Annotated in this window: 54 protein-coding genes (2 of these 54 cut by a window edge); 23 read left to right on the forward strand and 31 right to left on the reverse strand. The window is 47.3% G+C overall.

Translation table 11 applies throughout. The features are described from left to right. Window positions 1-53: the 3' end of a hypothetical protein gene (locus ACYVGO_RS31385; protein ID WP_460972697.1), read on the forward strand. Its footprint begins 589 nt before the window's first position; the window shows 53 of its 642 coding nt (coding positions 590-642); its start codon lies off the left edge, out of view; its stop codon occupies window positions 51-53. A gap of 85 nt (window positions 54-138) precedes the next feature. Here the strand turns inward: ACYVGO_RS31385 and ACYVGO_RS31390 are convergent, their stop codons facing one another. After that, on the reverse strand, window positions 139-621 hold the full coding sequence (locus ACYVGO_RS31390) for a hypothetical protein (RefSeq protein ID WP_460972698.1): 483 nt from the start codon (window positions 619-621) through the stop codon (window positions 139-141). Between the two features lie 168 nt (window positions 622-789). Here ACYVGO_RS31390 and ACYVGO_RS31395 point away from each other — a divergent pair, with 168 nt between their 5' ends. Beyond that, window positions 790-1362, forward strand: coding sequence for a hypothetical protein (locus tag ACYVGO_RS31395; protein ID WP_460972699.1), 573 nt, complete (start codon window positions 790-792; stop codon window positions 1360-1362). A 183-nt stretch (window positions 1363-1545) separates the two neighbouring features. Here the strand turns inward: ACYVGO_RS31395 and ACYVGO_RS31400 are convergent, their stop codons facing one another. The 3 genes from ACYVGO_RS31400 to ACYVGO_RS31410 all read right to left on the reverse strand — a co-directional run bounded on the left by ACYVGO_RS31400 (window position 1546) and on the right by ACYVGO_RS31410 (window position 4398). Continuing rightward, the gene (locus tag ACYVGO_RS31400) at window positions 1546-2049 is read right to left on the reverse strand and encodes a hypothetical protein (protein ID WP_460972700.1); all 504 of its coding nucleotides are present in this window, start codon (window positions 2047-2049) and stop codon (window positions 1546-1548) included. 482 nt (window positions 2050-2531) lie between these two features. Beyond that, window positions 2532-3089, reverse strand: a complete 558-nt coding sequence (locus ACYVGO_RS31405) for a hypothetical protein (RefSeq protein ID WP_460972701.1) — start codon at window positions 3087-3089, stop codon at window positions 2532-2534. Window positions 3090-3441: 352 nt separating this feature from the next. Then, entirely contained in the window at window positions 3442-4398 is a 957-nt protein-coding gene (locus tag ACYVGO_RS31410; RefSeq protein WP_460972702.1) for a hypothetical protein, read from the reverse strand. 69 nt (window positions 4399-4467) lie between these two features. Between ACYVGO_RS31410 and ACYVGO_RS31415 the strand changes: the two genes are divergently transcribed. Continuing rightward, window positions 4468-4944, forward strand: coding sequence for a nuclear transport factor 2 family protein (locus ACYVGO_RS31415; RefSeq protein ID WP_460972703.1), 477 nt, complete (start codon window positions 4468-4470; stop codon window positions 4942-4944). Window positions 4945-5037: 93 nt separating this feature from the next. Here ACYVGO_RS31415 and ACYVGO_RS31420 read toward each other — a convergent pair whose 3' ends face one another. After that, window positions 5038-5961: a TolB family protein gene (locus ACYVGO_RS31420; protein WP_460972704.1), complete on the reverse strand. Its 924-nt coding sequence runs from the start codon at window positions 5959-5961 to the stop codon at window positions 5038-5040. Window positions 5962-6142: 181 nt separating this feature from the next. Here ACYVGO_RS31420 and ACYVGO_RS31425 point away from each other — a divergent pair, with 181 nt between their 5' ends. The 5 genes from ACYVGO_RS31425 (at window position 6143) to ACYVGO_RS31445 (ending at window position 11551) form a co-directional block, all read left to right on the forward strand. Beyond that, window positions 6143-7147, forward strand: coding sequence for an NAD(P)/FAD-dependent oxidoreductase (locus ACYVGO_RS31425; protein ID WP_460972705.1), 1005 nt, complete (start codon window positions 6143-6145; stop codon window positions 7145-7147). Between the two features lie 104 nt (window positions 7148-7251). Next, window positions 7252-7575 (forward strand): 2Fe-2S iron-sulfur cluster-binding protein, encoded by a 324-nt coding sequence (locus ACYVGO_RS31430; RefSeq protein ID WP_460972706.1) that lies wholly within the window; start codon window positions 7252-7254, stop codon window positions 7573-7575. Between the two features lie 237 nt (window positions 7576-7812). After that, window positions 7813-9942, forward strand: coding sequence for a S9 family peptidase (locus ACYVGO_RS31435; protein ID WP_460972707.1), 2130 nt, complete (start codon window positions 7813-7815; stop codon window positions 9940-9942). A gap of 202 nt (window positions 9943-10144) precedes the next feature. After that, entirely contained in the window at window positions 10145-10390 is a 246-nt protein-coding gene (locus tag ACYVGO_RS31440; protein ID WP_460972708.1) for a hypothetical protein, read from the forward strand. Between the two features lie 81 nt (window positions 10391-10471). Next, on the forward strand, window positions 10472-11551 hold the full coding sequence (locus tag ACYVGO_RS31445; RefSeq protein ID WP_460972710.1) for a hypothetical protein: 1080 nt from the start codon (window positions 10472-10474) through the stop codon (window positions 11549-11551). A gap of 71 nt (window positions 11552-11622) precedes the next feature. On the opposite strand, the gene ACYVGO_RS31450 is transcribed toward ACYVGO_RS31445, so the two are convergent. The 4 genes from ACYVGO_RS31450 to ACYVGO_RS31465 form a co-directional block, all read right to left on the reverse strand. Beyond that, window positions 11623-12021: an OsmC family protein gene (locus tag ACYVGO_RS31450; protein ID WP_142774532.1), complete on the reverse strand. Its 399-nt coding sequence runs from the start codon at window positions 12019-12021 to the stop codon at window positions 11623-11625. A 6-nt stretch (window positions 12022-12027) separates the two neighbouring features. Further along, window positions 12028-12603: a dihydrofolate reductase family protein gene (locus tag ACYVGO_RS31455; protein ID WP_460972711.1), complete on the reverse strand. Its 576-nt coding sequence runs from the start codon at window positions 12601-12603 to the stop codon at window positions 12028-12030. A gap of 34 nt (window positions 12604-12637) precedes the next feature. Next, on the reverse strand, window positions 12638-12775 hold the full coding sequence (locus ACYVGO_RS31460) for a hypothetical protein (RefSeq protein WP_168207860.1): 138 nt from the start codon (window positions 12773-12775) through the stop codon (window positions 12638-12640). A gap of 62 nt (window positions 12776-12837) precedes the next feature. Beyond that, a complete protein-coding gene (locus ACYVGO_RS31465; RefSeq protein ID WP_460972712.1) occupies window positions 12838-13416 on the reverse strand; it encodes a dihydrofolate reductase family protein in 579 nt (192 codons plus the stop codon). 128 nt (window positions 13417-13544) lie between these two features. Between ACYVGO_RS31465 and ACYVGO_RS31470 the strand changes: the two genes are divergently transcribed. Continuing rightward, a complete protein-coding gene (locus tag ACYVGO_RS31470) occupies window positions 13545-14522 on the forward strand; it encodes a GlxA family transcriptional regulator (protein ID WP_142774529.1) in 978 nt (325 codons plus the stop codon). Window positions 14523-14644: 122 nt separating this feature from the next. Here ACYVGO_RS31470 and ACYVGO_RS31475 read toward each other — a convergent pair whose 3' ends face one another. The 5 genes from ACYVGO_RS31475 to ACYVGO_RS31495 all read right to left on the reverse strand — a co-directional run bounded on the left by ACYVGO_RS31475 (window position 14645) and on the right by ACYVGO_RS31495 (window position 20059). After that, on the reverse strand, window positions 14645-15424 hold the full coding sequence (locus ACYVGO_RS31475) for a response regulator (protein WP_142774528.1): 780 nt from the start codon (window positions 15422-15424) through the stop codon (window positions 14645-14647). 62 nt (window positions 15425-15486) lie between these two features. Beyond that, a complete protein-coding gene (locus ACYVGO_RS31480; protein WP_460972713.1) occupies window positions 15487-17292 on the reverse strand; it encodes a histidine kinase dimerization/phosphoacceptor domain -containing protein in 1806 nt (601 codons plus the stop codon). A gap of 551 nt (window positions 17293-17843) precedes the next feature. Next, window positions 17844-18377 (reverse strand): RNA 2'-phosphotransferase, encoded by a 534-nt coding sequence (locus tag ACYVGO_RS31485; RefSeq protein WP_460972714.1) that lies wholly within the window; start codon window positions 18375-18377, stop codon window positions 17844-17846. A 27-nt stretch (window positions 18378-18404) separates the two neighbouring features. Further along, window positions 18405-19334, reverse strand: a complete 930-nt coding sequence (locus tag ACYVGO_RS31490) for a nucleoside hydrolase (RefSeq protein WP_142774524.1) — start codon at window positions 19332-19334, stop codon at window positions 18405-18407. Between the two features lie 146 nt (window positions 19335-19480). Beyond that, complete coding sequence (locus tag ACYVGO_RS31495; RefSeq protein ID WP_460972716.1) at window positions 19481-20059, reverse strand: O-methyltransferase; 579 nt, start codon at window positions 20057-20059, stop codon at window positions 19481-19483. Between the two features lie 68 nt (window positions 20060-20127). On the opposite strand from ACYVGO_RS31495, the gene ACYVGO_RS31500 reads away from it, so the two are divergent. After that, entirely contained in the window at window positions 20128-20955 is an 828-nt protein-coding gene (locus ACYVGO_RS31500; RefSeq protein ID WP_460972717.1) for a helix-turn-helix domain-containing protein, read from the forward strand. Window positions 20956-21062: 107 nt separating this feature from the next. Here ACYVGO_RS31500 and bla (ACYVGO_RS31505) read toward each other — a convergent pair whose 3' ends face one another. From bla (ACYVGO_RS31505) to ACYVGO_RS31515, 3 genes are all read right to left on the reverse strand, one after another. Beyond that, window positions 21063-21812, reverse strand: coding sequence for a subclass B1 metallo-beta-lactamase (gene bla / locus ACYVGO_RS31505; RefSeq protein ID WP_460972718.1), 750 nt, complete (start codon window positions 21810-21812; stop codon window positions 21063-21065). Between the two features lie 51 nt (window positions 21813-21863). Continuing rightward, window positions 21864-22916, reverse strand: coding sequence for a purine nucleoside permease (locus ACYVGO_RS31510; protein ID WP_142774520.1), 1053 nt, complete (start codon window positions 22914-22916; stop codon window positions 21864-21866). Window positions 22917-23010: 94 nt separating this feature from the next. Continuing rightward, window positions 23011-24900 carry a CocE/NonD family hydrolase gene (locus ACYVGO_RS31515; RefSeq protein ID WP_246859223.1) on the reverse strand — a complete coding sequence of 630 codons (1890 nt, stop codon included), beginning with the start codon at window positions 24898-24900 and terminating at the stop codon, window positions 23011-23013. Window positions 24901-25183: 283 nt separating this feature from the next. On the opposite strand from ACYVGO_RS31515, the gene ACYVGO_RS31520 reads away from it, so the two are divergent. Continuing rightward, window positions 25184-28300, forward strand: a complete 3117-nt coding sequence (locus tag ACYVGO_RS31520) for an AsmA family protein (RefSeq protein WP_460972720.1) — start codon at window positions 25184-25186, stop codon at window positions 28298-28300. 51 nt (window positions 28301-28351) lie between these two features. Here the strand turns inward: ACYVGO_RS31520 and ACYVGO_RS31525 are convergent, their stop codons facing one another. Next, the gene (locus tag ACYVGO_RS31525; protein ID WP_460972721.1) at window positions 28352-30946 is read right to left on the reverse strand and encodes a carbohydrate-binding domain-containing protein; all 2595 of its coding nucleotides are present in this window, start codon (window positions 30944-30946) and stop codon (window positions 28352-28354) included. A gap of 390 nt (window positions 30947-31336) precedes the next feature. Between ACYVGO_RS31525 and ACYVGO_RS31530 the strand changes: the two genes are divergently transcribed. Next, a complete protein-coding gene (locus ACYVGO_RS31530) occupies window positions 31337-34342 on the forward strand; it encodes a DPP IV N-terminal domain-containing protein (protein ID WP_460972722.1) in 3006 nt (1001 codons plus the stop codon). A gap of 208 nt (window positions 34343-34550) precedes the next feature. Here ACYVGO_RS31530 and ACYVGO_RS31535 read toward each other — a convergent pair whose 3' ends face one another. The 7 genes from ACYVGO_RS31535 to ACYVGO_RS31565 all read right to left on the reverse strand — a co-directional run bounded on the left by ACYVGO_RS31535 (window position 34551) and on the right by ACYVGO_RS31565 (window position 40701). Further along, on the reverse strand, window positions 34551-35660 hold the full coding sequence (locus tag ACYVGO_RS31535) for a serine hydrolase domain-containing protein (protein ID WP_460972723.1): 1110 nt from the start codon (window positions 35658-35660) through the stop codon (window positions 34551-34553). A gap of 139 nt (window positions 35661-35799) precedes the next feature. Next, window positions 35800-36600: an SDR family oxidoreductase gene (locus tag ACYVGO_RS31540; protein ID WP_460972724.1), complete on the reverse strand. Its 801-nt coding sequence runs from the start codon at window positions 36598-36600 to the stop codon at window positions 35800-35802. Then, complete coding sequence (locus ACYVGO_RS31545; RefSeq protein ID WP_460972725.1) at window positions 36593-37039, reverse strand: hypothetical protein; 447 nt, start codon at window positions 37037-37039, stop codon at window positions 36593-36595. Before ACYVGO_RS31545 ends, ACYVGO_RS31540 begins: the two co-directional genes overlap by 8 nt. A gap of 72 nt (window positions 37040-37111) precedes the next feature. After that, on the reverse strand, window positions 37112-37963 hold the full coding sequence (locus ACYVGO_RS31550; protein WP_460972726.1) for a sigma factor: 852 nt from the start codon (window positions 37961-37963) through the stop codon (window positions 37112-37114). A 31-nt stretch (window positions 37964-37994) separates the two neighbouring features. Then, on the reverse strand, window positions 37995-38579 hold the full coding sequence (locus ACYVGO_RS31555) for a LutC/YkgG family protein (RefSeq protein ID WP_460972727.1): 585 nt from the start codon (window positions 38577-38579) through the stop codon (window positions 37995-37997). Beyond that, on the reverse strand, window positions 38576-39952 hold the full coding sequence (locus ACYVGO_RS31560) for a lactate utilization protein B (RefSeq protein WP_142774511.1): 1377 nt from the start codon (window positions 39950-39952) through the stop codon (window positions 38576-38578). The genes ACYVGO_RS31555 and ACYVGO_RS31560 overlap by 4 nt, the downstream gene beginning before the upstream one ends. A gap of 14 nt (window positions 39953-39966) precedes the next feature. Then, window positions 39967-40701, reverse strand: a complete 735-nt coding sequence (locus ACYVGO_RS31565; protein WP_460972728.1) for a (Fe-S)-binding protein — start codon at window positions 40699-40701, stop codon at window positions 39967-39969. A gap of 610 nt (window positions 40702-41311) precedes the next feature. On the opposite strand from ACYVGO_RS31565, the gene ACYVGO_RS31570 reads away from it, so the two are divergent. The 3 genes from ACYVGO_RS31570 (at window position 41312) to ACYVGO_RS31580 (ending at window position 43426) form a co-directional block, all read left to right on the forward strand. Further along, complete coding sequence (locus ACYVGO_RS31570; protein ID WP_142774509.1) at window positions 41312-42406, forward strand: GntR family transcriptional regulator; 1095 nt, start codon at window positions 41312-41314, stop codon at window positions 42404-42406. A gap of 373 nt (window positions 42407-42779) precedes the next feature. Next, window positions 42780-43019, forward strand: a complete 240-nt coding sequence (locus ACYVGO_RS31575) for a hypothetical protein (RefSeq protein WP_460972729.1) — start codon at window positions 42780-42782, stop codon at window positions 43017-43019. Between the two features lie 134 nt (window positions 43020-43153). Next, window positions 43154-43426 (forward strand): PIN domain-containing protein, encoded by a 273-nt coding sequence (locus ACYVGO_RS31580; protein WP_460972817.1) that lies wholly within the window; start codon window positions 43154-43156, stop codon window positions 43424-43426. 44 nt (window positions 43427-43470) lie between these two features. Here the strand turns inward: ACYVGO_RS31580 and bla (ACYVGO_RS31585) are convergent, their stop codons facing one another. The 5 genes from bla (ACYVGO_RS31585) to ACYVGO_RS31605 all read right to left on the reverse strand — a co-directional run bounded on the left by bla (ACYVGO_RS31585) (window position 43471) and on the right by ACYVGO_RS31605 (window position 47015). Then, entirely contained in the window at window positions 43471-44517 is a 1047-nt protein-coding gene (gene bla, locus ACYVGO_RS31585; RefSeq protein ID WP_460972730.1) for a class A beta-lactamase, read from the reverse strand. Window positions 44518-44663: 146 nt separating this feature from the next. Continuing rightward, window positions 44664-45119: a RidA family protein gene (locus tag ACYVGO_RS31590; RefSeq protein WP_460972731.1), complete on the reverse strand. Its 456-nt coding sequence runs from the start codon at window positions 45117-45119 to the stop codon at window positions 44664-44666. A gap of 70 nt (window positions 45120-45189) precedes the next feature. Beyond that, window positions 45190-45447, reverse strand: coding sequence for an alpha/beta fold hydrolase (locus ACYVGO_RS31595; protein WP_460972732.1), 258 nt, complete (start codon window positions 45445-45447; stop codon window positions 45190-45192). 35 nt (window positions 45448-45482) lie between these two features. Then, on the reverse strand, window positions 45483-45674 hold the full coding sequence (locus tag ACYVGO_RS31600; RefSeq protein WP_460972733.1) for a hypothetical protein: 192 nt from the start codon (window positions 45672-45674) through the stop codon (window positions 45483-45485). Between the two features lie 66 nt (window positions 45675-45740). Next, window positions 45741-47015: a M20/M25/M40 family metallo-hydrolase gene (locus ACYVGO_RS31605; RefSeq protein WP_460972734.1), complete on the reverse strand. Its 1275-nt coding sequence runs from the start codon at window positions 47013-47015 to the stop codon at window positions 45741-45743. Between the two features lie 199 nt (window positions 47016-47214). Between ACYVGO_RS31605 and ACYVGO_RS31610 the strand changes: the two genes are divergently transcribed. The 5 genes from ACYVGO_RS31610 (at window position 47215) to ACYVGO_RS31630 (ending at window position 53498) form a co-directional block, all read left to right on the forward strand. Continuing rightward, on the forward strand, window positions 47215-48762 hold the full coding sequence (locus tag ACYVGO_RS31610; RefSeq protein ID WP_460972735.1) for a S10 family peptidase: 1548 nt from the start codon (window positions 47215-47217) through the stop codon (window positions 48760-48762). Continuing rightward, the gene (locus ACYVGO_RS31615; protein ID WP_460972736.1) at window positions 48762-49013 is read left to right on the forward strand and encodes a hypothetical protein; all 252 of its coding nucleotides are present in this window, start codon (window positions 48762-48764) and stop codon (window positions 49011-49013) included. The genes ACYVGO_RS31610 and ACYVGO_RS31615 overlap by 1 nt, the downstream gene beginning before the upstream one ends. A 184-nt stretch (window positions 49014-49197) precedes the next feature. Beyond that, window positions 49198-50337: an amidohydrolase gene (locus ACYVGO_RS31620; protein WP_460972737.1), complete on the forward strand. Its 1140-nt coding sequence runs from the start codon at window positions 49198-49200 to the stop codon at window positions 50335-50337. 143 nt (window positions 50338-50480) lie between these two features. After that, window positions 50481-52904: a TonB-dependent receptor gene (locus ACYVGO_RS31625; RefSeq protein ID WP_460972738.1), complete on the forward strand. Its 2424-nt coding sequence runs from the start codon at window positions 50481-50483 to the stop codon at window positions 52902-52904. A gap of 156 nt (window positions 52905-53060) precedes the next feature. Then, window positions 53061-53498 carry a nuclear transport factor 2 family protein gene (locus ACYVGO_RS31630; RefSeq protein ID WP_460972739.1) on the forward strand — a complete coding sequence of 146 codons (438 nt, stop codon included), beginning with the start codon at window positions 53061-53063 and terminating at the stop codon, window positions 53496-53498. A 235-nt stretch (window positions 53499-53733) separates the two neighbouring features. Here ACYVGO_RS31630 and ACYVGO_RS31635 read toward each other — a convergent pair whose 3' ends face one another. Beyond that, window positions 53734-55101 (reverse strand): glycoside hydrolase family 88/105 protein, encoded by a 1368-nt coding sequence (locus ACYVGO_RS31635; protein WP_460972740.1) that lies wholly within the window; start codon window positions 55099-55101, stop codon window positions 53734-53736. 995 nt (window positions 55102-56096) lie between these two features. Between ACYVGO_RS31635 and dtd the strand changes: the two genes are divergently transcribed. The 3 genes from dtd to ACYVGO_RS31650 all read left to right on the forward strand — a co-directional run. Then, the gene (gene dtd, locus ACYVGO_RS31640; protein WP_460972741.1) at window positions 56097-56549 is read left to right on the forward strand and encodes a D-aminoacyl-tRNA deacylase; all 453 of its coding nucleotides are present in this window, start codon (window positions 56097-56099) and stop codon (window positions 56547-56549) included. 95 nt (window positions 56550-56644) lie between these two features. Then, complete coding sequence (locus ACYVGO_RS31645; RefSeq protein WP_460972818.1) at window positions 56645-57286, forward strand: O-methyltransferase; 642 nt, start codon at window positions 56645-56647, stop codon at window positions 57284-57286. 39 nt (window positions 57287-57325) lie between these two features. After that, a protein-coding gene (locus ACYVGO_RS31650; RefSeq protein WP_460972742.1) for a lytic transglycosylase domain-containing protein crosses the window boundary here: on the forward strand, window positions 57326-57671 show its start. Its footprint extends 2024 nt past the window's final position; only the first 346 of its 2370 coding nucleotides appear in the window; the start codon lies at window positions 57326-57328; its stop codon lies beyond the right edge, outside the window.

Genomic DNA, 57671 nt, shown 5'->3' on the forward strand with positions numbered 1-57671 from the left:
TTACAAACCAAAACTGGCAGGTAGGACTAACTTATCAGTTAAGTCCACGCTAAGTTTAACTAACTTAAATACAGTGGTTGCGGGAAAAGTAGCTTGCTGACTTTTGCCAAAACCACTGCATTTAACGTATAGAACAAGTTACTTTGTCAGCACAAATCCTATCTCATTATTGGTATGCAACGAGCTGATATGAATGCGATCACATCCATTGCTGACCACATAAAAATACTCGGCACTAGAACTGGTATTCGTAACATCCTTAAATGTTCGGTACACCACGAATAACTGTTGGGGGTAGTCCGAAAAGGGGCTATTTACAGCTGGATTGTACGTTTTGGTTCGAATTTGACCACTCCCCAAATCATTGGAAAATAGAGTATCAGGGTCAATTATATTGCCTTTTTGGTCGAAGGTCACCGTACCTTTTGTGCTAACTCTACCGGCCCCATTGTTGGCAAGATTAGATTCAAAATGCCATGTACCAACGATATTTTGATCTATAGCGGGTGGATGACAGCCAGGGATTGATATAGAATAATCCGGTGGCGTTAAGGGAAAGAGTTCTTCCTTGCAGCCAGTCAGACCCATAAAAAGTAGCCAGCGAAGTAGCGTCGTTTTCACTTACAAGTGGTTTATTCCCATAACGTCTGAATCATTTTTGTTGTATAATCTCTATAAGTTTTGCAAAAGACGAGGTCAAAAAGTGTTCACCAAATAGAATCAAAAACTTATGATCTACTTTTGCAACAGCCACTGCACCTATACAGCAGCTTTTTAGAAGTACCCTACATGAAATTTATTATTGCTCCAATATGTATGGCTGGGTTGGTCCATTACTTTGCTTTCAGACCAAACCCGGTGGTTTATCAATCCCAGATCGTGCTGAAAGATCCGGTCCAATCCGTTCAGGACTCAATGCGCGTACTACGTCACTTGTGTGAAGCGATCAATCCAACTATATTTCTAAGCTGCTATGTCCGCCAGGATAGCGTTTTTCATTTTAAGGTTGATAAAGCTACTATGCTTGGCTCTCACTACAATATAGGCAGAATCGACACGGTATCCCTACGCAATCCGGGATTTGTTAGTCTGCCGAAAGCCAGGGTTGCTCGGTTGCTAGGAGTGATAAAATTTTTGAATCGCAATCGGATTGGGGGGATTGTTCATGATACATCGACAGAGTCTTGGTGGTATCCTTACCAATTAGATAACCATAACGATATTCAGGGAACACGGTATTTGTTTCTTGTGGAATCGGTGGAAGACACCTTAAAACCTGCTTTTACTTATTACTACAAAATAGTTGATCGTAGAAGTCAACTCATTTTGACAAGATATAATGATGTCCGCCCTCGGAAATAGAGGTAGCCTATTTCATGCTGTAGTGAGCTGTTTATAAAAATAGTCTACTACAAGATAAGATTTCCGATGAACAAGTTATTGCACTATTCTTAAGGCAGGTTTATAGCTAGGAATATGTAAAGAGAATTTTCCTGAAAACTAATTTCTATAACAGGCGGTAGGGGCTAGATAAAATACAATTTACTAGGCCTTTTCTTTTTTTGCTGTTTGACCTATTTGTATTTCCAATTTAGAAATTATTTCATTATAAAAACGACTGTTAATCCTTTTTTCTTCTGCCTTATTTTTCTCAAATTCTTCAGCCGTATCCCAACTACTATTGCCATTATTCACTGCTCGAACGGCTATAGTTGTTATAGTGGAATCACTATCATTACCAGGTGAATTAGCCTCTATTTCAAAATAAGAAATATAATACATCTCCTCTGGTCTATTTGAAAAGTAAATAATTTTACCGTTCAAAGAGCCATATCCACTTTCTTGCCAGCTATCTAAGTATTTCCATTTTTCAGGAATCACATACTCAGGATTATTCTTGTAAAGAACTGCCATTTCTTTGTCAAGACGTTTTTCAGTAGCAGAAAAATTCCATTGCTGAAAGGCTCCTAATGTACCCGCACTAAGTATATCACATCCGGTTAGAGACACGATTAAAACTAACCATTTTGCATATCTCATCTGTTGCATAAGTGGCACTATGTTAACCTAAGAGCATTAAATTTGTAATTACTCACTTTACTTGTAGTTGACCCGTTTGCTCTAAACTCACTGCATTTAGGTAAGGAATAGAGTTCAAGTCAAGCATTCTGATAGTTTTATTTTTTATCTTCCACTCATAATCACTTTTAAAGATTCCAATCTTAACTTTCTTTCCTATTAAATCGGCTTTATTAGCTAAACTATACTTTCTTCCATCTTCTCCATTAAACTTGAAAGTGAACTTATTATACTCTTCTAGAGCAACTCTGACAGTATTGCTTTTTTGGAAAGACTCTATCGTCTGGATATGCCCTTGAAAATATTGTATTTCTGTTGAAGCACTCTTCGAATGAGTAATGATCCAGAATAGGAAATTTAATATAAAATCAATAGATAAAGATAAATAAATAAACTCGTATGTGTAAACATCTTGTATTACTTCATTTTTAACTCCAGAACTTTTTAAATTGTTATCTTTTACTAAACCAGCATTTGTAAAAAAAAGTTAATATTTCTTCAAAATTATCATAACTATCTTTTTCAATTATGATACTATCATATCGACCTGAAACAACTAAACAATCTTCTTTTTTGTCGGAATAATAGTTCCATTTTTCTATTTCATTAATTGGTAACTCAGTGATGTATTCATTTTTTTGGTCGGCAACAATTATTTTATCAGAGCTTAAGTAGTATATTTTTTTTAAAAACATAGAAATTAGCATTCTAATCAAAATAATCATATAGACTACGATGGTTATAGCAAATGAAGCCCAACTTGCATCTGCAATCGACAGTCCTAAAAAACTTAAAAAGAAAAGCGTAAAAACTATTAACCCGATCCACTGAAGAATATGTGGTTTCTGAGATTGGGAAATGATAGGGTAAATATTGGCTTCTTCCACGTTTTCTAAAGGAGATCGGTCAAAAAATAGTTGTAAGATACCAACTAAGAGAAGAAAAAATAGACCAGCGGTGCAAATGGCATATAACTGTACCAATCTGAACTTAAGCTGATCTTGGGGCATGTTGAAAATAATTCTAAAGTCTTAGTGAAGCCTCTTTTTAAGAATCGACACGCTCGATCTACAGATACTCCCTTAACATAATAGAGACTTTCTTTCTACCCTTTCCAACGTGCAATCGGGGTTGTTTTTAGAGCTTGTACGGGTTGGTTGATCTTAGAATAGTTCATTAATATAAGAGCTCTTACAAGACTTCTATGAGAATAATATAAATATTGGCCAAATAAATGGATCAATTTAGTAGAGTTCAATACCTATAGAAATCAGTAGCTTTTTTGCTGCTCAGGAAAGGCTACTAATTCCCCATTCCATTAAGTAACGAATTTTAGATTTACCCCCTGTTGATTAATAAACCTTAACGCGCCAGCGCCAGTGCTAAACTGTGTAACTCCTGGTTGATGGAGCGTACCGATGACTGAAGTTGATTGAGCATGTTGGCCCGCGCATGGAAATCATCCGCTTTGTAATCGCCACCCTTGCCAAAATAAAGTGCCTGTTCGTCTGGAGAACTGTCGTTGAGAACATAATTCTGCCACCGTTGGCGAATGTTGTGGCTCACCGAATATTGGTTGCTATTGCTGAACACCTTCTCATTCAGTACATACCACACAAAAGGTGGATAAATGGACGACTGCTGATTTTGTTGCCAGACGTCAGTCAATAAGTTGCGTTCATGACTCAGGTGAATCGTCCGATTCGACGAGAAAGCGGCCAACCCACCAAAACCTGCGCCAATAATTCCCCCGCCTATGCCGACTACTTTGCTGGCATTGTCGGATTGAATGAGTGTTGTGGCAACCGTTGTAGCGGCCCCCACAATAATTGATAGGAGTGTTAGCCGTCGGATGCGCTGGCTATCGTACTGATCTAAGTAGGTGCCTAATCGGTTGGCCCGTTCGCCTTCGCAGTCGAGTTCGGCGGCTACGCTGGAAATTTGCGTGGAAGCCACTAAAAGTCGGTTGAGAATTTGTTGATGTTTAACTACCTGTTCCAGGCGGGCATCGGCTTTGGGACTTGTTTCTAACGAGCTAAGTTCTCGTAGCAATGGGATAACACCAATGGCGTTGGCCATAACCAAATCATGGTGAGAATACCGTCTGGTGAGCGCCGTATCGGCTTTCAAAATGGCGTCAATATTGGCCTCTGGTAAATAGGTAGAATCGTATTTGTAGTCGACTGTTGGGTGGCAATAGGTATTCTGGGCGGTCACTTCTTTCTGATTTTGTTTCAGAGAAGTACAGGACGTAAAGCACGCAAGAACGCCAATAAACCCGGCAAACCGGGTAAGCCATACACTTAGTTTTGAACCCATAGTCGCCATACTATTTCCATTCATCATCTAGCACAAATATGCCATCTGGCAGGCTCATTGCCAACATATATGGAGCTATCAGTAGAAAACCTTTGGGTCTGGGGCGAGGTTTATTACCTGTTTTATAGGGAGACCAGAGCAATAACAACCAAGCGCTCTACCAGTAATCGACAACAAATCAGGCAGGAAATGGCACAAGACAATCAAACGGGATCGGTAGCAACCGATAGCAAGGAAATCGTGCTGGCCTTCGTACAAGCGATCAATGACGAAGATTTTAAGGCCGCCAGACGTTTGGCGAGCGATGCGATGACGTTTAAAGGTGTCCTTGGGTCGCGGGAGGGCGGTGACGCTTATATCCAGGACATGGAAAAGATGAAGTTAACGTATGCCATCCAGAAGGCATTTGCCGATGGCGATGATGTCTGTCTGCTCTATGATCTCACCATGTCGGGTAAAACGATATTCGGTTGTGGTTGGTACCATGTTTCGGACGGAAAAATAGACTCCCTCAAAGTCCTGTTCGATCCCCGGCCTTTTCTTTAGATAGATTTTTTAACCACAGAGGCACGGAGAACACAGAGAAAAATTTATCTTCTCTGTGTTCTCCGTGCCTCTGTGGTTAAAAACCTATTTGAATCACTGCCCAACCAGCGCTAGTTTTTTACCGTCAGCATCAATGGCCAGCCGGGTCAGTTGCTTAACACCTACCGAACTGAAATCGGCTAGTTGTGTCCAGCTCTGACCACTTTTCGGATTGAGTTGATACAGGATTGCCCCCTGACCCATCAGTATTGTACCATCCGGCGTCCAGACGAAATCTTCACTGCCAGTTAGGGTTGGGGCAATGGTTGTGATCTGGTTCGTTTTTAGATCGAGTTGCTTGATTTCCCACTCGGTGGAGGTCCGTTTATGAACAAAACTCAACGCGTTTTTGCCCGGAATTTTATGGAGCGATCGTCCAATATTACCTTCAATTCGGGTGGTATCGCCGGTACTGACGTGGGCCAGTTGGAGTGAATTCGGTTTACCCAGAATGAACAGAGCCAGCCAGTCGGGCGTGAGCCAGCAATGATAGCCTACGGGTTTCACGTTTGTGAGAATCAGCGTTGGTTCGCCGGTGCCTGAGATCGGGAATTTCCACAAGCGCTGCGTTTTGTCCATCTCCATCCGAATGACGGAGAAGTAAGCCTTATCGGGCATGACCGTGGGTGAATATTCGCCTTCGGGTGTTTTAGTGAGTTGCGTAGTTGCCTTTGATTGAAGATCATAGCGGTAGATATCGGTTTGCCCATCGTCGTGCATGGAGGTAAACAGCACACTCTTCCCATCGGGCGTAAACGAAGGCTGATTGTCGTAGCCCTTACGCTGGGTCATGTTTACCGCTTTGCTTACCAGCGTAGGCCGGTTTTTAGGTGTCAGATCAACCAGAAAAATATCGGCATCGGGAGGGCCCTGGCCAAACGTGGCGATGGCGCTAAGTAGTGAAATTGGCAGGCTAATGCATTGGAAAACAGATGACAGACCGAGCGTCTTGTCAATGAAGTTTTTGAGGAGTAGCATAGTTTGTTTATTTCAGGTTGTTTGTCAGGTAAGCTCGTCATTTTTTTTGTGTATTCCATTTGCTTATCCTTCATTCCGATTTATGATAGCCGTTGAGGGGGGGATGCCCCTACCTTTACGGCGTACTTTGATGAGCCAGCCATGCCGGTATCTGCCGTGTAATGGGCTGGCTCCCAATGAAATGATAACGACAGATATTTGCATAATAGGCGCGGGTCCGGTGGGCCTGTTCGCCGTTTTTGAAGCCGGTTTATTGAAAATGCGCTGCCACCTGATTGACGCCTTACCCCAGGTCGGTGGGCAGCTTTCAGAGATTTATCCGCAGAAGCCAATCTATGATATTCCCGGTTATCCGGCCATTAACGCCCAGGTGCTGGTCGATAATCTGATGGAGCAAATTGCCGCGTTCAACCCCGGCTTCACACTGGGCGAACGCGTTGAAGGACTTGATTGGCAAAGTGACGGTTCGTACATCGTAACAACCAATGAAGGAACCGCTGTCCATTGTCAGGTGGTCGTTATTGCGGGGGGACTGGGTTGTTTTGAACCGCGTAAACCTGAAATTACTAATCTGGAGCGGTTTGAAGGTAAGGGTGTTGCCTATATGGTAAAGAATCCGGAACAGTTACGGGATCGTCGGGTGGTGTTGGCCGGTGGGGGCGACTCGGCTCTCGACTGGGCAGTTTTTCTGGCCGATGTTGCCAGCGAAGTCACGCTGGTGCATCGGAGCGATACGTTCCGGGGCGCTCCTGACTCGGCCGAAAAAGTGTTTAATCTGGCCAGTCAGGGACGAATCAATCTAGTGCTGCAATCGACTATCACGAGCATCAATGGCAATGGGCATTTGCAGGAGGTGAGCATTACGGCCAAAGACAAAACCGTAACCACGCTGCCTGCCGATCACCTGATTCCGCTCTTCGGCCTGACGCCCAAACTCGGCCCCATCGCCGATTGGGGCCTTACGATTGATAAATCGGCTATTCATGTCGATACGACGGATTACTCCACGAATGTTGAACGCATTTACGCCATCGGCGATATAAACACCTACCCAGGTAAGTTAAAGCTGATTCTGTGCGGTTTCCACGAAGCTGCACTCATGTGCCAAAGCGCCTTCCGATACGTTCACCCCGACCAAAAACTGAGTTTCAAATACACAACCGTTAACGGTGTTCCTACGTTTTGAAAGGTCACTTAGTAGTCATTCATCGTCATTCATGGTGTCAATCAGAAAGGCCATCAATTACAACTAAATGACGATCAATGACCACTTGATGACAAGTAAATACCATGATCCAATTCACCATAGAAGACCGTACCGGCGACCGACAGCCGATCGAAATTCCTGAGGGCATTAACCTGAGCTTGATGGAAGTTCTGAAAGCGTCGGACTATACTATTCTGGCCACCTGTGGGGGTATGGCGCTCTGTGCCACCTGCCACGTCCAGGTGTTGAATGGGCTGGATGCATTGCCCGCTCCGCAGGATGCCGAGTTAGATATGCTCGACACCTTACCCGACGCCGACGCCGATAGCCGGTTGGCTTGCCAGATTCGGATTGATGAATCAGTGGAGGGCGCAATTTTTAGAATCAAGAGCGACGAACCCGTGTAGGTGGATCAGTTTTTAGTTTGTAGTTTGAGGTTTGAGGTTGGCTGACGCGAGAATAGTGTGCGTCAGCCAACCTCAAACCTCAAACTACAAACTAAAAACCAGTTCGACTTATAGCACAATAGGGCTGATTTGTAGAATTTTATTTCTCCGATCGAGCAGAATAGGAAATAATATGCTTAGTTTGAGTCGTTCAGTTAATTGGCTCATTCAAGCATAGTCTTCTTCATTCAGCAGCCCATGAAAACGCTTACCTTCTTCTGCCTAACGCTAGGCTTTTTTCTTACTCAAACTACTCGTTTACAAGCCCAATCCTTCTCCCTGGAAGCCGTAAAAAGCTACCCGTTTCCAACTGAATTGACGAGTTCGGCAACGGGGTCGCGCATTGCGTGGGCGTTCGCGGAACAGGGCAAACGCAATGTGTATGTGGCCGAAGGGCCAGACTTTACGCCCCGAAAACTCACCAATTATACGGACGATGATGGACAGGAAATCACTAGTCTGTCCATCTCCAGCGATGGGAAATGGGTCGTTTATGTCCGCGGGGGCGATCATGGTTCCAACTGGGACGATGAACTGCCGGTAAATACCACGTCCTCGCCCGTTTCGCCCAAAGTGCAGATCTGGAGTGTGCCCTTTGCGGGTGGCGAACCGAAAGCCATTGCCGAGGGTGATGCGCCCGTTATCTCGCCGAAAAGTGATCGGATTGCATTTATAAAAGGTGGTCAGATTTGGGTTTCGCCGATGGATGCTTCGTCGGCAGCAAAAGCACTCTTCAACGCACGCGGTACAAATAGCTCCATCGAATGGTCGCCCGACGGGGCGAAACTGGCCTTTGTCTGTGATCGAAAAGATCACGCGTTTGTAGGTGTGTTTACCGATGAAAAAACACCGATCAGCTGGATTGCACCGTCGTTCTCAAAAGATGATTCGCCCCGTTGGTCGCCAGATGGAAAACGGCTTGTATTTGTTCGTACACCCGGCACGGGTGGTGCCCCCGATTCTATTCTTGTTCGTAGACATCGCCCCTGGTCTATCTGGACCGCCGACGTAGCCTCAGGAATCGCGTCACCACTCTGGCAGGCCCCTAAAACGCTGGCCGGTTCGGTACCCAGTACGCATGGGGGCTTTAATCTCCACTGGGCGGCTGGTGATCGAATCGTCTATTTGTCTTATGAAGACGGCTGGCCGCATCTGTATTCGATTGCATCGACCGGTGGCGCACCCTTGTTACTAACACCGGCTCCGTTTATGGCCGAGCATATTACCTTGAGTCATGATGGGAAATGGCTGGTATTCAGTGGTAATACGGGCCCGGATAAATTAGACATCGACCGGCGGCACGTTGTACGCGTTCCCGTCGATAAAGCCGCGATGGAAGTTGTTACGCCTGGCGCTGGGCTGGAATGGATGCCGGTTGTGACGGGCGATGGTGCCACCATTGCCATGATTAGCGCTACCGCGCAACGCCCTCCCTTGCCAACGGTCATGGCGTTTACGAAAGGTACGCCCAAAATTCTTGCTCAGAATCTGGTGCCTGCCAGTTTTCCGCAAAACCAGTTAGTAACCCCGAAGCAAGTTGTTTTTAAAGCACCAGATGGGATGACGGTACATGGCCAGCTCTTTGAACCCGTTGGTGGAGCTGGTAAGAAACCCACGCTCATTTATGTGCATGGTGGCCCACCACGCCAGATGCTGCTGGGCTGGAATTATTCGGATTATTATGCCAACTCATACGCGCTCAATCAATACCTGGCCAGTCAAGGCTTCGTGGTCTTATCGGTTAATTATCGGCTGGGCATTGGGTATGGCTACGGCTTTCATCAGCCTGCCGACGGTGGGGCATTGGGGGCGTCAGAATACCAGGACGTTCGGGCGGCTGCTGTCTGGCTCTCGGAACAACCGCAGGTCGATCCCGCTAAAATTGGTATTTACGGTGGATCGTACGGCGGTTACCTAACGGCCCTGGCGCTCGCCCGCGATTCTAAACTCTTTGCCGCGGGCGTCGATATCCACGGTGTGCACGACTGGAGCCAGCAACGGGGAGCCGGCGGAGAAGCCTCAACCGGCCGGTTTGAAAAAATCCCTGATCTGGAGATCGCCAATAAAATTGTGTACCAATCCTCGCCCATTTCGTCGATTAGTAACTGGACATCGCCCGTGCTGATCATTCATGGTGACGACGACCGAAACGTACGTTTCAACCAGAGTACCGACCTCTTTCGGCGGCTCGACAAGCAGGGTGTACCCATGGAAACCCTCGTCATTGTCGATGATACCCACCACTGGATGAAGCACACCAACGCGCTGAAAATGGGGAACGCCACCGCCGAGTATTTTAAGCGGAAGCTGATGAAGCTGAAGCAGTAACTAATTAAGTTTGAGGTTTAGCGTGGTGTCAGTTTCTTAAAACTGATACAGCAAGGTTTCTCAAAACCTTCTGAGATCTACACGCGGTTTTAAGAAACCTCGCTGTGTCGGGTTTAAGAACCCGACATCACGGAGAGATTGAAACTTTGAACCTGAAACTTGAAACACCCCTCCCTTCTTAACTATTCAATCAACTAACTTCATGCAACTCTTTACGAACAAACGACTTGGTCGAATAGGCTCATTGGCGATAGCCGGGCTTATGCTCGGTAGCTCATCGCTTCGGGCACAACAGCCCGGAACGCCGGACCGTGACGACACCTACAATCAGAAAATCAAGGAATACACGGCGGATAAGCGGTTTCTTCCAGCGTCTGTACTGAATCTTCCTGATGATCCGAAAGTGCCGTCTCCGCTCAAGCATTTTGGCCAGATTATCATACAATAGAATGCTGATAGTTATGGTTTTTCTGATCAGTTATGGTCTTGTATGATCTTGATAATCAGCGTTCTATTAACCCTCCTCTCTATGCTAACAACTCGTAGTTTCTGGCTTAAATTTTTCGAAGTACTGTGCCTGATCGTTGTGCTGATCGGGTTGATGCAAACCGTTGAATCGCTGTCGCGCTGGCAATTTGAGACCGTGAACGACTGGGCGAAATCATTGCCAATGCTGGCCAGTATGCTGGTGGTTAGCTTCGGGATAGCCTACGGCTGGGAGCGTAGCGGGAAAGGCGAACAGCTTCATGTTCTGTTTCAAACCATCATAGCGTTTTACGTTGCCTATTCGGTTACAGGCTATGGAGCAGCCAAAATTCTGAAAACGCAGTTTCAGCCGCCCAATTATGTCCTCGAAACGCCTATCAAAGAGCTGAGCGGGTTTTGGTTAACCTGGACCTATTACGGCTATTCGCAGACAATGGCCTATATTCTGGGCTGGACCCAAATTATAGGGTGTATTCTGCTCCTGTTTCGACGTACCCGGCTGATTGGTGTTTTTGTTCTGCTGCCCGTTATGGTCAACATCGATCTGATCGATCACTTCTACGAAATCTCTCCGCTGGCCTACTATAACGCGCTGCATTACACGTTCCTGCTGTTTTTCCTGCTGGCCTTGGATTATTATAAATTGAAGGCTGCGTTTCTGTCGTATCATGAAAACGTTAGCCTGAATGGGAGGACAATCCTCCTTAATGTCGTTCGGGTGTTGGTAATTGGATTATCGTTCTGGCGGATCGCTAGTCTGCGGGATTCCTTTGAACCGAAGACGAAACTCAACGGCGTCTGGCAAGTGGAAACCATGGCTCGAAACCACAAGGTTGTGTCAGCCGCAACACCTCAGGATTCGGCCTGGTCGAAGATTTACTTTGAGTGGCGTTATGGTTGTTTATTCAAATACAATCCAGATCGGTTTCAGAAGCAGGATTTGCACGGCATGTATAAACTGGATGAGAAACTGAAAACGCTCAGCGTCGATTTTCCAAAAACAAACGGTGAGCCGGGCGATTCACTTCGGGTGAACTATACCTTATTGAACGACAGCACGCTAACGATGCAGGGACGTTATAAGCAGGATTCACTAACGCTGAAGCTGAGGAAACTAATTTGACGTTATTTTTGAGAAAGTCTGAAGTTCGGCGGAGTCTCCAGACTCCGCCGAACTTAACTGACAGCCAGACATCAATCACTCAACGTAATGTTCAATCCCTTCCGAAGCGTATTCTGAATCTCCGCGACTTTGTCAGTGTGTCTGATTAATGCATCGATCTCTTCAGCAGGTGCGTTGGCAACCACATTGGCTTTGTAATGGAAGTTTGTTCCGGGTTCACCTTCTGCGCCAAACTCGCCTGTACACACAACTTCCACTTCCGATACGCTTATCTCTCGTTTAGCCGCTTCCCGGTAGATGTCGTTACAAAAGCAGGTGGCAAGAGCGAGCAGGAGAAGTTCTCCGCCATTCACAGAAGACCCATAGCCTGAGGATTTCGCTGGGATTTCAACGACTTTGGAATCATCGTTTGTTTGCACTACTGCTTCATGATGGTGAAACGTGTTTTTGACTGTGGCAGCTAGTTTCATACTCGTTCAGGATTCTCTTAACTGTTCATAATGAAGGGCCAGAACACCACAATCAAACGGTTTGGTTTCAACAAGTTTTAGCCTGGCCCTGCCCGTTATGTTTTTAAATAGAGGCATACCTTGCCCTAGAATAACTGGATTGACAAATAACCAGAACTCGTCAATTAGCCCCTGATTTAATAATGATTGAGAAGCCCCCGGACTTCCGAAAATTAAAATGTTTCGTCCTTCCTGCTGCTTTAATTTGTGTATATGGTCAGAAAGGTGATCGCTAATCACGGTGGTGTTGGTTAAACCCGTTTCGCTCATTGTTTTCGACAGCACAACCTTGGGTACTTTGTTGTACCAACTGCTGTGTTCAATGTCGTGCCTGCTCGCATTGGGTTGATCGGCGGCTGTGGGCCAGTATGCCTGCATCATCTCATAGGTTACCCGACCATAGAGCGCTGTATCTGCCTGCTCAGTCATGGTGCCTACAAAGTCAAACAGCACATCGTCCAGATTTATCCAATCCATTTCTCCGTTTGGGCCTGCCACAAAACCGTCGAGGGAGGTGTGCATAAAAAAAAGTAACTTTCTCATGGGGTATAGGGCTGATGGTAATTACAATTAGATTTTACACCAGACTTCCTTTGGTTAAGGTGGCGTGTAAACTGTTCTGCTGAGCTTCGGCAGGCATCTGACTGGCAAATGGCGCATCGGCAATCGTTTGGACACTTAATTCACCACCTAGACACGTCTGGTAAAAGGTCATAACCTCACGGCAGCTGCCGTTGACATTCAGATACGCATTAAGTTGTGTCGTGATTGGGTTGGTTAGTTTCTGTTGACCTGGTAGTAGAGCCCTACAACCCCGGAGTTAAACGCTTTGGACTTGATGAGTGTCAGCTTTATTGGATCAATGCCGTTTTTAAACAAGGGTTTCCCAGTACCTAAAACAATGGGTTCCAGTTTAATGCGGTATTCGTCAACCAGATTCAACTCTGTTAAAGCAGCAGCAAAGGCTGCCCCACCAAAGGTGATCATATCCCCACCGGGCTGTTCTTTTAAGTACGCAATCTCATCGGTAAGCTCCCGTTCTGCCAACCGACAATTCGTCCAGCCAACCGTTTTTAGTGATTTCGAAAAGACTACTTTGGGCGTATTGTTCATCCAGTTGCCAAAGTCAACCAGCTCGTCCGGGAGGTCTGGATTCTCGGGAACAGACGGCCAGAAGCCCGCAAACCCCTCGTACAGTATCCTGCCAACCAACATGGTATCTACCGTACTCAGAAAGTCGGATGCCAGGTATTTGCCCATGTCATCATCGTTTCGGGTCATCCAATCCTGCTCACCATTGGGGCCACATACGAAGCCATCGAGCGATACGTGCATGAATAAAATCACTTTTCTCATAATACTTTTAGTTGACTTGATTTCTGGTTTGATATAGGCAAATGTACTGGTATTTGTCGATGAAGAGAGGGGGTAAATACGTCAATTTAAGGGTTGATTCCGACACCATTTTTCGCTATTTTTGGTCTATGAAACAGATATCGATCCTAATCCCAAAAGGTGCTATTTTAGGTAGTCTAGAAGGCACTCGCCAATTGTTTTCGGAAGTAAATAATTTTTTTAGAATGAGGGGTGAAAATCCCTTATTCAATGTGCAATTAGTAGGCCTTTCTAAAGAAACTCCTATAAGCGGAGGCTTATTTACTGTCCATGCAGATTTACTATTAAATGAAGTAGAAAAAGCAGATTTAATTGTTATCCCGGCGCTCGATGGTGATCTGAAAATTGCAATAGAAAACAACCGGGAGTTTATTCCCTGGATTGTCAACCAATATGAAAATGGCGCAGAGATAGCCAGCCTTTGTGTAGGCGCTTTTTTACTGGCTTCAACAGGCTTACTTAAAGGTCGAAAATGCGCGACACACTGGCTGGCGGAAAATCAGTTCAGGCAATTTTTCCCGGATGTAGATTTAGTGACGGAGAAAATTATTACCGATGAATATGGCATTTATTCGAGTGGAGGAGCTTTTTCCTACCTGAACCTTATTTTATACTTAATTGAGAAATATGCCGGACGGGATATCGCTATTCTGGCTGCCAAGGTATTTGCTATAGAAATAGAACGGGATAATCAATCGTCCTTTACCATTTTTCAGGGCCAGAAAGAGCATGAAGATGAGCCGATAAAAAAAGCGCAGGAATTTATTGAGCAGAATTTCCAGGATAAAATATCGGTAGAGGATTTGGCATCTAAATTTGCTTTGGGAAGACGAAATCTGGAACGAAGATTTAAAAAAGCGACTTCCAATACGGTTGCTGAATATATGCAACGGGTTAAGATGGAAGCTGCTAAAAAAAGTCTGGAAACGGGAAGGAAAACAGTCAATGAAATTATGTATGATGTTGGCTATTCTGACACTAAAGCATTCAGAACCATATTTAAAAAAATAACAGGTCTAGCCCCCATTGATTATCGTAATAAATACAATAGAGAAATGATAGCGTAGTAGTCAGATAACCGCGTTAATTTATTAAACACAGAGTCACAGAAATCACAGAGAAAACTAGTTCTCATGAATGACATCTCTGTGCTCTTTGTGGCTCTGTGTTTAATAAATAAAATGGGTTCTTACCGATGCAGGAAGTGTCGCAAAAAGTCATCCTTATAACTTCGGCTTAGGGGAATTAACTGTGGGCCAATGCTTACCTCCGCTTCATTAAACGAATCTACTTTGTGGATATTGACAGCATAGGAACGATGAATACGAACCAGCTCGGGCTGATTGATCCGTTCCAGAATACCACTCAAGGTAAGTCGAAGTACGTACTTACGGCCCGTGGTGTATAGGGTCGTATAGATATTATCAGCCTCTAAATACAGTAGGTCGCTGAGGTTGACTTTAACGAACTGATAGTTCTGCTTGATAAACAGATAGTCATTGATTTGCAGAATGGCTTCCCGTCCCAGTACATCACGTTCTGATGGCGTGATTACGGGTTGGTTGGCTGGAGTGGGCGTAGCACGGGCTGTAAAGTTGTGGATAGCCAGTTCAATGGCGGTTCGAAGACTATGCAATTGATACGGTTTATTGACATAAGCCGCCGGGTAGGTTTGCTTGGCCCGATCCAGGGTTTCCCGATCAGTCAGGGCGGTTAGGTAAATGACAGGTACAGGTCGCTCGGCCACCAGGTGTTGAACCGTTTGAATGCCATCCCAATCGCCCTTGATCGTGATATCGCACAGCAGTAGATCAACGGGTTGCCGTTTGAATAGATCCAGAGCTTTACGGCCATTATTAGCAGTGCCAACTACGTCGTATCCTTCATCCTCCAGGCTATCACTCAATTCCATCGCGAGGATGGGTTCATCTTCAACAATCAGGATTTTTACGCGTTCATCCGGGTTCATAACGAGCTAATTAACAGGATTCATACCTGCCATTCTGTAAAATAAAGGTTACTGAAGTACGCTTATACTTGTGGGCGAATGGTAGGCATGTGTAACCGGAACAAGGTTCCATTCTGTTTGAGTAACTCAAAATGCCCTTCGAGTTGTTCACTAAGTGAGGCAATCAGGCGTTTGCCAAAGGAAGACCGATTGCCTTGTTGCTGCCAGTCGGCCACCTCAATACCCGGTCCGTTATCCTGCACTTCTAATGTAATACCCGGATGCGCCGAATCCGATTGTCGTCGTAAGTCGATGCGTAGTAGTGGGCGTTTCCCATTGGTCTTGCTGTAGGCATATTTAAATGCGTTGGTAACCAGTTCATTAACGATCAGCCCTAATGGCATGGCCATATCCACATCCAGTTCCTGTAGCTCAATATTGAGTTGCAGATCGAACTCGTCGGCAGAGTAATCGTAGGCCCGCATCAGGCTTTCCGACAAATCAGTCAGGTAATCGCGCATGTTCACCGTTGTTACTTCGTCAGTCTGATAAAGCCGCTGATGGATAAGCGACATGGCTTCTACCCGCTGCTGGCCTACCCGCACGGCCTGAATGGCCTTTTCGTCGTCCATCCGGTTCGATTGCAGCTTCAGCAGGCTGGACACAATGGCCAGGTTATTTTTGACCCGATGGTGCAACTCTTTCATCATCAGGGTTAACTGAACAGACTGCTGGGTAATTTTCTGCCGACTTTGCCGGACCCGTTCATATAACCAGTACAGTGTTCCCAGTAGAATAGTCAGGATTACTAAGCCACCTGCGCCTGCCCAAAGCTGGCGGGTTTGCCGGGCATTTGTAGCAGCTAGCTGCCGGATATTTTCTTCTTTTTCGCGGGTCTGGTAGCGCGTTTCCAGTTCCGCAACCTGTCGGTTTTTCGTTGCGTTAAATACACTGTCGTGGCTGGCCATCTGCCGTTTATAGAAGGTAAGTGCCTTCTGGAAGTCACCTCGTTTTTCCCAAATTCGGCTTAAGTGGCTGTTTATGTCTTCCTGCATGGCATACTTCTCTGTCCCGGTTTTTTCCGACCATGCCAGTGCCCGATAACAGGCTTGCTCGGCTTCGTCTAATTTGTTCTGCGGAATTAGTGCGTAGGGAATGCTGGCGTCTACATAGCCTTGTAATAGCTCATCGTTTTCGGTTTTAGCATAGGCCATCACCTGCCGGAATGCCTGCTCAGCGCGGGCATATTGACCCATGTTTTTATACAGTAACCCCGCGTTGAAGAGATTGCCATAATACGTTTGCCACTCTTTTTTAGCTTTGTAATAGGCTAATACTTTCTCCATATTGGCATAGGCTGATGCGTACTGCTTGCTTTGGCTATCAATGTTGACCAATTCGCTATAAAACTCAGGTAAAAGCTGCTCCAGACCGAATTGTTGAGCAGTGGCCAGACCTTGCTGAATGTAATGACGAGCCTCTTTAATATTATTAAGCCGATTATAGCAAAAGCCGATAAAGTGAAACGTTCGGGTATAAAGACGATGATCGCCAGCTGCTTTAAAAGCAGTCTGCGCTTTTTGGTACGCTTCAATGGCCGGGCCAAAATCGCCGGTTGATTCATACCATAAACCCATTTTACGGTAACTCATCCCGGTCGACTTACTATCATCACCTGACTGGGCAATCGTCAGGGCTTGTTCATATAGTTTTTTCGCGGGAATAAACTGACTGGCATTGATCAGAGAATCACCTGTATGCCAAAGTACGCGCAGTTTGGTTGAATCAGGGGCGTTCAACAAGGTTAGTGGTAATTCATTCTGGGCCTTTACTGTATACAGTATCACACAAAACGTGACGCTAAGTAAAAGCTTGACTAAATAATTCATAGGGCTAGGAAGGCTAATCAGAGCACTAATTTAAATCATATGCCTGTTAAGTAACATTCGGTATATATTTATTTATGCTATTTATTTAGTTCATATCGTTACCCAGCAGATTCCGGGTTATATAATTATTTGGGGCGGGGGTGATGGCTGCCATGTTAAACCCATAAACACCGGAGCTGCCTGTCCGGCAAATGCCTTATGGGCTATCAAACACGGCGATTACTTGAAGCAAAATATGGCCCGGGCACTCAAGGGACAATCCTTAAAGCCCTTCTCTTCCAGTGGATTGGGGTAGTTTGCCAGTTTTTGGTGTTGGGCGGGGGGGATTGCAGAAGTATATGGCTTCCAGCTTACAGGGTTGGTGGCCTTGTTAATGCGGTGGTTTGCCTTTAACTACGTTATGCCTTCGCGGAAAGTGATGCTCCGAGGAGTAGGCGATTGGTTTTTCCTGGCTTTCCATGGCCAGTGAAAAGGCTTGCGGTTAAAGGAAGAAGGGACTACTGGAAAAAGTGAAGTGGAAACAGATCTTAAGTCCGTATTGATCCTATAAGTCAAGGGCGTTTGATGTACTTTGGGGGTACCTGTTCGGTTAGCCAAACCCCATTGGCCGATAGGTAGAATTCTATATTGTCCTTACTCATCTGTTCTGCGTCGATTTCTAAAACAACAGGTACCCCATGTCTTTGGCCAACTTTATAGGCTGTTTCACTATCGCTGCTCAAATGAACATGGTGTCTTTTTCGCTTCTCCAACCCCATTCGAAGAATGTAGGTAACAGAAGTGCTACCGGTTCCATGATATAGTAATTTGGGCGGCAATTCGGCCTTGTAGCCCAGTTCTACTTCAACAGAATGACCTTGATTGGCTCGAATTCTGGTTTTATCATCATTAAAGGAAAATCGCTTCTTATTATTCGTGTCTACAACATGATCTAACGTAGGTCTGTCAATCTGTGCTTTGCTCAGGAGTGTGTCAACATCTGTCCAGCCATTGGTATCCAATTCGATTCCAAGTAAGGTGGGGCGGTGCCTGAGCACTAAGCTTAATAGTTTACTGATTCGGGTATTTTCTTTTTCGCTTATCATAGCCGTAAGCACGTTTAAACTGAAGCCTTATCGCTTAAACTGCGTCAGAATATATTCGTAAAAATACGCCACATTCACGTCCGTCGCGATTTTTAGTTCGTAGCCGCTTTCATCCAGATACGTTTGTCCGGCGTTAGGGGGGCGGGTGCTTACGTTTGCTTTCACCGTTTCGGTGGTGAATTGCTCGGGCATGGCTAAGTAGCTGGTGGCCAGAATGTCCCACATGAAATAGGTGTAATGATAACTCGGAATCGTATCGAGCGTAAGTGCCCAGAGTTGACCCGTCAGGTTGGATAGCGTATAGTCGATCTGCGTGGCCAGCGTAGACAGGAACTTCTTCGTGACAGGCACATGATTCGTCACGTCCAGGGGAATCAAGGTTAAGGGCAGTTCATAGGAAACCAGTTTCTGTGAGCTGATCGGGTCCCAGAACACATTCCATTCGGCACTACCATCGTGTTGAAACGTCTGCACGTTTCCGGTGGTTCGAAAGGCGCCCGCCATCCAGACAATCTCTTCGATTTTTGCTTTTAATTCGGGCGCCTTTTCGAGAGCCAGTACCAGATTGGAGCAGGGGCCGGTCATCAGAATCGTTACTTTTTGAGTAGCCGATGATAGTTTGTTGATGAGTAACTCAGGCGCACTCGGGTAAGCATACGGGTCGGGTGATTTCGGCAGGTTAATCAGCAGGGGTAAAGCATTGATGATTTCGGGGCGTGCCCGCCATTCGCTCGGAAACGCATTGATGCCATAGTAATCACCACGCCCTAACGCCACCTGTTCCTGCCCCATTATCTGGAGGAGTTTATAAGTCGATTCAAGGGCGGGTTCAATGTAACAATCGGCGGGCGTGACCGTAACGCCGATCAATTTAGTGTCGGGCATGGTGAGTACCAGCAACTGAGACAGTAAGTCGTCAATTGCACCGTCATGATCCATCAGAACGAGTTTAGGCATATAGAACGCGGATTATTATGATTTTTAAGATTAATGGGCCGCCGATGCGATTATGATTTCCTGCCTCTGTTTCCTCGATCTGTATTCTCGCAGGTCGCTTATTTTAATGGCAGTATACGCGCTCATTTTTGCAGAAGCAAGCGGATTTACAATTTGACGGCTACCACTACGCCAGTGGCCCAGTTTAACTGGCTGATTCGCAGATCGTTTCTCGCTTCCAGATGCGCCAACAAATCAGTTGCTTTCTGCTCATGGCCGACGGGCCAGTTTGGCTGAGGAAGCATGTCATCAATCAAATAAAATCCACCTGGTTTTAACAAGGCCAGTGTTTCGTCTAAAAGCAGGTATTTTCCTGGCCAGGTGTCGGCAAAAATATAATCAAATGCCTGATCGCCAGCAGCTTTAAGCCATTCTCCTCCATCTGCATTAATAAGCTGTAGACGGGCGTCTTCGCTCAGATAATGTCGGGCAATGTCCAGACAAGCTGAATCATTATCAACTGAGAGTAAGGTTGATTGTTGATCCATTCCAGCCAGAATCCAGGCGGTTGCCAACCCTGTGCCCGTACCTAATTCCAGGAACTTTCCGGAGGGTTTGCTGGCTGCGAGCGTGCTGAGTAAGGCGCAGGTGAGTGGGTCAGATGCCATGGAAAATCCCGCTTCCTGCGTTGCTTTTAAAATGGCTTTATATGGAACTGGCCATACATTTTCGTTTCCTTGAGTCATATAGTTCCTGTTTGATTATCAATTTCTGATAGGTGTTTGCAAAAGTAGATTTAGCTAACTTGGCCCACATGTCAGAAAAGGACAATGTTTTGTTTGTATCGGCCACGGGGCGAAAACCCGTAAGCTGTGCTTCGATCACAGCCCAGAAACCGTCTTTTGTGTATCATGAGGAGTTAGGTCGGTTTCATTCCGATTGGCATCAGCACCCCTGGAGCGAGTTTATCTACGCCGAAAATGGGTTTGTTCACCTTCATGTGGCGGGTAAAAAGATGGTATTGCCCAGTTGGTACGGTGCCTGGATTCCTCCTGATACGCTTCATGAAATCTGGTCTGACAGTCCTGCTCTGCATATGCGGGCAATCTGTTTTTCAACAGATGAAACGAGCATACGTCATGAGTTGGCCGTATTTCCGGTTTCGCCTTTGCTGAAGGAGATGATGCGGTATACGGAGAAATGGAATCGGGTAGATCAGGCTGATTTTCAGGAAACTACGTTTCTATATGCCTTGCAAAATCTCCTGCCAGAAGAGATGACAAAATCCATACAGGTTTGCCTCCCTTCTACGAGTCATGTGAAACTGGGCCAGTTACTGAACTATATACAACAGCACCTACACGAAAAAATCAGTATCGAACGTCTGGCTCACCAGTTCGGATTCTCGGTTCGCACATTGAGCCGTTTGTTTACGCAAGAGTTAGGGGTTTCCTTTTCCAGCTACTGCAAACTGGCCCGGATCATGAAGGCTCTGGAATTGATGGAAACTGAAAATAACAACGTTTCGGAAATAGCCAGCGCGGTTGGCTACGAAAGCCTGGCAACGTTCAGCAACAACTTTCTTGAAATCTGCGGGAATCGACCGATTTACTTTATTAATCAAAAAAGAGGCCAACGATGAATAGAACCGCTCTGGGGGCTGATTTTAAGAGAAATTATGACTGGTTTATTGAGTCACAGATACGCCATATCTCTCAGATATGGCGTATCTGTGACTCAATAAACCAGTCACTTTTTGCCTTCTGCATGCTTTTTTAGCAATGCTAATGTGTGTTCCAGCGCCTTGGTGTCGCCCCATTCATCGTGGCCGGGTACTACAATTTTAGCAGCCCCAAATTGCTTGATTACATGTTGAACGGAGCCTGCCCACGCATTCAGGTTTGCATCGGCGAGGTTCCCCATCCCGAAGGCCGCTACACTTTTTATCAGACAACCTCCGTGCAAAATCCTCTGATTGGGCAACCAGACAACAATGTTGTCGCTGGTATGCCCCTGGCCCGGGAAGTAACAGCGAATCGGCTCCTGACCAATGGTGAAGGTTGTATCATTGGGCAAAATACCCTCTGGCGATTCGTAGCCGAGCTTAACGGATTTCTTGGCAGTTAATGGCGTGCTAATGGTCCGGATACCCGCTTTACGGAGTTCACGGATGCCCCCAACGCGGTCTTCGTGCGCATGAGTGACAATGCATAACCGAACGGGCTGGTGCAGGTTAGTGGCAACCCATTGAAGCAAATCCCGTGTATTGTCGGTGTTGGTGTCGGTATCCCAACCGGTATCAACCAGCACAACTCCGTTTTTGGTATTAATAATCAATCCATTAGAAGGGACAGCTGTGTTGCGGTAAATGCCGTAAGTTGTATGAACGTACACTCGATCATTGAGCGGTGTAACCGTCAGCTTAGGCCTTTGAATTTGCTGAGCCTGTGCAACGCTCGCAAGAAATAGCAATGACAAAAAGGTGACTAAAGTGCGCATTGGTCAGCTTGAATCAGTAAAAAACGGTAAAGACAGTCCTTTGAAAATTCATCATTTCCCTGGAGCCTTGTCTTTATAAATGGTCCAGTTGGCAATCAACTTGTCTACTACTACAATACCCGTTTGGTAAGCGGCTTCCAGAGCAGGCACGTAAGCGGTATAGCGTTCGCCGACTTCTTTGCCGCCATTAGTCAGATTATCGGCAGCCGTAACGCCCGGTGGTTGCATGGTGTAGTTGCTAGCCGTTCGTAACACCAGATACCGGTTAATATCTGCCTTACCCGCATTCGTGAGCCATTGTAAGGATTGCCCGGTACCCGTATCTTCCATTGCCGATGTTACAAAATTTCCCTTCCCGCCTGTCCAGTAGCTGACCCATTTGTTAGCCCACTCGTTCAGGTATTTGCCGTGCCAGAAGGTCATGGCGGCAATGTGGTCGCCCATCATGACTCGGGGTGGTTTTTGGGCTTCAGGAAATCCCTGATAGCGAGCCCGCATTTTCTGAAGTGTTTCACTATCGGCCAGTTTGACGTCTTTGGTTAGGCCATATGCCCACTTGGCCAGGTCAGGATTTAGGTGGATCGAAACCATAAAGTCGTTGTCCTGAGCGGGCTCTTCATAGGGCTTGGCCCGGCGTAAAGGCAGATAACCCGTAGGCCACTCCTTTGGAATTTCGCGTGGGTCGATTTCGTGAGCGAGGTCACCATCTACGAGCCATTCAGCCCAAACGGCCGAACCAGCACTGCCATCTTCGGGGTCGATTCCGGCAATGCCTGCCACCAGCCAGTAGGCGTGGGACAGATCGAAGCGAGGGTCCATACCCAGGGCCATGATCGAAGCGGTAGAGCGGGCGGTTCCCATGCCTGTGCAAATACCCAGCACCTGTTTTTCAGCATTATACCGAAGATTCCGGTAGCCCTGTGGAAAGGGAATCGTTTGCGACAGCGGGACTCGTTCAACCCAATATTGAAATTCGCCGGGTCGGTCGCCCGTATCAGCGCCAATTTCGAACATGGTTACGACCACCACCTTTACGGGTATGGGTGTTGTTGGCTGGCCGTAGGTATACAGGCTGGCAAGTAGCAGGAAAGAGAGGAGTTTCATTAATGAAGTAAATTTGCCGATTTAAGTAACTGTCAGGCACAGTCGAGTATTTGACAATGCTTAACTACTCCTGACAATGCTTGACTATACATGACTACTTACTCAACACGCCAACTTTCAGGAAGCTTGCGCCCGATTTGCCATGGTACACCCGGTGCGTTGCTTTCTGATAATCAGATTCTTTAGCGGAGAAAGTCGGTACGAAGGTTTGTGGATTTCGGTCGGCCCAGGGGAAACATGAGCTTTGAATCTGCACCATCAGCCGATGGCCTTTTTTGAATGTATGCAACACATCCTGCAACTCCAGCGGAACCTGCGTGGGTTGATTGGGCTTGAAGGCTTCAGGCTTGCTGATATTGTTTCGGTAGCGTCCCCGGATAATGTCGCTGCGAATCAATTGCTGATAATCGCCATAGACAACGTCTTTCTTTTGAGGATTCTGTGGCGCATCGGGCGGGTACACGTCGATCACCTTCACCACCCAATCGGCATCGGTGCCGGTGGTCGAGACGGTAAGCTGAGCCATAATCGGGCCCGCCAGAGTCAGGTCTTCGATCAGGGCGTCGGTTTGGAAAGTCAATACATCGGGCCGGGAGGAGGCAAACCGTTGATCTTCGACCATATAATCGGCCGAAAAACCATCATTGATCTTGCTGGAAAACGGTACCGGGTGTGCCGGATCGGACGGGAATTCGGAGAAAGCCGCTCCCGATGTTGGAGCAGAGAAACTCAGTTTACCATTACCCCCCAAGTACAACTGTTTTTGTACTGTTTCCTTGGGCGGATAAGTATCGAACGTGCGCCAGCGGTTGGTGCCGGTTTCGAACAGCGTAGCTTCGGGTAGAGGAGAAGGCGTTGTTTCGTTAAAAAGGTAATGCTTGAAAAATTTAGCTTCGATCGTCTCCTGATAATAGGGCGATGTTTTGGAGCCGAAATCCTGATCGGCCAGGGTTTGTCCGGATGGACCCGCCCAGCCGCCGTGTATCCAGGGACCTACCACAAATACGTTCTGGATACCTGGATTCTGCTTTTCGATGGCTTTGTAGGTGTTGAAGGTTCCATACAAATCCTGCTCATCATACCAGCCACCGACTACCATTACGGCATGTTTAATGCCTTTGAGGTGCGGGAGAATGTTGCGCTTTTTCCAGTGCTCGTCGTAATCGGGATGCTGGAAATTCTCATAGAAATATTTATTACGCCCTTTAAAAAACTGACTTTCGGAGTTAGCGGTTGGCCCCATATTCAGGTAAAAATGATAACCGTCGGGATCGTCGATCTCAAACAAAGCAGGCGGATTTTGCTTCGTTGGCTGTTTATGCTCCAGAAAAAAAGGGTAAAAGCTGAAGTTGGCGGCTAACATGAACGCGCCATTATGAAAGGCATCGTCGCGCCAGAGATCTGCCATGGGCGCTTGTGGCGACGACGCTTTTAAGGCTGGATGCCCTGAAACTGAGCCCGCAGAGGTGAAGAACCCCGGATAGCTAATGCCCCATTGTCCTACATTTCCGTTGTTGGCGGGTATATTTTTCAGAAGCCAGTCGATGGTATCGTAGGTATCAGTCGCTTCATCATGGTCGGCACTTCCTTTCTTGACATCAACATGGGGCGTCATTTCAACAAACGTACCCTCTGAGGCCCACCGGCCCCGAACGTCCTGATAAACAACAATGTAGTTGTCGCGAAGCATAAACGGATTTGGCCCAACCCGCCGACGAAAGCGGTCGGTTCCGTACGGCTGGCAACTGTAGGGCGTCCGCTGCATAATGATCGGATGCTTTACCGTCTGGTCTTTTGGCGCATACACCTGCGTGAACAGTTTCGTGCCATCGCGCATGGGCACCATAAATTCAAATTTCTGGTAGTTCTCGCGCACGTACGCCGAGTCCTGAACGGGCGTAAACGGGTATGAATTGGCCGGTGCCGTTGTCTGAGCAACGGCAATGGCGGGAATCAGCAGCAGAAGGGCAAAGAATGTTTTCAATGGGTATGTTGGAGTGAAGTTGGTTTTGACTACAAAATAACAGCTAATTGAACAGGCTGACCTAATGTAGTCGTAAATTCTCATCGACAAACACGAGTGGCAGGATTCTTGCCTTACGTATATACGGACAGTCAGTCAGCAAGTAATTCGGGTTTGCACCTGTGACCAGTAGGGTACAACAAGTTGATTATTGAAACCCTATACTAACTTTGTGGTTGGCTGGCAACCAAAACTAGTTGTTTGGAAAGAACGGTTTCCTCTCGTTCGCCACCAACCCACCGACATGAAATTTACTTCGAAATCTGTAACTACAGGGCTCAACTGGTTGGGCCTTGGCATAGGCGGTATCGTTTTGGTATGCGGCCTGTTTATCAGCCTGCTGCCTTATTTATTCCCTGATCTTATTGGCGAAAAACTCAAGGAGTGGACGGACAGTCACCTCAGCGGGAAGCTGACGTTTTCCAAGGCAACACCCTCCATTTTTGCTCATTTTCCGAATCTGACGCTGACCCTTCATGATGTTAATTTAAAAGGGTCAGCACCGTTTGAACAGGACACGCTGGTAGCCGCCCGGGAAATCAGTCTCGGCGTCGATCTGGCCAGTTTGTTTGAAAAACGGATTAAAATCGACAAGATATTTCTGGCCGATGGGCGTATCAATGTTCAGGTTGACAAACAGGGGCACGCCAATTATAACGTATATGCAGCCCCGGCAGATTCATCGGCTACGCCAACCGACACGAATAGTACCGCGTTGACAATTGAGAAAATTCAAATCGAACGGACCAATATCATCTATAATGACCTGTCGATTCCGATGCTTATCCGGGCCAAGGGTGTACTCTACGAAGGCAAGGGCGATTTGAGTAAGTCCGTCTTCGACCTGTACACGCACACCCACATCGACTCGGTTGATCTGTATTACGATAATCAACCCTACGCCCTTGGGAAACAGGTGAATGCGGATCTGATTACGCAGGTGAATACGACTTCACTGGCGTTTGTATTCACCAAAAACGACCTGAAAATCAATAAGCTACCGGTTCAGTTTAAGGGTAAATTCGCGTTTCTGCGCGACGGCTATACGATGGATTTCAAGGCGGCATCGGTAGAAACCGACCTGCATAATATCATTACCGCCCTACCTCCCGATCTGGTACGTTGGGCGGCTAAAACCGACATCAACGGGTTCGGCGCTTTTGGGGTATCGCTGTCGGGAGAGTATAGCGTCGTTAACCATACCAAGCCTACGCTGACCATCAATGCTACGTTGCGGGATGGCTCTGTTGCCTATGAAAAAGCACCCGATCCCGTCAAGAATCTACGGCTCGATTTAGCGGTCAAACTTCCCAACCTGAATCCCGAAGAACTGGATCTGGCCATGGATTCACTCTATTTTACGATCAATAAGGACTTTTTTGGTTCCCGTTTACATGTAAACGGATTGAGCAAGCCAACTATTCATGCGATTGTGCATACTGATATTGATCTGGAGAAATGGGATAAAGCGTTTGGCATTCCATTGATCGATGTTAAAGGCCGATATCGGCTGGATATGCAGGCAGATGGTGATTATATCGTTGCCCAAAAGCGGATCAGTTCGAGCAAAACGGAGCAGACCATTACGAGTATCCCACGGTTTACCGTCACGTCCTCACTGGAGAATGGCTACATCAAATATGATTCACTACCGCAGCCCGTTCGTGATATACGGTTTAATCTGGATGCTTCCTGCCCTGATCAGGATTATCGGCATGCGCAGGTAGCATTGAAAAATCTCCACCTGAAGGCGTTACAAAATGTAGTGAGTGGGTTTGTTCAACTTAAGAATGCCAAGGATTTGTTCATTACGGGCCGACTCGATGGCCTTCTTCATTTAGACGAACTAAACTCGTTCTACCCGCTCAATGACAGTCTGAAACTAGCTGGCAAACTGACGATTGAAGCCGAGACAGAAGGCCAGTACGTTCCCGAAAAACGAGAGTTCCCAATCACTAAAGCAATTGTTCAATTAACCAATGGCACTGTTCAAACGAAGTACTATCCACGTCCTATTGAGCGCATTCATGTCAACGCCAATATTCTAAACACATCATTGTCACTGAATACACTCAAGGTTGGCCTCAGTCCAATTTCATTCTGGTTTGAGGGAGAGCCCTTCAAGGTGCAGGCTGATCTTAAAAATTTCGACAATCTAACCTATGCCATTACCTCACAAGGCACTGTTGATGTGGGTAAGCTCTATCAGGTTGTGGCGCAACAGGGATACAATGTGAAGGGTCTTATCAAAACGGACTTTTCTTTGCGTGGTAACCAGGACGATGCTACGGCTGGCCGGTATGATAAACTGTTTAATAAGGGAACTGTACAGGTAAAGGACCTGCTGCTTTCGTCGGATTTATTTCCGTTGCCCTTCCTGATTAAAACGGGCCTGTTTCGTTTCGATCAGGATAAAGTGTGGTTCGACCGGTTTAAAGCTACCTATGGCTCATCGTCGGTGGCTATGAACGGCTACCTGACCAATATCGTCGATTATTTAACCAAACCTCTGTCGCCCCTGCGAGGGAGGTTTACACTAACCAGTAACGCGATAAACGTCGATGAATTTATGGCCTTTGCCAGCAACTCCACAGCCTCATCGGCCAAATCGACTCAACCGTCAGGCGTGGTGATCGTGCCCTCGAATTTAGCCATCGACGTAAAGGCAACGGCCAAACGGGTGAGTTATAACGGGCTGAAACTTCAGAATGCACAGGGACAGATGCGGATTGATAGTGGCCGAATTACACTCCGGCAAACGGGCTTTACCGTAATTGGTACGCCCGTTACGATGGATGCTACCTATCAGAGCTTATCCCCCAAGCGGGCCGCTTTTGACTACCACATCAACGCCGTTGATTTCGATATTAAACGCGCTTATCGCGAAATTGCCTTGTTCCGGGCCTTAGCTACGTCTGCCGCGAAAGCCGAGGGACTGGTGTCATTGGATTACCAACTGAAAGGAAACCTGAATGCGGATATGCAGCCAATTATGCCATCGCTGGAAGGAGGTGGGGTGTTGTCGGTTCGGAAGGTGAAAATGAACGGGTTTCGCTTGTTTGGCGCGGTGAGCAAGAAAACCGGTCACGACATCAGCAATCCCGATATATCGGAAGTAGCCATTAAAACCACGATTGCCCGAAACACCATGACTCTTGCCCGTACCAAACTACGCGTGGCCGGATTCCGCCCCCGACTGGAAGGCAAGGTAGGCTTGTATGGACGCTTAAACCTGAACTTCCGGCTAGGGCTCCCACCCCTGGGCATCCTGGGTATTCCTATGACCATTACAGGTACGCAAACCAATCCGAAGGTTAAACTTGGGAAGAACAAAGAAGACAAGGACGAGACAGAGCAGTAGCGGGTGAGATAATAGTAGTGTAACGTGAATTCGGGATTAGGCACAATTAGCTTAGAACGATATCGTATTGACTGTGCTTGTCGTCGATGTTGTCGACGTCGCTTTTAAGGTTGCGCCTGAATTTGAATACGTACCACCTGTGTATATTCCCCAACCGGTAGTATTGCCTACGAAACTTCCACCGCTATAACTTCCACCAATATATAGTTTATAAGCTGCCCCTTTTGCTAACGCCGGATTCGAGAAATGAAAGTAGGCAGAAGCCGTTTTAGGCTTAAACGTCACCAAATCCTTTCCGGAAGCATCTTCGATATGAATAACCGAAGTGGGTGCCACCTGTGTACTCGATTTGATAAACATACCAACCTGCGTTGACGCTGTGCCCATTGCTTTGGTCATATTATTACTGGGCTCTGCCCCGAGTAAAACCCCGCCAGTAATCAGGAAATTACCGTTAACATCAATGTCTTCATTGCCGTTTGCAATGACAGTTCCCCCTTTTATGGTGAAATTACCATTACTGTCTATCGCATCAGAACCGGTAGCAATTAATATTCCTCCGCTTACCGTCAACGCACTATTGTCGTTTGATTCAGTGCCGCCAGAAACCGTGCCATAAGAGGTATTGACACCATCGTTTGAAGCCGTTAGGTTCGATATACCACCATTAATGGTAATGAAGATGGATTCCATACCTTCATACGATTTCGTGACATTGATGGTGCCGTCATTTACGGTGATCGACGTGCCGGACTTCAGCCCATCATCAGTTGCTGCTATGTTGAGTTCACCATTGTTCATGATGAAGGCACCGTCGCTTTTAAAGCCTTTCGCTTCACTGGTTAGCGTACTACTGTACGTGTAATTTGCCCCGGAAGCCGTAATCGTGGTTGTGCCTCCACTAATTGTAGCCGTCCCATCAACGGTGATGCCTTTCCCACCGGTTCCGGTGTTGGTGATGGTTAAGTTCCCCCCATTAATGGCTAGATTTTTATCACAATTGATGCCCGCCGGAGCCGCAATATCTGCATCGGCCGTCACATAATAGGCAGCACCTGAAACTGTGATCTTGATCGTTCCGGCGGTTAAGGTGAAGTCGCCGGATGTTTTGATTCCTTTTGCCCCTCTGCCACTGACGGCTAATGTAATCGGGTTATTCGTGGCTATGGTTGTATAGCCTTCGCTCTTGATGCCATTCCCTTTATCGCCCGTAGTTGATACGTTCAGGATTCCCCCTTTGATTGAAATATAGGGCGTAATGGTAGCGTCTGTTCCTTCATATGATGTCTTTATGCCATCACCAACACTAGCTACCGTTAGTGTACCTCCGTTAATGGCGATATACCCTTCCTCGGCCTCAATCCCGTCACCAGATGCTGTAATTGTGACGGTTCCGTTATCCATCGCAAAATAATCATTCGCATGGATACCGTCTTTTGCTGCCGACTTTACATTGATCGTTGTTTCACTCACATAGATATAATCGTCGGATACAATACCATGCTTATTCGCTCCGGTTACGTTCAGCGTTCCGGCACCCATAAAGCTGAGCTGACCTTCGCTAAAAAAAGTACCCTTTTGATCTTCTGTGCTCGTTGTGTAGGTAGCCCCATCGACTAATGTATTAGTTGTGCCGCTCACCACATGAATGGTGGCCTTCTTACTTGACTGACTGTTGATGGCTGGCCCCGTGCTATTCGTCAGACTCAGGCCTTTCATTGTGATATTGAACTTATAGGGGCTATAAATCTTGAAGCTGCCTTTTGTGGCTGTGCCCGATAAGGCATACACAATTTCTTTGGTCGTATTGGTCGACGTTACCGTTATATCAGCACCACTTACCGCCACACTTACACCTGCATCCTGAAACGCATTACTGACGCTGGCCGTTGTACCGGCATACACAATCACAACGGTATCGGTGGCCGCCGTGGCCGTTCCCGACGCAGCTACTGTTACCGTAACTGTGCAGCTTTGTCCTCCTAAGCTTAGATTGAATGTAGCCGTACCCGATGAGGTTGGTGTACCCGAAATAGTATAAACTAACGTTCCCGAACCGTTAGCCAATGTTCCTGCGGCAAGGGTTGCGGTCAACCCTTCAACCCCTGTTGACGTAGCTGTTGACACGTCATACGTACCGCCATTCCCACCGGTATAGGCCACTGTAGCGTTACCTGAATACGCTGTACCGTTTGTTCCGTTTACGGGAGCAGCCGTGCATGTCAGGCTGGGAACACTGGCTTTAGAAACAGCTACGGGCAGGTCCAATACACAGGATTGTCCACCTAAATTGATTGAAAAGCTGGCTGTTCCAGCCGTTGCGGGCGTACCTGTAATAGCGAAACTGGCCGTACCGCTTCCGCTGGACAAAGTCCCTGCTGATAAGGTTGCTGTTAAGCCTGTTACGCCCGTTGAAGTAACCCCAGTTCCTTCGGCATAGGCAATGCCATTTCCGCCTGTATAGGGTACACTGGCCTTGGCAGTATACGAGGCTCCACTGGTGGCAGACGCCGAAAATGTGGCACTTGAACAACTGAGCGTAGTAATAGCCGGTGTATTGGTTGCCACCTCGTTCGTCTTACACGATAGGGAGATTAAAGCAAATGATAGTACTATGCCTATTGCGGAAATAATTCGTCTATTCATTTTATGGGTTACCAGAGCGTATCTACTTACTAGTGTATACGAGTGGAGTAAATAGAATGTGGCACATGAAAAGAAATATAGCTGAATTGATATTCCCCTTCCTATAAAATTCCAAGGTTTACAAAGCCCTGTTTGGATTTAAAAACCCATTCAGTATATTGCCTATTGTCGATTTGTATTAGCCTGTTAATCAACTAATTGATAGGTATTTTAATGAATTTTAATGGAAAAATTACACGATTTTGATCGTGCAGGATTTCTATTGATTTTACGAATATAGAATAGGCTTATTCTGTGTGATCAGGTGATTCCAAGTCAATGACTACCCGTTATTTTTTTGAAATCAGTTGCCCCTTTTTCTCTCTTTTTTACCACTAACTAACCTAGTCTATGACGATCCATTCTGTACTAAGTCGGTCTATCTGGCTTTTACTCCTGTTAGGAATTTGCGTTGTCCGGTCGAAGGCCCAATCTGATTCCTTACGCATCACGGTTTCGGAAGGGACCAATATGGCAGCCGCGCTCTCACCCGATGGTCAGTCGATTGTGATGGACATGCAGGGAACCATCTGGCTATTGTCGGCTAAAGGTGGCGTTGCGAAAGCCTTAACGGACTTTCGTGACGATGCGCACCAACCGGCCTGGTCGCCGGACGGGAAACGGATTACCTACTCCTCCTTCCGCGACGGCACCTTCCACATTTATAGTATAAAACCCGATGGGTCCGACTTACAAAAACACACCACTGGCGAGTTTGACTATCGGGAGCCAGGTTATTCTCCTGATGGAAGTAAACTGATTTTCTCATCGGACAAGGGCGGGAGTTACAACCTGTGGGTGCTTACGCTGAAAACGAACGAACTGAACCAATTGACAGAAAATGGAGGGAACGAGTATTCCCCAACCTACTCGCCCGATGGAAATCGCATTGCGTATATTGCTACCCGGTCAGATGCTTCTGGCTTGTACGTTTGGGAAGGGGGCAAAGAGACATTGATCTGGAAAACGACCGCCACGCTTGGGGCACCGGCCTGGACAAAAGATGGTAGCTCGCTGATTTTACAGGCAGTAGCCGATGGCGCAACGTCGCTGGTGGTGAAAGAGATCAAATCCAGTGCTGACCTTAAAGTACTATCGGCAACCCGCGAAGATGTATTCCCGTTTCGGCCATCCATAGCTGCCGATGGTTCTATCTGGTATACCGCCGATGGCGCGATAAAGCATATGGCTGCCGATTTCGCTAAGACCGAAAAACTGGCCTGGCAGGCTACTTTTGCCCTGAACCGTAAGCCCTATACGCGCAAAAAATACCTGCTCGATAATCCTAGGCCCCGACCCGTTAAAGGTATCCGGGCACCGGTTGTTTCGCCGGATGGGAAAGCCGTTGTTTTCTCGGCCCTTGGTGACCTATACTGGCTGGATATTGGTGTAGCCGTTCCACAGAAGTTAACCAACGATGCGTTTATTGAGGCCGATCCTTGTTTTTCGCCCGACGGTCGATTCCTGATCTTTACCTCGGATCGATCAGGGGGGATTAATTTATGGGCCAGAGATTTGAAAACGGGCCAGGACCGCCAGTTAACGAATGGTACGGAGGAAATCAATACCCCGATTTTTGCACCCGATGGCAAACGGATTGCATTCTTTATGCTCGATCGGGCCGCTTTTGGCCGTAGCGTGTTGCACAGCATCACTTTCCCAACATCAGAAGATCAACCCTTTGCCATACCTCAAAAAGTATATGATCCACTCTTTGGACCCGGTGTACCGAGCTGGTCGCCGGATGGCAAGCAGATTGCGGTCTCGGCGCTGGATATCTATTCCAGCCGGTTTCGGGAAGGGCTGAACCAGTTTCTGATCATCCCCAGTCAGGGTGGGGGGAGTGCGTCGGAAATGAAACCCGATTCGGCGAATCAGACCATCAGTTTCCGGGGACGGAGTGGCCCAAGCTGGTCGCCGGATGGCAAGTGGATGGCGTACGTGCTCGATGGCGTACTCTGGACGGTGCCCGTTACACCGGAAGGGAAGCAGACGGGGCCAGCCATTCAACGTACGAAGGCACTGGCCGACAACATGACCTGGACCGCCGATTCGAAGACGCTGGTCTATCTGGCCATTGATTCGCTCAAGCAGATGGACATAACAACGGGTAAGGTTTCGATTATTCCGTTGACGTTGACCTACCAGCCGAAATTGCCTGTAGAACCCACGATTATTCACGCGGGTAAACTCTTCGACGGTAAGACAAATAAGTACCGCGAGAACGTCGACATTATTCTGGCAGGCAGCCGAATTCAGGCTATTGAGCCACATAAAGCCGGACGCAAGGGCAAACTCGTGGATGCCTCTAAACTCACCGTTATGCCTGGCCTTTGGGAGATGCACACCCACCAGACCATTTTGTCAGGCGAAAAACAGGGGCGTATCTGGCTGAGCCACGGCATTACCAGTATTCGCGAAACGGGTGCCGATCCCTACGATGCGCTTGAACGAAGGGAGTCCTGGGATGCGGGTATCCGGCCGGGCCCACGCTCGTTTTTCACTGGAACCCTGAACGAAGGCTATCGACTGTATTATGGGCTGGCTACCAGCATCCGAAGTGAAGCCCAACTGCGCATGGAACTCGACCGGGCCAAACGACTGGACTACGATCTGCTGAAATGCTACGTCCGCTTACCCGACCGCTTGCAGCAACTTGCTGCCGATCTGGCGCACCAGATTGGGATTCCCGTCACCTCGCACGAACTGTATCCGGCCGTGAAGTACAATATCGATGGCGTTGAACATTCGTCGGCCACCAGCCGCCGGGGTTTCTCGATGAAGCTGACCTCAACGAACCATATCTATGCCGATGTGCTGAACCTGATCGCGAAGTCGGGTATGAATATGACGCCTACCACGAGCTTACAGGGCGGTTTTTCGTTCCAGACCCGAAAGGATACTAGCTTATTGAGCTACCCGCCGTACGTTCATTTTTACAATGAGGTGTACCGGAACAACCTGATGGCGCAGCAGCAAACCATGCGTCGGATCATGCCGGGGGCGGTCGAGAATTTTAAAACGCTGGCCAGCAATGTGAAGAAATTCATCGACGCGGGCGGACGCATGACACCGGGAACCGACTCACCGCTGATTCCTTACGGACTAAGCTTACAGGTAGAATTGCAGAACTGGGTAGAAGGGGGCGTAACGCCTTTCGAGACATTACGGGGCGCTACACTATGGTCCGCCGAAGCGGCTGGTGTGGGTAATGATCTGGGCAGTATTGAAGCGGGTAAAATAGCTGATTTAATTGCCGTTGATGGCGACCCGCTGACCAAAATTCGGGATTCTATGAATGTTCGCTATACAATTAAAAACGGGAACGTCTGGCCACTGGCTGAGTTGTTGAAATAGGATTTAAGGGTTTTAAACGCAAAGGCGCAAGGTTAACGCAAAGGTCGCAAAGGTTATATTCTTTGCGACCTTTTGCTGTGGTGTCGGTTACTAATAACCGACGTTTTAGGTTTCTCAAAACCTATTGAGCGAAAATAGGTTTTGAGAAACTTCATATGTCAGATTTAAGAATCTGACATCACACCCCTTGCGCCATTGCGGTTAATTTTTACTTCCCGCTAGCCACTTTACCTGCTCCCGATCGCAAAAAAAGGGTAGCAATTTCCTTCGCTATGGTTTCGGGACTGGCTTCTTCGCCATTTGTCAGGATAATAATGGATAGGCCCTTCTGTGGAAAACGGGCGTACTCCGTTCGGAAGCCGGGTAACGAGCCGCCGTGGTGAACCCATTGCATGCCCTGAAACGTATCAACCCGCCAGCCTAGTCCATAGGGGTAGGGCGTGCCGTCTTTAAGCACAAAGGGTGTCAGCATCTGCTTCTGACTGGCTTCGGTCAGAAAGTTGGAGGTGTACAACGCAGCATCCCATTTCGCTAAATCCAGAACCGTCGACAGAAAGGCTCCGCTGGGACGCAATGCCCGGTAAGGGATGGCCCGATGAAGATGATCTTTGTCCCATTCATAGCCATCGACCCGGTTCGGTACAATTTCACTGAGGGTCGTGGTCCGGGTGGCGGTCATGCCTAATGGACTGAAAACCCGTTGTTTCAGAAAGGTAGCCCAGGGTTGCCCTGATACTTTACGGATAATATCGGCCAACGCGAAATAGCCTACGTTACAGTATTGCCACTTTGTGCCAATCGGAAACTCTAAAGGCAACGGAAACGCCGACTGAACCACAACCGAGTCGGGCTGAATTTTGGCCGGGTCAAACGCGGGTGCTTCCCGGACGATTCCTGATGTGTGCGACAATAAATGTCGTAACGTAATGCCCTGCCAGGTTTGAGGAGCCTGCGGGTAGTATTTGTGAATATCATCGTCGAGTTTCAGCTTACCTTCCTGCGCCAGCATCAGAATACCGGTTGCAAGAAATTGTTTGCTGACGGAAGCAATCGCATACACGCTTTGTGGAGTCGCAGGAACATTCAGTTCGACGTTGGCCAGCCCATACCCTTTGGCCAGTATCACCTTTCCCTGACGGACAATTGCGATCGAAACTCCCTGAATGTGTTTATTAGTCATGTGGGTACGGACAATTGCATCCACACTGTCCGCAGAAATCTGGTTGATCGGTTGCGCCCATCCCAGATTCAGAGATAAGAGAATCGCGAGAAGTAAAACCGGAATCGTGCGGAGTTTCGGTATCGATAACGAAGTCATATAGTTTGAGGAAGGAGTCATAAAAGATGAAGCAGCTCTGTAAAGTTAGCGCACAAGTGGGTGAAAAACAGCCAGCTTATCTAGTTAATCATCCCTCTGGTTGCTTTTTCGTTTTCAGCCTTCGTTTTCAGATAGTCTTCTAAAACTCGCCATACCGTTCCGTTAGATACGCTTCCCAGGTTTTTGTGCCGATGGCCGCTTCCGGGCAGGTCGCACGACCCGCTTCAATAGGCTTCATAATTGCCCCAATGGCAGGAATCGGGATGATTGGTTTTGAAACCTTCCGGTGTTGCATCCAGTGTTTCGCTAGTGTTCCTGCATCATACACCTGCGGTCCTCCCAGTTGTAGAGTAGCCTGCTGGCTACCAGCCTGAGCCAGTCGACACAATTCCTGCGCCACGACTACAACATCAATGGGCTGAATCAATAGCTTTTTTGGGACAAACCCAATAGGTAAGCTCAGCAGTTTCCCCAGTACAAAGTCGACGAAATCGTGGAATTGAGTCGCGCGTAAAATTGTGTAAGGCACCTGGCTCGCCTGAATCAATTTTTCGGCGTTGAGTTTAGCCTGGTAATAGCTGTAGGGAATTTTGTCGACACCCACAATGGAACTGTAAATCAAGTGCTTCACGTTTGACTGCTTCACTGCATTCAGCAGGTTACGGGTAAACACAACTTCGTCTGACTCACGCCCAATTTTTCCCTGCCCTGTAGCCAAATGAAAAACCGTATCGACTCCGGCAAGTGCTTCTGAGAGGCCGTCTCCCGTGGCCAGGTTGGTGTGCGTCCAGGGCACAGATGCCTGATTGACGGTACTATACGAATCTGTTTTGATGGGGTTACGGCTTCCGATCTGGAAGTTGATCTGGCTTTTCTGTAGTTCATGTACAACTGCCGAGCCCAATACACCCGATCCGCCGATGACTAAGCTCTTATTCATGAGAAGATTCTGAGTAGGGTAGGGCAGATTGGACAGGTTTGTGGAGCAACAGCAGAACGGGAAGTAATACTCCGGCGGATAGTGCCACTACGTTCCCGACCTGATCAATAAGCGGAAGCATGTGTAAGTGCATCAGATGATACAGCAGATGGGGCGTAGTAAACGTCAGCAGGCAGATAGCTGTGGCCCGAACAGCTACCAGACGAGGAGCCAGTAAGGCCAGAAAAGTAAGCACCGAAAGAGATAGAAAGAAGCCACCTACATCCCGGATCAGGTGTTCGTTATAAGGACCATCAACGGCCACCCAAACCCGGCCAAAGCCAGGAAAGGACGAATAAAAACTACGGGGCATGAACAGGGCCCACACACCCGGAAACGCATTGGTTATGGCTAAATAAAGAAGGGTGATTGGTACCCAGCGGACTTGCTTGACTTGCATAAGAATAACATTTTTGATGAAATCTCACACAAGACAAACCAGGGCCGTAGTTTGTGACAGGCGCCCTGAAAATTAATGGAGATGGGCTAATTTATCCGGGTTACGAATGAAATAAAGCCGACTGATACCGGTCGGGTCAGATTCGATAACCATAACCGTATCAAGTAGTTGGGTATCCTTTTGGCTGAATACTAAACCCAGCTCACCATTGACCAGGGTTGGCCGGACAAGCAATTTATCCCGTTGCTTAGTGGTGAGTGATCGCAGAAACTGTTCAACGATAGCTGAACCGACCAGTGGTTTGAGGGCGGCCGAAATCTTGCCACCTCCATCCGAGTAAACGGCTACATCTGCTTTGAGTAATTGGATCAATAGGTCGATATTACCCGTTTCGCTGGCTTTGGAAAAGGCATCCAGAAGTGCCTGTTGCTGAGTTGGATCGATAACAAAACGGCGGTTAGCTCCCGCGATTTTTTCGTTCGCCCGTCGGTAAAGTTGCCGACAATTAACGTCCGTTGTATCGAACAACTGAGCTAATTCGGGATACCCAAAATCGAAGCTTTCCTTGAGCACGAAAACGGCTCGCTCCAGGGGCGACAGTTTTTCCAGCAAGAGCATGAATCCGTACGAAATGTCCAGTTTGGCGTCACTAACGTGACTGTCGGCCAAAACGGGCTCCGGTAGCCAGACGCCTTTATACGCTTCCCGATGCCGTTTTACCTGCGCCAGGTAATTAAGTGACGCGTTTATGACACTTTTAGCCAGGTAGGCTTTGTCATCCTGAATGGCATCCGACGGCCGACTCATCCACTTTATGAAGACATCCTGAACAATATCTTCACTAACCATTACTTCCCCGGTCATTCGATAGGCAATCGAAAATAACGTGGGCTGGTAGGTAGAAATAGCGTCGGAGGAAGTCAAGGCTAACGTGAATGTTGTACTATACTAGCTATCAGGGTAGAACATACACAATCAGCGATCGGGCGCCGTGGGCTCCAATTACCAGGCTTTGCTCAATATCGGCGGTTTTGGAAGGGCCACTGATAAACGTACCGAATCCCGTCTCATTGACTTTGAGCTTCTTATATGCATCGTGCATGTTTGGTACAATAGTCGATTGCCGGATGATAATGGCTAAGTACTGGGTAATCATTGGTACAACTCGGTGGGGCAACTGCCGTTCGTCCACCCAGATGGCAGCATTTTCGGCAACGGCCAGCGGGCCTTCAATAATCGTCAGGTTCAGGCTGGCCAGCTCATGTGGATCGCCAACATCCAGACCTCTATCGGCCAGATGCGCCAGTTCAGGGCAGGTTGTCGCTACACTGGTCATACCTGGGTAATGCTCCTTCAAATGAGCTTCAATGGTTTTGTGATCGGGTACAACCACCGCCATACCGCCAACAAACGCCAATGAATCACTGAATTGCTTCGTCAGATCCGGGAACGAGGACGTAAAGGTAAACTGCTCGGGTAAAGGTAGGAGCGAGGGCTGATTTGCCTGAATGCTGTTTAAGATGCGTTCGCGGGTGGTCATGACTTTTTATGATTAACGTACCAGTCGCGGAAACTTTCGGCTGGCGGTTCGGGCATTTCACGTTGATTGTACCACGGATTAAAGCGATTTTCGACGGTAACGGGGGCAAAACGCAGGACACCCCGCCCAATTTTACCCGCCATCCGGTACAAGCGGGGCGATTCCAGCACGGTAGCCATTGCCTTCATCGATACCGTTTTTGCCGTTGGCCCGTAACCTTCCTGCATCAGCACCTGCCGCCATTTGTACAATTGGTCGTGAATATCAATCTTCACCGGACACACATTGGAACACGATCCACAAAGCGTCGAAGCAAAAGGTAGATCGGCGTTCTGTTTCATGTCCAGGTTGGGGGCCAGAATGGAACCAATGGGTCCCGCAACGGCGCTGTGGTAGCTGTGCCCACCCGACCGCCGGTAAACGGGGCAGGTGTTCATGCAGGCCGCGCACCGGATACACTTGAGCGAGTTCCGAAAATCGGGTCTGCCCAACTGGCGACTGCGGCCATTGTCAACAATCACAATGTGCATTTCCTGACCCGGGCGCGGGCGATGAAAATGGCTGGAAAAAGTCGTAATGGGCTGGCCCGTTGCAGAGCGAGCCAGCAAACGAAGGTAGACACCCAGATGCTCCGCGCGCGGTATGATTTTTTCAAAACCCATGGCCGCAATGTGTACATCGGCCAGGTGCGCACCCATATCCGCGTTTCCTTCGTTGGTGCAGACCACAAATCCACCCGTTTCGGCAATAGCGAAGTTAACCCCAGTCAGGGCTACTTTTCGGGTCAGGAACGTCTCGCGCAGGTGTTGGCGAGCGGCTTCGGTAAGGTATTGGGGATCGGTAGCTCCTTTTTCCGTGCCCAGATGTTCATGAAAGGTTTCGCCTACATCGGCTTTCGTGAGGTGGATGGCGGGCAGCACAATATGCGAAGGCGGCTCCTTGCGCATCTGCACAATCCGTTCGCCTAAATCGCTGTCGATTACCTCAATGCCGTGCTGGGTCAGGTAGTCGTTGAGGTGACACTCCTCGGTCAGCATCGACTTCGATTTGACCATTCGGGTGGCCCCTGCTTTCTGGATCAGGCCGTGAATGATGGCATTGTGTTCGGCTCCATCAGCCGCCCAGTGCACCGTAATACCGTTTTGTTTGGCATTCTCTTCAAACTGAACCAGTAAATCGTGCATGTTTGACAGCACGTGATTTTTAATCTGCGAGGCTGCTTCCCGCAACTGCTCCCACTCGGGTATCTGCGCTACAGCACGGTCGCGTTTGGTACGAACAAACCAAAGCGTTTCATCGTGCCAATCGACCCGGGGTTCGTTTTTGTTGAACTCAACGGAAGCACTGGCGTGATCTAGAGTAAGTTGACTCATGGAGTTAAGCTCGTTTACAAGGTAGCGGTTAGAATTTCAGCAATGTGTTTGACCTGAACGTTGGAGTTTGCCCGTTTCAGGATGCCTTCCAAATGCATCAGGCAGGACACATCTACGCCGGTAATGTAATGAACACCATGCCGAAGATGATCGGCTACACGATCTTTCCCCATTTTGGCCGATACCGCTTCTTCGGTCACGCAGAACGTACCGCCGAATCCGCAGCACTCGTCGCGCCGGTCAAGCTGGATCAACTCCAGGTCCTTCACCAGATTGAGTAATTGCACCGGCTTGGAAAATGGCGGAGCCACAAGCTCTGACATCTGCGCCAGATGCAATCCCCGTTGCCCGTGGCAGCTCTGGTGCAAACCAACACGATAAGGAAATGTAGCTTCCAGAGTCGATACCTTCACCACATCGGTCAGGAACTCGGTAAGCTCGTAAATCCGCGATCGGATTTGCGTTGCTGCCGTTTCGTTGGTTGCATGCAGATGGTGTTTGATGTGCAGCGTACAGCTTCCCGATGGCGAAACAATGTAGTCGTATCCGGCAAAGTTGCTCACGAAATTATCATTACAACCGCCTGTGAGATGTGCATAGCCTGAGTTAGCCATCGGCTGGCCGCAGCAAGTTTGTTGGAGCGGGTACTCTACGTCGCATCCTACTTTTTCCAACAATTTCAGCGTAGCAATAGCTACCTGCGGGTAAAACTGGTCAATGTAACAGGGAATAAATAAACCAACTTTCATATAGATTCAGGCTAACTATGTGCCTTGCTGAGTTCGTACCAGATCGTCTTACAAAAGTAGGTTCTTTCTTATTCCTAATCTTTCCTGTACTCTCCTATTGCCTGATTAATAAACGACTAAAAGAGTGTAGAACAAGCTTATTTTTTAAACAGGATTGCAGGATTAACAAGATTTTTAGTTAAATCAGTCCTGTTAATTCTCTCTAAAAAAGAGACACAACCTGTGCCGCTAGTAAGTCAACTTAAACTTATCCTATACCTGATACAAGCGTCATAGCCCGTAAATTGATTAGTTTTACGGCGATAATGAGCTCTATCCAGACTGTTTGATTAGCGCTTATTACTTTGATAAATACAAAAAATAAAAACATCTACGCTTACCCGATTTACCTGTCAATCCGCCTTTACTTTCGTTTTTGGCTCCATTTTTTGTGACAAAACTAGATTGACCTATGTCTCGGCAACGTTACCGGTAACGTTTGCATAAAAATAATCGGATATTTTCTTCTTTATGTCTAGTATTTTTTAGAAACTTATAAAGGTCATTAGTACTAGGATACCCTCAATAATGATGAGGTCATCACAAAATAATACAGAAATCACTACTAATTATGATAGCGAAACTTTCTTCTTCGGTTCAGGGACGTCGGCAGACATACGGATTTGCTGACGTGAATTGCAGCCCGTCGGTTCCGCTTTATAAACTTCAGTTTAACCCGAAAGATAAGACGCCTAAGTATAAGCAGATTGTTCAGTCGGTAATTACCGACATTGAGCGGGGTGTACTGAAAAATAATGAACAACTCCCCTCCATCAGCGAATTAAGTGTTGAGTATTACCTGGCGCGTGATACCGTTGAGAAGGCGTATCGGGAGCTTCGGGAGCACGGATACATTACATCGGTGCAGGGGAAGGGCTATTATGTACAGGCCAATGCCGCCCCTAAGCTGAAGATTCTGCTGATTTTTAACAAACTCAGTTCGTACAAGAAAATCATTTATTACTCATTCCTGAAAGCCCTCGGCGATAAGGCAACCGTCGATCTTCAGATTCATCATTACAGTGCCTGCCATTTTCAGGAAATCATTGAGAAGAATCTGGGCAAATACAATTACTACGTTGTGATGCCCCATTTTACTCAGGATCTGGACAAAGCCGATTACATGAAGGTACTTGACTCGATCCCGACTAACGAGTTGGTGCTGCTCGATAAAGACGTATCGGGCCTGGCCGGTTCGGCGCTGAGCGTTTATCAAAACTTTGACAAAGATATTTGCGAAGCCCTGGAAAATGCCCAGGACCTGTTGATGAAATACAGCCGGATGGTGCTCATCCTACCCAGCGATGGCAACTACCCAACCGAAATTGCCCATGGATTTCGGTCGTTCTGCGTCAATTACCGAAAGGACTTCTGCATTAAAGAGAATGCAACAAATGAGAGTCTTCAGGCAGGAACGGCTTATGTTGTTATCGAGGAAACGGATCTGTCGGAAGTAGTGAAAAAGGTACGTCAGGCAAACTATGAGCTAGGGCATGAGATCGGGATTATTTCGTTCAATGAAACGACGCTAAAGGAGCTCCTGAACATCACGGTGATCACGACCGACTTTGAAGCGATGGGCTTTACGGCAGCTTCGCTGTTACTCGACCATAAGCGTATAAAAGTCAAGAATCCATTTTATATGATTCGGCGTGGATCGTTGTGATTGATAGATTGTAATGAGAAGTTTATAAAAGCAGTGGGGCAGTTCTGAGAATTGCCCCACTGCTTTTTAGAGTCCCCGTCCGTATACCACAAATCCGCAGAGCAAAAACAGGATTACGTTTAGTCAAACTGTCTGTTTCTCATTTCGGCGGTAATGAATAATCCCGGCAGGTAGCACAGAACAAGGGCCACCAAGCAGGCAGTCAAGGGATATTAACTATAAAAAAACGACTGTATTGGTGAATCAGTTAAATACTCCAGCAACTAATTGATGTTGCCGTGCTCCACGGGCAGGATAGTCAATCACTTTACATTGAGCCGGGAACAGGTTAAAAAGAAATTCGGTTTACTGAGTGGTAATTTAGGCTAATCCAATGACGCACACAATCACGATTGAAACCCAAAGCGAAAACGATCTGGTCGTTTTTAAGCTCTTGGCTGACCGCTTGGGGTTACGATCCCAGGAGACTCACGTGGAAGAAACCAGCCTGAGCGAAGCTGAGGAGCTACGGTTATTGGAGCGGGTCAGTTGGCAAGGTGATGAAACGGGTGATGAATTGAATGCGATGATTCAGAGCACCCGGCACTTCGGCACGCGCGACATACAATTATGAGCCGGTATTTACTTGATACCAATATCTGCGTGCATGCGCTAAAAAACGAATTCGGAGTCAAACAGAAGATTGCCGATGTCGGCACGCGATCCTGTTTTCTCTCGGAAATCAATGTTGCCGAATAGCAATTCGGCATCGAAAACAGCGCACCGGAACGACGACAGCGGAACCGAGAAAATTTTGACGAGTTTCAGGCTATTTTTGGTGGACGCATTCTCTCGATTGGTAGGGTTTTACATGAATATGCTCGTCAAAAAACAGCACTCAGGCGGGCAGGACAGACGGTAGATGATTTTGACTTGCTTATTGGTGCAACCGCCATTGTTCATGACCTAACGCTCGTAACACGGAACACCCGACATTTTGCCAATATGAGCGGAATTCAGCTCGAAAATTGGATAGACTAGTAACAGAAACTCGCTGGAAATCCACCAGTCCGCATCAGGACAACTCATTGAAAAAGAAAGTAGTCGTAAATCGTTCGGGTGACTTCGGCGATGGTTCGTTCACGCACAATGCCTTCTTTTTTGGATGATTTCACAAAGACCGAAATCGCAACATGACCCGCATCACCGGGTAGCGTGATAATGCCCACATCGCTGGCTGTCAGGCCGATAGTTCCCGTTTTGTGCAGCACCTCGGTGTCGGGTGGCAGGGCTCCTTTCAGGCGGGCCAGTCCCGTTTCGCAACGCTTCATGATGTCGAGTAGCAAGGCTTTGCTATCGGGTTTAAGAACTGGCTGCGTATAGAGTTTCGTTAAGAGCAACGTCATGGCTTCGGGGGTCGATGTATCCCGAAGGTCATTCTCGAAAGCAACATAACTGGCTTCCCGCGTTGAGGGCGTACTGAATTTCGCTAACGAGTCATAACGGGCGGGCGACCAGGCCTTACTCATGTCCATCGGTATACCTACGCAGTCGGCGATGAGCCAGGCCGTTGGCCGATCTACCCGTAGCCCGTCAATGCCCAGTCGCTTCAGGCAGGCGTTCACCGCAGCGGGGCCACCGGCCAGACGCAGGCAAAGATCCGTTGCGCTGTTGTCGCTGATCAACAGCATCAATTCGAGCAAGCTTCTAACCGATAGTGACAGGTCGGAATTTGGCGAATTAGGCCAGTTGAACCGATCCGACAGCATCCCGCTACCCGGATGAAAATCCGTTTTGACAATTGGTACCAGTTGGGCAAGACTTAAGCTACCACTATCAACGCGAGTCAGCAATTGAGTAGCAATGGCCACTTTATACGAACTGGCCATCGGAAAGTGATCTTTCCCATTTTGCGTGATGGTTTTCCCACTTTCCAGATGCACCGCACAAATGCCCACTTTGCCAGCAGACAGATTTGACAAGCGCAGCAGTTCCTGCTCTAAGCGAACCGGAACGGTGAATGCTGGGGCAGGAGTTGGGGTAGCTGTTTTGTTTGCTTTAGGTTTCTGAGCGATCGCCAGCACAGTACAGAAAATAAAGCCAGTTGTAAGTAGTTTGGTGGAGAAGTTCATTGAGAAAATCGTTTAGTTTTTGTCATCTCGACGTAAGGAGAGATCTCAAGTAAGTGAAGTTGAGATCTCTCCTTACGTCGAGATGACAAAAACTACTCTTGAGTTTTATGTATAGATTACAAATCCTCTCAACCTCACTTAATTCCTTATTTCTTCCCTTGAGGCATGGCAGCAGTCATGGTCATTTCAACACTGGCTCCGAATACCAGTTTGGCCACGCCTATAGTTGTTCGGGCGGGATAGGCCCCTTCCTTGAAGAATTGCTTATACACGGTGTTCATCTTGGCGAAGTCGTCCATATTGCTCAAATAGACCGTTACGCTCACGACGTCATCGAGCGAAGCGCCAGCATCTTCCAGAATGCTTTTTATATTCTGGATGGTTTGCGCCGTTTCGGCTTCAACGCCACCCGAAACTACTTTGCTGGTTTGCGGGTCGGTGCCCACCTGACCCGATACAAATAAAAGGCCGTTGCTGACAACCCCCATACTGAACGGGTACGGCATAGCGGGTGCTTTTCGGGGCTTTACAATCTGTTTGTGCTGCCCTGATACCGAAAGGCTGACACTGAAAACAAGCAGAAAAAGGAGAAGATACTTCATGAGAAATGTAAGTTAAATGGATTGATAATGAGACTATAATAAACTAGTTTTAACTATTCTGTGGTTAAAACTAGTTTGACAAAAATTCCCTCAACACGGTGTTGTAGTCATCCTTAACATTCAGGCAGGGGAAATGCCCTTTGTTATGAAAAGTAGGCACCTGTGCCGACGTATAATACTGTTTCAAATTCGTGCGTAAATCAACCGAAACCAGTGGGTCATTGTCTGACTCCAGGATCAGTAAGGAAATCGACGTTTGCTTCCCGTCGATGGGCTGAAATTTATCAATCACGCAGTGATAACGAGCTAAAAACTGGGCTTTCGACATACGTCCGTAGGTATTTTCGAGCAGTTGCGCTTTGGCTACTGGGTGTTTTCGGATGCAGGAATAACAACGTCAATCAAGTTTTGTCGTAAGCTCGTCATCACCAGCCATTCCGGTAACCAGGACGCAACGGCAACCTTCGTTTTATTCGTTTCTTCGTAGACATCGTTCTTCGGAAACGTATTACCCAGAACGGCCTTGTTAACCCGTTGTGGATAGGTAGCCAGCACGTACTGCGTTAGGTACCCCCCAGCGAACTGCCCACGACAATCGTTGTATCTGCCGCGGGCAAACTCCTACCTCGTCAGCCGATAAATGAACAAAGCTGCTCGCTGAATCAATAGCGGAAACTCTTTGGTATTCATCGTTTCTTCGATGCTGTGTGTTCCCTTTCCCGATGCACCTAAACCATCCAGACACGGCATATATTGGGCCACAAACGATACATCGCCAGCGCCCCGTGCACCCGGATCAAAGGCGCTTACGGGTCCAAGACCCATATCCTTACTGAGTTTGTCTACTTGCTTTCGTAAGTCATCATTGGTAGCGGAAGGCTCCATACCCGGAATGCCATCGATAAACGAAATGGTGGCTTTGGTAAGTGGCAGGCTTTTATCAACGATTTCGCGCATTTTGGCCCGGGCGTTTTCTTTCTGGGTTTCGGTTAGGAAACGCAGATCACCTTTAACCAATGCCGTGCCCGCCACAATATTCGTTTTGCCAATCGTTTCGGCTTTGGCTGTTTTTTCATCGTAATGTACCTCCGAACCACCCACAATCAGGCCAGGGTTGAACGTTAAGTATTGCTCCTGTCCCAGCGTCCGCCGGAACTCATTCAGAATCCGAACCGCTTCATAAATAGCTCCATAGCCCAGGTCACTAAAAATTCGGGATGAGTGGCCTGTGCGGGCTTTTACATTCAGCGTCCAGCCGCTCGAACCCCGCCGACCTGTTGTAACACTACTCAGTCCTTGTGCCGTTTCAAAAGCCAGGGCTATATCACATTTTCTCGCCCGTTCAATGAAATCTCGCCGACTTTCTGAGCCGCCCGAACTCTCTTCGTCACCTGTAAAGTAAATGGTGATGGACGTATCGTCGAGCAGTTTTTGGGCGTGTAAGGCTTTGAGAGCGGCAATGACCACCACGTCGCCCCCTTTCATATCGGCAACACCTTGCCCGGATGCGGTGGAGTCGTTGATTCGGGTGAAGGGTTCCATGGGTAAGCTCTTTTCAAACACCGTGTCCAGATGGCCAATCAGGAAGAGCTTTTTTCCTTTCTTTCCCTGCCGGGTGGCAACCAGATGCCCTGCCCGGTTGAGCGAGTCAGGCAACGTGACCCATTCGGTTTTGAAGCCAAGCTTATCAAACTCGTCAGACATCAATTTTCCAACCTGCCGAACACCTTCTTTATTCAGAGTCCCGCTGTTGATATTGACGACTTTTTCCAGAAAGGCTTCGGTTTCGGGTAGTTGCTTTTTTACGGTGGCAATAACAGCCGTTTCGGGTTTCGACAGCGACTGAGCCGAAGCGCCATAACTGGCCATCAGCAGAAGCAGGAAGATTTGTTTCATGAAGTAGTTTGAGTAGGCTAATGGGCTAAAATACGGAAAGTTACAGGCCAATAGTGCATCAATTCGGTTAAGTACAACTTTTACTTTGTTCAGGTCTACTCGCTTGAAAAACTTTTCTTCTATTCTCCTTATCTTCGATCAAAAAGGGCATTTTGTCTGTTTGTCTTTTACCCGTGCACTCGTCAATCACGTCATATCCATGAAACAAATTTCCTTAGTTTGGCTTACCTGTTACCTCTTTATTACCAGCTCATTCGCACAGAAACCAGTTACTGCCGAAAAGCAACCTCCCAAAGACGAAAAGCCGTCTTCTTTATCCCGTACCTTAAACATTGACTATCAGGTTGTTACCAACGGACAGGTCACAATTAAAGGGCAGCGGGTTCCCTATAAAGCAACGGCCGGTACCATTCCGGTTTGGGATGAAGAAGGCAAACCGGTTGCGGGCGTCTTTTTTACCTACTTCGAGCGCTCCGATGTAACCGATCGAACATCCCGCCCACTCGTCATTTCGTTCAACGGCGGCCCCGGTACCGCATCGGTCTGGATGATGATTGGCTATACGGGCCCGCGTATTCTGAAAGTTGATGATGAAGGCTACCCCGTTCAGCCCTATGGCATCAAAGACAACCCTCACTCAATACTGGACGTGGCCGATATTGTGTATGTTGATCCGGTCAACACCGGATTTTCGCGCCCTGTCAATAAAGATGTTCCGTCGGCGAAATTGTTCTTTGGCGTCAATGCCGATATCAAGTATCTGGCCGACTGGATCAATACATTTGTGAGTCGGTACAACCGGTGGTCGTCACCCAAATACCTGATTGGTGAAAGCTACGGCACGGCTCGAGTGTCGGGGCTGGCGCTGGAGTTACAGAACGCTCACTGGATGTACCTGAACGGGGTCATTTTAGTGTCGCCAACGGGCTTGGGCATCGAGCGGGATGGTCCGGCCCAGGGCGTATTGAAATTGCCTTATTTTGCCGCTACAGCCTGGTATCATAAGGCGCTATCGGCTGATTTACAAAAGAAGGATTTGACGGATTTTCTGCCCGAGGTCGAAGCCTTTGCCATTCAGGAATACCTGCCAGCCCTCGCGTTAGGGGGTTCGCTAAGTGACCAAAAACGGAAGGAGATAGCAGCCAAAGTAGCGCGGTATTCGGGCTTGTCGGAAACGGCGGTGCTACAACAGAATCTGGATATACCTACTAACTTTTTCTGGAAAGAACTGCTTCGGAGTAAAGGCCAGACAGTTGGCCGCCTGGATTCACGCTACCTGGGTATCGACAGTAAAGATGCTGGTATTGGCCCTGAATACAACGCGGAACTGACGTCCTGGCTGCACTCGTTTACGCCCGCCATCAACCTGTTCATGCGTGAAGAACTCAATTACAAAACCGACCTGAAATACTACATGTTCGGCCCTACATTCCCCTGGGACAATACGAACAACCATACCGGTGAAAATCTTCGACAGGCTATGGCCCAGAACCCCTATTTGCACTTGCTGGTGCAATCGGGCTATTATGATGGTGCCTGCGACTATTTCAATGCCAAATACAACCTGTGGCAACTGGATGCTGGCGGCAAGTTAAAAGACCGGATGGAGTGGGAAGGCTACCGGAGTGGCCACATGATGTACCTCCGCAAAGAAGACCTGGCTACGAGCAACGAGCGGCTTCGGAAATTCATCCAGAAAAGCACACCCAAGAACAGCGAACCCGCTAAGTATTCAGGCAGTAGATAATGGAATCTGGCGTAGGTATTTACCTGCGCCAGCAACAAATAATCACTATGGCGAAATTCAAGAAAGTAATAGTCGGCATCCTCATGATGATTGTTTGGGGAGTGATGTTCGCTATGGTTATTCCGATGAAAAGTGGAAAAGGCCAGGTAGCAACGGTACTGATTTGCCTCCTTATCAACAGTGTTTTGGCTGCCTATTATAGCTGTATAGATCGCCAGCCAGCTAGTTTTAAAGAATGGCTTAAGATGTGAAACGAGTCCAGAGAAAGATAATCTAAGTAATGGCGTAAAAAATTTTAACCACAGAGCGGCCCGTCGTTACGGCACAGAGAACACAGAAAAAAACAACATTAAAGTCTCTTTGTTCTCTGTGGTTAAAACCTAATCTTATCTAGGATATTGGAGGTAATCTAGACCTCACACTAATCCATAACCTATGTCTTCACAAATTCCAGATTTCTTTACTCAATTCAGGCACGAGCTTCACCGGTTTCCTGAAGTTTCGGGGCAGGAGGTTGAGACTCAGAAACGTATAAAGGCCTTTGTCAGCCAGTTTAATCCAGTTTCCATCCGCGAAGTGGGCGGAACGGGTTTGTTGCTGCAATACGGTCAGGATGAAACAGGGGCCGTTACGTTAATCCGGGCTGATATTGATGCGTTACCTATTCAGGAGGTTAATCTAGTTGACCACAAATCACAGAACAAGGGCGTTTCGCACAAGTGTGGACATGATGGTCATGCTGCCATCCTCGCCCGATTAGCTTCTTTATTAGCCGAAAAGCCTGTTTCAACCGGCAGGGTGTATTTGCTTTTTCAACCCGCCGAAGAAACGGGAAAAGGAGCCGAAGCGGTTCTGAACGACCCTGCCTTTGCGGCACTTCGCCCCGACCGGGTCTTTGCGCTGCATAATTTGCCCGGTTATCAGGAAGGTACGATTGTGTGTAAACCAGGGTCGTTTACCTCATCCGTTCTCAGCATGCTTGTCTCGTTTACCGGAAAGGTGTCGCATTCTGCAGAACCCGAGAAGGGTCTCAATCCAGCCTATGTACTGGCGGATTTTATGCTGCAAACGAAACAGATACAGAATCCGGAGCCTCAATCCGAAGCGTTTGCGCTGATAACCCCGATTTACACTACTATGGGTGAGAAGTCCTATGGCATATCGGCAGGTTACGGAGAGGTGCATCTAACGCTCAGAACCCGAAATGCGAAACGGATGGAATTGCTAAGAACTCAGCTTTTGGACTTACTGGCGGAGCTCTCTACCGGAAGTGGCATCAACGTTGAAACTGCCTATACAGAAGCGTTTTTCGCCAACGAAAATGATCCTCAGGCGTTCAGTCAAATCAAGGAAAGTGCGCAAAAACTCGGCTATCCATTTATCGAAAAACAGGAACCTTTTAAATGGGGTGAAGATTTCGGGTTGTTTACCCAACAGTATCCCGGCGCTATGTTTGGTATTGGTAACGGAGAAGATTCGCCCGCCCTTCACAACAACAATTACGATTTCAACGATAACCTGATTGAGCCGGCTGCTCACCTATTTTTAGAGCTCATTAAAATTGGCCATTCATAACCACTACATAATTCGTATCAGCCAGAAAAATCAGAAAAGAACTGGTAGATGACAGGCGTTGGCCTCTTTATGTAGTCGTTACGGTTTTAATCTTCCTCTACCAGCCTGATTTAACTATGTTTGTCAGGCTGGTTTACTCAACTATGTATCAGGTTCGTATACGATTGTTCGTACTTCTTCTTTTTGTCGTTCCCGCACTGGCCTTCGCCCAGCCTAGTAAATCAGAGCAGCAGATTTGGATTCGGGGCGCCTTTGTCGATGAGGCTAATAAGCCAATTCCCTTTGCTTCGGTTGCGTTGTACCAGGCCGCTGGGTCGGTTCTGGTAACCGGTGTCGTGTCAGATGAAGCCGGAAAATTTGCCCTTCAGACCAAACCCGGCAGTTATTATCTGAAAGTGACGGCATTATCCTATCAGGATAAGACAATTCCTGATATTAAGGCCGCTAATCAGGATATACAAATTGGCACCCCTGTGCTTAAATCCAGCGCAAAAAAACTGGATGAAGTAACCGTAAAAGGTGAAAAAAGCCAGATGGAGTTATCGCTGGACAAGCGAATTTTCAATGTAGGCAAAGATCTGGCGAACGCGGGAGGTACGGCCTCCGATATCCTGAAAAACATTCCGTCGGTGGCGGTTGATGGGGATGGTAATGTTAGCTTGCGCGGAAGTAACAGTGTCCGTATACTGATTGACGGTAAGCCTTCTGGACTGGTGAGCCTGAAGGGTGGGAGTGGGCTTCAACAATTACAGGGAAGTATGGTTGAGCGGGTTGAGGTAATTACGAACCCATCGGCCCGGTACGAAGCCGAAGGCATGGGTGGTATTATCAATATTGTCCTGAAAAAAGAGCGTAAAGAAGGCTTCAATGGCTCATTCGATATTATCACGGGGAATCCGGCTAATTTCGGAGCGGCCGCCAACGTCAACTATCGACGCAAAAACCTGAATTTCTTCATCAATTATACCGCATCGTACCGAAATACCCCCGGCAGAAGTTCACTCTATCAGGAAGTGTATAGTAACGATACAACCTTTGCGTACCGGCAAAGCTCGACCAGCCAGTTAAAAGGGCAAAATAATAATGCCCGGGCCGGTATCGACTATTTCTTTAACCCCAAAAGTATTCTGACGGCCTCGTACACCTGGCGATTGAGCAAGGGTAAACGCTTTTCCGACATTCAGTACCTGGATTACCGGCCCAACACAAGTGTATTACAAACGATTACAAATCGAACCCAGGACGAGACTGAAACTGAACCCAATTCGGAGTATGTTGTGAGTTATAAAAAAACCTTTGCCCGCGAAGGTCACGAGCTTACCGCCGACGTTCGGTATCTGGATAACTGGGAAAAGTCGGACCAGTATTTTGCTCAGCAAACGCTGTTGCCAACGGGCGCTGTTTCCGGAATTCCTAACACGCTGCAACGGGCTATCAATGATGAAACCGAGAAGCAGCTTTTAGTGCAGGTGGACTACGTTCGGCCTTTTAAAAAAGATGGGAAGCTGGAAGGTGGGCTCCGTAGCAGCACACGGAATATGACCAACGATTACACCGTTATTCAGCAAAATGCCGATGGAAGCTGGTTTCAATTGCCGAACCTGACCAATAATTTTTTGTACGAAGAAAAGATCAATGCGCTTTACGGAATTGTAGGCAACAAGATTCGTAAGTTTTCCTATCAGTTGGGGGTTCGGGCCGAGTGGACGGCCGTGACGACCACCCTGAAACAAACCAACGATGTGAATCCCCGAAGTTATGCCAATCTGTTTCCGAGTATCCATGCCACCTACGATCTGCCTAGCCAGCACGCCTTACAAATTAGTTATAGCCGCCGGGTCCGACGGCCGCAGTACAATGATTTGAGTCCGTTCATGACCTTTAGCGATAGCCGGAATTTCTTCAGTGGAAATCCTGATCTGAATCCTGAATTTACAGATGCCTTTGAACTCGGCCATATCAAATACGTTGAAAAAGGATCGATTAGCTCGTCGATTTATTATCGTTACACCACTGGGAAAATTATCCGGATTCGGCGGGTAAATGATCAGGGATTTTCAACGACCCGCCCCGAAAACTTAGCTACCGAAGACTCCTACGGGGCCGAGTTTGCTGGTTCGTATGCGCTCTACAAATGGTGGAAACTTGATGGCAGTGTCAATTTCTTTCGGGCTATCACGAATGGCGGCAATTTGGATGCAAGCTATCAAAGCGATACGTACAGTTGGTTCACCCGGATGACATCTCGGTTTACCCTCTGGAAAAACACCGATTTTCAGATGCGGGGCAACTACGAGGCTCCGCAGAAAACACCCCAGGGGACCCGGCAGGCCATCGCTACGTTAGACTTATCTGTCAGTAAGGATATTCTCAACAACAACGGCACGCTGGTACTTAATGTACTCGATGTATTTAATTCCCGGCGGTACCGATCCATTACTGAAGGCGCTAATTTTTATACAGAAAGCAGCTCGCAGGGACGGTTACGTCAGATTAACCTAACGTTCAATTACCGACTTCACCAGGCTAAAAAGAAAATGAAAGAGCCGGGAGAAGGAGAGTTTTAGGTTATAATATGCTGTTAGCAGGCCTGTAGTCAACTTCTATGTACTACAAAATAACTTTCAGTTAACACTACGGTAAAAAATTTCGATTTTTGCGTTTTCAAAGTATGGTTGCCTAGGTAAGGCAATTCTAACGAAACCAAGAAATACGTTCTAATCATGTACACAAAAATTGTTGCGCTTACACTTATTGCTTTTTGTAGTCTCTCATTCACAGGTAGTTTTAATCAAACAAAAGATCAGACAGCTGTTGGCCAGGCTGTTGAGCAACTACGTTTGCTGATGATTTCGCCCGACAAAGCCAAGTTAGAAGCCATTGCCGCCGATGAATTAAGTTATGGGCACTCAAGTGGAAAAATAGAGGATAAAGCGGCTTTTGTAGAAGCCCTTACAAGCGGTACATCCGACTTTGTTAGTATCGAGCTAGTTGATCAAACGATTTCGGTCACGGATAACACGGCGCTGGTACGTCATAAATTGATGGGAGAAACACTTGATAATGGTAAGCCAGGTCAAGTGAAACTAAGCGTGCTACAGGTGTGGATCAAGCAGAAAGGAAACTGGAAGCTACTCGCCCGGCAAGCTGTAAAAATCTAATTAGTTAGCCTGGTACACTAAATAAGCCCATCAGATATCTGGTGGGCTTATCCTATAACAAACCTATGATAAAACGTATTGTACAAATATACGCCCGTTTTTTTTGGCTAACTCTCCTGAACTCACCTGCTTGATTTCCAAATAACTATTGTCAGGTATATTCAGGAGTAGCCAGGTCCTGTTTAGTGCATTATGCTGCTGCTGAGCTGTTTCGCACGAACTGATTAGGTTGTACTTATTTCTTTTGCGTCAATTGCAGTGAACTGTCATTGATTTCAAACGGATATTTCTTCAGCAGGTTAATCACCTCAGCACCCGCTAACAGTGCTGGTCCATACCCGTGTGCTGCATATGGATTAATAGGCCGGTGGTAGTAAAACGCCGGATCGAAACCCATACCAGTACCTACACAAACGCCTTCAACCTGCCCTGCCTGAGTAACCTTGGTCGCTACGGCATTCCAGCCCAATAAAGTAGCTGGTGCGTAGGCTAGCGGATCGAGCCAGCCTTTATTAATAGCTCGTGCGAATGAATACACATAAATGGCCGTAGCGGATGTTTCCAGATACGAATCGTTGCGATCGAGTAGCTGGTGCCAGAAACCCGAACCAGACTGTTGGGCGGCTAAGCCTCTAGCATGAGCTCGGAGCAACTCCAGAATAGCGGGTCGGCCGGGGTGGTTTTCCGGTAACACGTCCAGCAATTCAACCGCAGTCAGAATCCCCCAGCCATTGGCACGGCCCCAGTGAAACTCTGGATGTACCGTCATCCCCTCAACCCATCCATGCATATACAGCCCTTTTTGGGTATTAAACATCCGTTTGGCAAATTGGGTAACCTGTTTAACGGCCTCATCGTAGTACTTGTTGTCGCCAGTGAGTTTGCCCATCTGCGCCAGCGCCGGAACGCTCATAAACAAATCGTCGAGCCAGAGCGTATTCGGTTGCGGACGATTACGGGCTAGGGTGCCATCGGCTAAGCGAAATTCTTTCGTCTGTATGTAGTTTATATAGTTATCGATCATGGGCCGCAGATCCGTTTTTATGCCTCCTGCCCGGCTCGCTTTGATCATAGCGGCACACATGGCTCCGGCATCATCGAGCGCGTGCGGTGCCAGTACCGAGCGCATGGGTGTATTCGCCTTAGGATCAGCCAGAACCTGTGCCCGGAAGTACGGAAGCTGGTCCGCAATAAACTGGAGCCGTTTATTGGTATAGTCGGCATAGCGGGCGTCGCCGGTGGCCTCACTGGCTAGCAACATACCTGCATAGGTAACCCCCCATTCATAGCTGATGAGCCGAAAATCGCCGGGTTTAAAAATGGCATTCGGGTTGAATACACCCCCTGAAGGGATGTTTTTCTTCGTCTCCCTGTCAATGAGCTGTGTAGGCGTATTGGCATCCAGATAAGTATAGATCCGGCGAATTACACCAGTTACGTCTTCGATTTTAGGCTGGCCATACGGCACCGGGTAATCAGGTTGTAGCAGGTGTAGCGGTGTGGTGGAGTCATTGGCTTTTGGCGCACCAGGCTGGGCCTGAAGGGTAAGACTACTACCTAACAATACCAGAAGCAGTAGTGTACGGGGGGAGGAGGTAAGCATAAATAAGTTGGTAAAAGAATATAGAGTTAACAAATATTACAAAACTCTTTTGGTCTTCTATCATGCACTCTCCTGTGTGGGTATAGTTTGAACCAGCACATGTAGCGCCAGCTCATTGTCAGGTTAACTTTCTTACCAATGTTGAATGGGGGATGAGCCAATAAAGGGTCGACTGATGGAATCGAGCTAATGTAATCCTGTGGCTGAGCAATAAGCTATTGCCGTGATTATAGATAACGAGCTGGGGCTCTCACTATTCATGTATTTACAGTAAGAATTTGCCTAAAAAAGCTAGTTTAGAGTAAATACAAACCATGTGTTGAACTACTGGCAATTTGCTATAAGTCAGAGCCTATAAGAACAGGATATGGACTAAAAATAAGTGGCTATGTGCTAAGTTTATCGTAAAGAACTAAAGTGCCGATTGAAAAATCGAATACCGAAATAAATATAAAGTACTAAGGCTGTTGTTCCCAATAAAGCTTCGGTGGTGGTGTGGCTATATACACCATTCATATAGCTCTGTATCCACTGAATAAGGGCTAAGGAACACCCAATAAATAGAGTAAAAGCTCCTAGTATAACTAGCAATATCAGTAATTTTCTGCTCATTTTTTTGTCTGTCGAAGCGAGTTGATCGTACATAACCCAGCTATGACATCTACTTTAGTGTAAAGTTTAAAGAGGATTTTAAAAATTTAGTTAATCACGTAAAACGAGTAGATAAAACGAAAATTAAAAATCCTCTATTTTGATTAGAGCGCGCAAGTTAGAGAGTTTTTAATGAATTAGTTTGTAAAGTTAGTTACTAAATAACTCTACATAACTTTAATTGAAGGTATTTACCCTTTCAAGCTTTCTATACTATCCGATTCCATGGCGTTCTCAATAAGTTTAACCAGTTTTAGTCGCTGTACTCGAAAACTAGTGAGTATCAGTAAAAGGGAAATATTGTTTTAGTAAACGGTTCTCATGAACCAGCCTTATTTTTTACGATGATTGCAGTTATTCAACGCGTTTCACACGCTTCGGTTAGTATTGATAATCAGCTTAAAGGCCAAATCGAAACCGGCTTTTTAATTTTACTGGGTATTACCCATGCCGATACGCGCGACGATGTAGATTGGCTTAGCCGGAAAGTAATTGGTATGCGAATTTTCAATGATGCCGATGATAAAATGAATCTTGATTTAGCCGCTGTTAATGGAGATATCTTACTCATCAGCCAGTTTACGCTTCATGCCAGCACCAAAAAAGGGAATCGCCCTAGTTTTATTGAAGCCGCACGCCCAGACGTAGCCATACCCCTGTATGAAGCGATGATTACACAATTAGAGGCTGATCTGGGCAAACCAATCCAAACCGGATCATTCGGGGCTGATATGAAGGTCTCCTTACTCAATGATGGACCGGTTACTATTTTAATAGACTCGAAAAACCGGATTTAGTCTAGTTAGATTACCGATTTATGCTAGCTATACGTTACTTTTACTGAAACCAGCCCTTGCCTGTCTCCCAAATGGAGTTACAGGTAAATAGCCGAATGGATTTTTTGCCCGCCAACATAAATGCGTATGCGGAAGCGTCGACCTCGCCCGAAAGCGAGTTGTTGTATCAGCTTAACCGAAATACCCGCGCTCAGATTATGGCCCCCCGAATGCTGTCGGGGCATATGCAAGGCCGCTTTTTATCGATGATTTCGTGGATGATACGCCCGCGTCGAATTCTCGAGATCGGTACGTATACTGGCTATTCAGCCCTTTGTTTAGCCGAAGGATTAGTGGATGACGGCCTGTTGATAACAATCGATCATAACGAGGAACTCGAAGATTTTGCCCGATCTTACTGGCAAAAATCACCCCTGAATGATAAAATTGATTTTCGGCTCGGTTTGGCAATGGATATAATTCCAACGCTCAACGAAACGTTTGATTTGGTGTTTATCGATGCCGATAAGCGTAATAATTCGGCCTATTTCGATCTGATTTTCGACAAGGTGAGACCTGGCGGGTTCATGCTGGCCGATAATGTATTATGGAGTGGCAAGGTTGTTGAGTTGGTAAAACCATCGGATCTTGACACTCAGTCGGTGCTGGCTTTTAATGAGAAAGTTCAGAACGATTCGCGCGTGGAAAATGTGCTGTTACCCGTACGAGACGGGATTATGATGATACGAAAACGATAAGTGCGATTGACAAAATGAGCCGCCGTAGCGGTATAATTTATGAAAAAACGAATGCGTGTCCTATCCCTACTTTTCCTGTTGACAGGCTTCATGGCATCGGCGCAAGTAAGCGTACCAACGGTGCCGGAACAACTAACGTTTGCTGATATTTCGGTGCAGTTGGACCCCGATGCCCGACGTATTGTGCAGCAGGATGTGAATGCACTGATGGCAAACCGGCAATACTGGACGGCCAAACTTGATAGGGTGGTCCTCTATTTTCCGATGATCGAAGCCATCCTGATCGATGAAGATGTACCCACCGATTTTAAATACCTCGCCGTTCAGGAAAGCTCACTGACACCCGATGCAGTATCGTCGTCGACGGCTGTGGGATACTGGCAGT

The organism is Spirosoma migulaei, assembly GCF_054776855.1.

Excerpts from the sequence above, each read along its gene's own strand:
- ACYVGO_RS31635 (WP_460972740.1), bottom strand. The coding sequence starts at position 55,101 with ATGCTTACCTCCTCCCCCCGTACACTACTGCTTCTGGTATTGTTAGGT.
- ACYVGO_RS31480 (WP_460972713.1), bottom strand. The coding sequence starts at position 17,292 with ATGAATTATTTAGTCAAGCTTTTACTTAGCGTCACGTTTTGTGTGATA.
- ACYVGO_RS31590 (WP_460972731.1), bottom strand. The coding sequence starts at position 45,119 with ATGAAGTATCTTCTCCTTTTTCTGCTTGTTTTCAGTGTCAGCCTTTCG.
- ACYVGO_RS31630 (WP_460972739.1), top strand. The coding sequence starts at position 53,061 with ATGTACACAAAAATTGTTGCGCTTACACTTATTGCTTTTTGTAGTCTC.
- ACYVGO_RS31410 (WP_460972702.1), bottom strand. The coding sequence starts at position 4,398 with ATGGGTTCAAAACTAAGTGTATGGCTTACCCGGTTTGCCGGGTTTATT.
- ACYVGO_RS31460 (WP_168207860.1), bottom strand. The coding sequence starts at position 12,775 with ATGACCTTTTACCAGACGTGTCTAGGTGGTGAATTAAGTGTCCAAACG.
- ACYVGO_RS31440 (WP_460972708.1), top strand. The coding sequence starts at position 10,145 with ATGCAACTCTTTACGAACAAACGACTTGGTCGAATAGGCTCATTGGCG.
- ACYVGO_RS31525 (WP_460972721.1), bottom strand. The coding sequence starts at position 30,946 with ATGAATAGACGAATTATTTCCGCAATAGGCATAGTACTATCATTTGCT.
- ACYVGO_RS31620 (WP_460972737.1), top strand. The coding sequence starts at position 49,198 with ATGTCTTCACAAATTCCAGATTTCTTTACTCAATTCAGGCACGAGCTT.
- ACYVGO_RS31530 (WP_460972722.1), top strand. The coding sequence starts at position 31,337 with ATGACGATCCATTCTGTACTAAGTCGGTCTATCTGGCTTTTACTCCTG.
- ACYVGO_RS31405 (WP_460972701.1), bottom strand. The coding sequence starts at position 3,089 with ATGCCCCAAGATCAGCTTAAGTTCAGATTGGTACAGTTATATGCCATT.
- ACYVGO_RS31595 (WP_460972732.1), bottom strand. The coding sequence starts at position 45,447 with ATGTCGAAAGCCCAGTTTTTAGCTCGTTATCACTGCGTGATTGATAAA.
- ACYVGO_RS31400 (WP_460972700.1), bottom strand. The coding sequence starts at position 2,049 with ATGCAACAGATGAGATATGCAAAATGGTTAGTTTTAATCGTGTCTCTA.
- ACYVGO_RS31540 (WP_460972724.1), bottom strand. The coding sequence starts at position 36,600 with ATGAATAAGAGCTTAGTCATCGGCGGATCGGGTGTATTGGGCTCGGCA.
- bla (WP_460972718.1), bottom strand. The coding sequence starts at position 21,812 with ATGCGCACTTTAGTCACCTTTTTGTCATTGCTATTTCTTGCGAGCGTT.
- ACYVGO_RS31490 (WP_142774524.1), bottom strand. The coding sequence starts at position 19,334 with ATGCCTAAACTCGTTCTGATGGATCATGACGGTGCAATTGACGACTTA.
- ACYVGO_RS31610 (WP_460972735.1), top strand. The coding sequence starts at position 47,215 with ATGAAACAAATTTCCTTAGTTTGGCTTACCTGTTACCTCTTTATTACC.
- ACYVGO_RS31435 (WP_460972707.1), top strand. The coding sequence starts at position 7,813 with ATGAAAACGCTTACCTTCTTCTGCCTAACGCTAGGCTTTTTTCTTACT.
- ACYVGO_RS31420 (WP_460972704.1), bottom strand. The coding sequence starts at position 5,961 with ATGCTACTCCTCAAAAACTTCATTGACAAGACGCTCGGTCTGTCATCT.
- ACYVGO_RS31575 (WP_460972729.1), top strand. The coding sequence starts at position 42,780 with ATGACGCACACAATCACGATTGAAACCCAAAGCGAAAACGATCTGGTC.
- ACYVGO_RS31475 (WP_142774528.1), bottom strand. The coding sequence starts at position 15,424 with ATGAACCCGGATGAACGCGTAAAAATCCTGATTGTTGAAGATGAACCC.
- ACYVGO_RS31500 (WP_460972717.1), top strand. The coding sequence starts at position 20,128 with ATGTCAGAAAAGGACAATGTTTTGTTTGTATCGGCCACGGGGCGAAAA.
- ACYVGO_RS31645 (WP_460972818.1), top strand. The coding sequence starts at position 56,645 with ATGGATTTTTTGCCCGCCAACATAAATGCGTATGCGGAAGCGTCGACC.
- ACYVGO_RS31415 (WP_460972703.1), top strand. The coding sequence starts at position 4,468 with ATGGAGCTATCAGTAGAAAACCTTTGGGTCTGGGGCGAGGTTTATTAC.
- ACYVGO_RS31510 (WP_142774520.1), bottom strand. The coding sequence starts at position 22,916 with ATGAAACTCCTCTCTTTCCTGCTACTTGCCAGCCTGTATACCTACGGC.
- dtd (WP_460972741.1), top strand. The coding sequence starts at position 56,097 with ATGATTGCAGTTATTCAACGCGTTTCACACGCTTCGGTTAGTATTGAT.
- ACYVGO_RS31465 (WP_460972712.1), bottom strand. The coding sequence starts at position 13,416 with ATGAGAAAAGTGATTTTATTCATGCACGTATCGCTCGATGGCTTCGTA.
- ACYVGO_RS31535 (WP_460972723.1), bottom strand. The coding sequence starts at position 35,660 with ATGACTTCGTTATCGATACCGAAACTCCGCACGATTCCGGTTTTACTT.
- ACYVGO_RS31445 (WP_460972710.1), top strand. The coding sequence starts at position 10,472 with ATGCTAACAACTCGTAGTTTCTGGCTTAAATTTTTCGAAGTACTGTGC.
- ACYVGO_RS31495 (WP_460972716.1), bottom strand. The coding sequence starts at position 20,059 with ATGACTCAAGGAAACGAAAATGTATGGCCAGTTCCATATAAAGCCATT.
- ACYVGO_RS31425 (WP_460972705.1), top strand. The coding sequence starts at position 6,143 with ATGATAACGACAGATATTTGCATAATAGGCGCGGGTCCGGTGGGCCTG.
- ACYVGO_RS31450 (WP_142774532.1), bottom strand. The coding sequence starts at position 12,021 with ATGAAACTAGCTGCCACAGTCAAAAACACGTTTCACCATCATGAAGCA.
- ACYVGO_RS31555 (WP_460972727.1), bottom strand. The coding sequence starts at position 38,579 with ATGACCACCCGCGAACGCATCTTAAACAGCATTCAGGCAAATCAGCCC.
- ACYVGO_RS31520 (WP_460972720.1), top strand. The coding sequence starts at position 25,184 with ATGAAATTTACTTCGAAATCTGTAACTACAGGGCTCAACTGGTTGGGC.
- ACYVGO_RS31605 (WP_460972734.1), bottom strand. The coding sequence starts at position 47,015 with ATGAAACAAATCTTCCTGCTTCTGCTGATGGCCAGTTATGGCGCTTCG.
- ACYVGO_RS31430 (WP_460972706.1), top strand. The coding sequence starts at position 7,252 with ATGATCCAATTCACCATAGAAGACCGTACCGGCGACCGACAGCCGATC.
- bla (WP_460972730.1), bottom strand. The coding sequence starts at position 44,517 with ATGAACTTCTCCACCAAACTACTTACAACTGGCTTTATTTTCTGTACT.
- ACYVGO_RS31625 (WP_460972738.1), top strand. The coding sequence starts at position 50,481 with ATGTATCAGGTTCGTATACGATTGTTCGTACTTCTTCTTTTTGTCGTT.
- ACYVGO_RS31570 (WP_142774509.1), top strand. The coding sequence starts at position 41,312 with ATGATAGCGAAACTTTCTTCTTCGGTTCAGGGACGTCGGCAGACATAC.
- ACYVGO_RS31455 (WP_460972711.1), bottom strand. The coding sequence starts at position 12,603 with ATGAGAAAGTTACTTTTTTTTATGCACACCTCCCTCGACGGTTTTGTG.
- ACYVGO_RS31485 (WP_460972714.1), bottom strand. The coding sequence starts at position 18,377 with ATGATAAGCGAAAAAGAAAATACCCGAATCAGTAAACTATTAAGCTTA.
- ACYVGO_RS31615 (WP_460972736.1), top strand. The coding sequence starts at position 48,762 with ATGGAATCTGGCGTAGGTATTTACCTGCGCCAGCAACAAATAATCACT.
- ACYVGO_RS31395 (WP_460972699.1), top strand. The coding sequence starts at position 790 with ATGAAATTTATTATTGCTCCAATATGTATGGCTGGGTTGGTCCATTAC.
- ACYVGO_RS31470 (WP_142774529.1), top strand. The coding sequence starts at position 13,545 with ATGAAACAGATATCGATCCTAATCCCAAAAGGTGCTATTTTAGGTAGT.
- ACYVGO_RS31545 (WP_460972725.1), bottom strand. The coding sequence starts at position 37,039 with ATGCAAGTCAAGCAAGTCCGCTGGGTACCAATCACCCTTCTTTATTTA.
- ACYVGO_RS31565 (WP_460972728.1), bottom strand. The coding sequence starts at position 40,701 with ATGAAAGTTGGTTTATTTATTCCCTGTTACATTGACCAGTTTTACCCG.
- ACYVGO_RS31560 (WP_142774511.1), bottom strand. The coding sequence starts at position 39,952 with ATGAGTCAACTTACTCTAGATCACGCCAGTGCTTCCGTTGAGTTCAAC.